Origin of the sequence: Mycobacterium sp. E1214 (assembly GCF_001666755.1) — a bacterium.
Taxonomy (GTDB): Bacteria; Actinomycetota; Actinomycetes; order Mycobacteriales; family Mycobacteriaceae; genus Mycobacterium.
The window spans coordinates 1-48,617 of record NZ_LZJC01000049.1; the positions used below are offsets into that span (position 1 = coordinate 1).

General features: G+C 70.4%; 52 protein-coding genes and 2 pseudogenes. 22 read left to right on the forward strand and 32 right to left on the reverse strand.

Going from position 1 to position 48,617, the window contains the following annotated elements; genetic code table 11:
- Together A5700_RS05730 and yajC are read right to left on the reverse strand one after the other, a co-directional pair.
- Window positions 1-252: pseudogene (locus tag A5700_RS05730) on the reverse strand (protein translocase subunit SecD); the annotation flags it as partial.
- 57 nt (window positions 253-309) lie between these two features.
- Entirely contained in the window at window positions 310-654 is a 345-nt protein-coding gene (gene yajC, locus A5700_RS05735) for a preprotein translocase subunit YajC (protein ID WP_068069870.1), read from the reverse strand.
- 209 nt (window positions 655-863) lie between these two features.
- Here yajC and gabT point away from each other — a divergent pair, with 209 nt between their 5' ends.
- Both gabT and car read left to right on the forward strand, forming a co-directional pair.
- Complete coding sequence (gabT, locus tag A5700_RS05740; RefSeq protein WP_068069873.1) at window positions 864-2,204, forward strand: 4-aminobutyrate--2-oxoglutarate transaminase; 1,341 nt, start codon at window positions 864-866, stop codon at window positions 2,202-2,204.
- A 147-nt stretch (window positions 2,205-2,351) separates the two neighbouring features.
- Window positions 2,352-5,876, forward strand: coding sequence for a carboxylic acid reductase (gene car / locus A5700_RS05745; RefSeq protein WP_068204524.1), 3,525 nt, complete (start codon window positions 2,352-2,354; stop codon window positions 5,874-5,876).
- Between the two features lie 60 nt (window positions 5,877-5,936).
- On the opposite strand, the gene A5700_RS05750 is transcribed toward car, so the two are convergent.
- The 5 genes from A5700_RS05750 to ruvC form a co-directional block, all read right to left on the reverse strand.
- Window positions 5,937-6,632 (reverse strand): hypothetical protein, encoded by a 696-nt coding sequence (locus tag A5700_RS05750; protein ID WP_068066046.1) that lies wholly within the window; start codon window positions 6,630-6,632, stop codon window positions 5,937-5,939.
- Window positions 6,633-6,750: 118 nt separating this feature from the next.
- Window positions 6,751-7,137, reverse strand: a complete 387-nt coding sequence (locus A5700_RS05755) for a DUF1304 domain-containing protein (protein WP_068066043.1) — start codon at window positions 7,135-7,137, stop codon at window positions 6,751-6,753.
- 20 nt (window positions 7,138-7,157) lie between these two features.
- Window positions 7,158-8,213, reverse strand: coding sequence for a Holliday junction branch migration DNA helicase RuvB (gene ruvB / locus A5700_RS05760; RefSeq protein ID WP_068066040.1), 1,056 nt, complete (start codon window positions 8,211-8,213; stop codon window positions 7,158-7,160).
- Complete coding sequence (gene ruvA, locus A5700_RS05765; RefSeq protein WP_068204527.1) at window positions 8,210-8,815, reverse strand: Holliday junction branch migration protein RuvA; 606 nt, start codon at window positions 8,813-8,815, stop codon at window positions 8,210-8,212. Before ruvA ends, ruvB begins: the two co-directional genes overlap by 4 nt.
- Window positions 8,812-9,378: a crossover junction endodeoxyribonuclease RuvC gene (ruvC, locus tag A5700_RS05770; RefSeq protein ID WP_068072439.1), complete on the reverse strand. Its 567-nt coding sequence runs from the start codon at window positions 9,376-9,378 to the stop codon at window positions 8,812-8,814. The genes ruvA and ruvC overlap by 4 nt, the downstream gene beginning before the upstream one ends.
- A gap of 181 nt (window positions 9,379-9,559) precedes the next feature.
- On the opposite strand from ruvC, the gene A5700_RS05775 reads away from it, so the two are divergent.
- Genes A5700_RS05775 through A5700_RS05795 form a run of 5 tightly spaced genes read left to right on the forward strand, consistent with a single transcriptional unit; the run spans window position 9,560 to window position 13,167 of the window.
- Window positions 9,560-10,171, forward strand: a complete 612-nt coding sequence (locus A5700_RS05775) for a DUF4178 domain-containing protein (RefSeq protein ID WP_068072436.1) — start codon at window positions 9,560-9,562, stop codon at window positions 10,169-10,171.
- 15 nt (window positions 10,172-10,186) lie between these two features.
- Window positions 10,187-10,693 (forward strand): DUF2617 family protein, encoded by a 507-nt coding sequence (locus A5700_RS05780; protein ID WP_068204530.1) that lies wholly within the window; start codon window positions 10,187-10,189, stop codon window positions 10,691-10,693.
- Window positions 10,690-11,121: a DUF4247 domain-containing protein gene (locus A5700_RS05785; protein ID WP_068072458.1), complete on the forward strand. Its 432-nt coding sequence runs from the start codon at window positions 10,690-10,692 to the stop codon at window positions 11,119-11,121. The genes A5700_RS05780 and A5700_RS05785 overlap by 4 nt, the downstream gene beginning before the upstream one ends.
- A 28-nt stretch (window positions 11,122-11,149) precedes the next feature.
- The gene (locus A5700_RS05790) at window positions 11,150-11,605 is read left to right on the forward strand and encodes a DUF350 domain-containing protein (protein ID WP_068072430.1); all 456 of its coding nucleotides are present in this window, start codon (window positions 11,150-11,152) and stop codon (window positions 11,603-11,605) included.
- Window positions 11,602-13,167 (forward strand): polyamine aminopropyltransferase, encoded by a 1,566-nt coding sequence (locus tag A5700_RS05795; protein ID WP_068072427.1) that lies wholly within the window; start codon window positions 11,602-11,604, stop codon window positions 13,165-13,167. Before A5700_RS05790 ends, A5700_RS05795 begins: the two co-directional genes overlap by 4 nt.
- 9 nt (window positions 13,168-13,176) lie before the next feature.
- Here the strand turns inward: A5700_RS05795 and A5700_RS05800 are convergent, their stop codons facing one another.
- Together A5700_RS05800 and A5700_RS05805 are read right to left on the reverse strand one after the other, a co-directional pair.
- Window positions 13,177-13,929 carry a YebC/PmpR family DNA-binding transcriptional regulator gene (locus tag A5700_RS05800; protein WP_068072424.1) on the reverse strand — a complete coding sequence of 251 codons (753 nt, stop codon included), beginning with the start codon at window positions 13,927-13,929 and terminating at the stop codon, window positions 13,177-13,179.
- Window positions 13,930-14,012: 83 nt separating this feature from the next.
- Window positions 14,013-14,714 (reverse strand): hypothetical protein, encoded by a 702-nt coding sequence (locus A5700_RS05805; protein ID WP_068072422.1) that lies wholly within the window; start codon window positions 14,712-14,714, stop codon window positions 14,013-14,015.
- 191 nt (window positions 14,715-14,905) lie between these two features.
- Between A5700_RS05805 and A5700_RS05810 the strand changes: the two genes are divergently transcribed.
- Window positions 14,906-15,124: an acyl carrier protein gene (locus A5700_RS05810; RefSeq protein ID WP_068072419.1), complete on the forward strand. Its 219-nt coding sequence runs from the start codon at window positions 14,906-14,908 to the stop codon at window positions 15,122-15,124.
- 22 nt (window positions 15,125-15,146) lie between these two features.
- On the opposite strand, the gene A5700_RS26865 is transcribed toward A5700_RS05810, so the two are convergent.
- The 15 genes and pseudogenes from A5700_RS26865 to A5700_RS05885 all read right to left on the reverse strand — a co-directional run bounded on the left by A5700_RS26865 (window position 15,147) and on the right by A5700_RS05885 (window position 29,598).
- Window positions 15,147-17,024 carry a cytochrome P450 gene (locus A5700_RS26865; protein WP_231973871.1) on the reverse strand — a complete coding sequence of 626 codons (1,878 nt, stop codon included), beginning with the start codon at window positions 17,022-17,024 and terminating at the stop codon, window positions 15,147-15,149.
- Between the two features lie 190 nt (window positions 17,025-17,214).
- Window positions 17,215-17,811: a pyridoxal 5'-phosphate synthase glutaminase subunit PdxT gene (gene pdxT, locus A5700_RS05820; protein WP_068072414.1), complete on the reverse strand. Its 597-nt coding sequence runs from the start codon at window positions 17,809-17,811 to the stop codon at window positions 17,215-17,217.
- Window positions 17,808-18,653, reverse strand: a complete 846-nt coding sequence (gene tesB, locus A5700_RS05825; protein WP_068072411.1) for an acyl-CoA thioesterase II — start codon at window positions 18,651-18,653, stop codon at window positions 17,808-17,810. Before tesB ends, pdxT begins: the two co-directional genes overlap by 4 nt.
- Window positions 18,654-18,662: 9 nt before the next feature.
- Window positions 18,663-19,583: a pyridoxal 5'-phosphate synthase lyase subunit PdxS gene (pdxS, locus tag A5700_RS05830; RefSeq protein WP_068072409.1), complete on the reverse strand. Its 921-nt coding sequence runs from the start codon at window positions 19,581-19,583 to the stop codon at window positions 18,663-18,665.
- Window positions 19,584-19,681: 98 nt separating this feature from the next.
- On the reverse strand, window positions 19,682-20,281 hold the full coding sequence (locus A5700_RS05835) for a TetR/AcrR family transcriptional regulator (RefSeq protein WP_197502897.1): 600 nt from the start codon (window positions 20,279-20,281) through the stop codon (window positions 19,682-19,684).
- A 35-nt stretch (window positions 20,282-20,316) separates the two neighbouring features.
- Complete coding sequence (locus A5700_RS05840) at window positions 20,317-20,754, reverse strand: nitroreductase family deazaflavin-dependent oxidoreductase (protein WP_068072406.1); 438 nt, start codon at window positions 20,752-20,754, stop codon at window positions 20,317-20,319.
- Window positions 20,755-20,785: 31 nt separating this feature from the next.
- The gene (locus A5700_RS05845) at window positions 20,786-21,505 is read right to left on the reverse strand and encodes an SDR family NAD(P)-dependent oxidoreductase (RefSeq protein ID WP_068072452.1); all 720 of its coding nucleotides are present in this window, start codon (window positions 21,503-21,505) and stop codon (window positions 20,786-20,788) included.
- Window positions 21,506-21,633: 128 nt separating this feature from the next.
- Complete coding sequence (locus A5700_RS05850) at window positions 21,634-22,659, reverse strand: NUDIX domain-containing protein (protein ID WP_068072402.1); 1,026 nt, start codon at window positions 22,657-22,659, stop codon at window positions 21,634-21,636.
- The gene (locus A5700_RS05855; RefSeq protein ID WP_068072399.1) at window positions 22,659-23,783 is read right to left on the reverse strand and encodes a glycosyltransferase family 4 protein; all 1,125 of its coding nucleotides are present in this window, start codon (window positions 23,781-23,783) and stop codon (window positions 22,659-22,661) included. Before A5700_RS05855 ends, A5700_RS05850 begins: the two co-directional genes overlap by 1 nt.
- Window positions 23,783-24,700, reverse strand: a complete 918-nt coding sequence (locus A5700_RS05860; protein WP_068072396.1) for a phosphatidylinositol mannoside acyltransferase — start codon at window positions 24,698-24,700, stop codon at window positions 23,783-23,785. The genes A5700_RS05855 and A5700_RS05860 overlap by 1 nt, the downstream gene beginning before the upstream one ends.
- Window positions 24,699-25,344 (reverse strand): annotated as a pseudogene (gene pgsA / locus A5700_RS05865) (phosphatidylinositol phosphate synthase); the annotation flags it as partial. The gene A5700_RS05860 and the pseudogene pgsA, both read right to left, overlap by 2 nt.
- A gap of 13 nt (window positions 25,345-25,357) precedes the next feature.
- Entirely contained in the window at window positions 25,358-25,933 is a 576-nt protein-coding gene (locus A5700_RS05870) for an HIT domain-containing protein (protein WP_068072446.1), read from the reverse strand.
- Window positions 25,926-27,983, reverse strand: coding sequence for a threonine--tRNA ligase (gene thrS, locus A5700_RS05875; protein WP_068204533.1), 2,058 nt, complete (start codon window positions 27,981-27,983; stop codon window positions 25,926-25,928). Before thrS ends, A5700_RS05870 begins: the two co-directional genes overlap by 8 nt.
- Window positions 27,984-28,047: 64 nt before the next feature.
- Window positions 28,048-28,671: a PaaI family thioesterase gene (locus A5700_RS05880; RefSeq protein WP_068069712.1), complete on the reverse strand. Its 624-nt coding sequence runs from the start codon at window positions 28,669-28,671 to the stop codon at window positions 28,048-28,050.
- Window positions 28,672-28,713: 42 nt separating this feature from the next.
- Complete coding sequence (locus tag A5700_RS05885) at window positions 28,714-29,598, reverse strand: aldo/keto reductase (protein ID WP_068069673.1); 885 nt, start codon at window positions 29,596-29,598, stop codon at window positions 28,714-28,716.
- Window positions 29,599-29,656: 58 nt separating this feature from the next.
- Between A5700_RS05885 and A5700_RS05890 the strand changes: the two genes are divergently transcribed.
- Complete coding sequence (locus tag A5700_RS05890) at window positions 29,657-30,157, forward strand: DUF1990 family protein (protein ID WP_068069675.1); 501 nt, start codon at window positions 29,657-29,659, stop codon at window positions 30,155-30,157.
- Here A5700_RS05890 and A5700_RS05895 read toward each other — a convergent pair.
- The 4 genes from A5700_RS05895 to A5700_RS05910 are packed head-to-tail and all read right to left on the reverse strand — an operon-like array spanning window position 30,139 to window position 32,571.
- Window positions 30,139-31,092, reverse strand: a complete 954-nt coding sequence (locus tag A5700_RS05895; RefSeq protein ID WP_068069678.1) for a nitronate monooxygenase family protein — start codon at window positions 31,090-31,092, stop codon at window positions 30,139-30,141. The genes A5700_RS05890 and A5700_RS05895 overlap by 19 nt on opposite strands.
- Window positions 31,093-31,095: 3 nt before the next feature.
- On the reverse strand, window positions 31,096-31,440 hold the full coding sequence (locus A5700_RS05900; protein WP_068069680.1) for a cupin domain-containing protein: 345 nt from the start codon (window positions 31,438-31,440) through the stop codon (window positions 31,096-31,098).
- A gap of 28 nt (window positions 31,441-31,468) precedes the next feature.
- The gene (locus A5700_RS05905; RefSeq protein ID WP_068069682.1) at window positions 31,469-31,894 is read right to left on the reverse strand and encodes a hypothetical protein; all 426 of its coding nucleotides are present in this window, start codon (window positions 31,892-31,894) and stop codon (window positions 31,469-31,471) included.
- Complete coding sequence (locus A5700_RS05910) at window positions 31,891-32,571, reverse strand: metalloregulator ArsR/SmtB family transcription factor (RefSeq protein ID WP_068069684.1); 681 nt, start codon at window positions 32,569-32,571, stop codon at window positions 31,891-31,893. The genes A5700_RS05905 and A5700_RS05910 overlap by 4 nt, the downstream gene beginning before the upstream one ends.
- 333 nt (window positions 32,572-32,904) lie before the next feature.
- Between A5700_RS05910 and A5700_RS05915 the strand changes: the two genes are divergently transcribed.
- The 7 genes from A5700_RS05915 to A5700_RS05945 all read left to right on the forward strand — a co-directional run bounded on the left by A5700_RS05915 (window position 32,905) and on the right by A5700_RS05945 (window position 38,058).
- A complete protein-coding gene (locus A5700_RS05915; protein WP_197502818.1) occupies window positions 32,905-33,117 on the forward strand; it encodes a hypothetical protein in 213 nt (70 codons plus the stop codon).
- A 110-nt stretch (window positions 33,118-33,227) separates the two neighbouring features.
- Window positions 33,228-33,527, forward strand: a complete 300-nt coding sequence (locus A5700_RS05920) for a hypothetical protein (protein WP_068069688.1) — start codon at window positions 33,228-33,230, stop codon at window positions 33,525-33,527.
- A gap of 128 nt (window positions 33,528-33,655) precedes the next feature.
- Window positions 33,656-34,303 (forward strand): TetR/AcrR family transcriptional regulator, encoded by a 648-nt coding sequence (locus A5700_RS05925; protein WP_068204535.1) that lies wholly within the window; start codon window positions 33,656-33,658, stop codon window positions 34,301-34,303.
- Window positions 34,304-34,589: 286 nt separating this feature from the next.
- Window positions 34,590-35,399 (forward strand): SGNH/GDSL hydrolase family protein, encoded by an 810-nt coding sequence (locus A5700_RS05930; RefSeq protein WP_082960464.1) that lies wholly within the window; start codon window positions 34,590-34,592, stop codon window positions 35,397-35,399.
- Window positions 35,400-35,435: 36 nt separating this feature from the next.
- Window positions 35,436-36,107 (forward strand): DedA family protein, encoded by a 672-nt coding sequence (locus tag A5700_RS05935; RefSeq protein WP_068069692.1) that lies wholly within the window; start codon window positions 35,436-35,438, stop codon window positions 36,105-36,107.
- 392 nt (window positions 36,108-36,499) lie between these two features.
- Window positions 36,500-36,934 (forward strand): anti-sigma factor antagonist, encoded by a 435-nt coding sequence (locus A5700_RS05940; protein ID WP_068069694.1) that lies wholly within the window; start codon window positions 36,500-36,502, stop codon window positions 36,932-36,934.
- 35 nt (window positions 36,935-36,969) lie between these two features.
- Entirely contained in the window at window positions 36,970-38,058 is a 1,089-nt protein-coding gene (locus A5700_RS05945) for a glutamate--cysteine ligase (protein WP_068069696.1), read from the forward strand.
- Here the strand turns inward: A5700_RS05945 and A5700_RS05950 are convergent, their stop codons facing one another.
- From A5700_RS05950 to A5700_RS05960, 3 genes are all read right to left on the reverse strand, one after another.
- Window positions 38,059-38,829 carry a sulfite exporter TauE/SafE family protein gene (locus A5700_RS05950; RefSeq protein ID WP_369828232.1) on the reverse strand — a complete coding sequence of 257 codons (771 nt, stop codon included), beginning with the start codon at window positions 38,827-38,829 and terminating at the stop codon, window positions 38,059-38,061.
- Window positions 38,830-38,903: 74 nt separating this feature from the next.
- Window positions 38,904-39,845 carry a catalase family peroxidase gene (locus tag A5700_RS05955; protein WP_068069701.1) on the reverse strand — a complete coding sequence of 314 codons (942 nt, stop codon included), beginning with the start codon at window positions 39,843-39,845 and terminating at the stop codon, window positions 38,904-38,906.
- A 9-nt stretch (window positions 39,846-39,854) separates the two neighbouring features.
- Window positions 39,855-40,646, reverse strand: coding sequence for an SDR family NAD(P)-dependent oxidoreductase (locus A5700_RS05960; protein ID WP_068069715.1), 792 nt, complete (start codon window positions 40,644-40,646; stop codon window positions 39,855-39,857).
- A gap of 164 nt (window positions 40,647-40,810) precedes the next feature.
- On the opposite strand from A5700_RS05960, the gene A5700_RS05965 reads away from it, so the two are divergent.
- Both A5700_RS05965 and A5700_RS05970 read left to right on the forward strand, forming a co-directional pair.
- Window positions 40,811-42,370, forward strand: a complete 1,560-nt coding sequence (locus A5700_RS05965) for a long-chain-fatty-acid--CoA ligase (protein WP_068069703.1) — start codon at window positions 40,811-40,813, stop codon at window positions 42,368-42,370.
- Complete coding sequence (locus A5700_RS05970) at window positions 42,367-43,155, forward strand: MBL fold metallo-hydrolase (RefSeq protein WP_068069705.1); 789 nt, start codon at window positions 42,367-42,369, stop codon at window positions 43,153-43,155. Before A5700_RS05965 ends, A5700_RS05970 begins: the two co-directional genes overlap by 4 nt.
- On the opposite strand, the gene A5700_RS05975 is transcribed toward A5700_RS05970, so the two are convergent.
- The gene (locus A5700_RS05975) at window positions 43,150-43,983 is read right to left on the reverse strand and encodes an enoyl-CoA hydratase/isomerase family protein (protein WP_068069707.1); all 834 of its coding nucleotides are present in this window, start codon (window positions 43,981-43,983) and stop codon (window positions 43,150-43,152) included. The two genes, A5700_RS05970 and A5700_RS05975, sit on opposite strands and share 6 nt — an antisense overlap.
- 171 nt (window positions 43,984-44,154) lie before the next feature.
- Between A5700_RS05975 and A5700_RS05980 the strand changes: the two genes are divergently transcribed.
- The 4 genes from A5700_RS05980 to A5700_RS05995 all read left to right on the forward strand — a co-directional run.
- Complete coding sequence (locus A5700_RS05980; protein WP_068069709.1) at window positions 44,155-45,024, forward strand: formylglycine-generating enzyme family protein; 870 nt, start codon at window positions 44,155-44,157, stop codon at window positions 45,022-45,024.
- Between the two features lie 224 nt (window positions 45,025-45,248).
- Window positions 45,249-45,953 (forward strand): GntR family transcriptional regulator, encoded by a 705-nt coding sequence (locus tag A5700_RS05985; protein WP_082960465.1) that lies wholly within the window; start codon window positions 45,249-45,251, stop codon window positions 45,951-45,953.
- A 60-nt stretch (window positions 45,954-46,013) separates the two neighbouring features.
- Window positions 46,014-47,366, forward strand: coding sequence for an arylsulfatase (locus A5700_RS05990; protein WP_068069710.1), 1,353 nt, complete (start codon window positions 46,014-46,016; stop codon window positions 47,364-47,366).
- Window positions 47,367-47,378: 12 nt separating this feature from the next.
- Window positions 47,379-48,617: ATP-binding protein (locus tag A5700_RS05995; RefSeq protein WP_231973775.1), on the forward strand; the 1,239-nt coding region annotated here is incomplete at its 3' end.

Genomic DNA, 48,617 nt, shown 5'->3' on the forward strand with positions numbered 1-48,617 from the left:
CGAGACACCGAGCCCGTTCACCCGGGCGCTGATGATCTGCTGCGCCTGGGCCAGCGCCTCACGGCTGGGGCGCGAGCCGTCCGGCGTGCGCGCGGTGAGGGTGACGCGGGTGCCGCCCTGCAGGTCGATGCCCAGCTTGGGCGCCGCCCGCTTGTCCCCCGTGAGAAACACCAGCAGGTAAACGCCGACCAGCAACAGCAGGAAAACCGACAGGTAGCGGGCAGGGTGCACCGGCGCCGAAGACGATGCCACGTTCCTTATATCTCCTCGAGAATCGCTTTCTAACCCGGACAGAGCCTACGTGCCCGGTCAGGAATCCTCGATCACCCGGCTCTGATCGACCGGGCCACCCGCCTCGGCCACACCGTCGGCGTGCTCGTCGTCAAGGTCGGCGTCGTCGGTGATCCGGTCGCGGATCGCCAGCTTCATCCAGGTGGTCACCACCCCGGGCGCGATCTCCAGGTCGACGTCGTCGTCGGTGATCGCGACGACCGTGCCCTGCAGCCCCGACGTCGTGTGCACCCGGTCACCCGGGCGCAACGACTCGTGCAGGTCGATGGTCGCCTGCATCGCGCGCTTCTGGCGCCGCGACGCGAAGTACATGAAGCCGCCCATGATGAGCACGAACGGCAAGAACATGATCAAGCTCTCCATGGACGTGCCTGCCTTCCGTCGTGAATTTTCGGGTACCCCCGTCGGGGCGGCGCGGCTCGGACGCACACCTGTACCGACGGTCCAGTGTGCCCCTAGTTTGGCAGGCCGCGGGCGGCGGCCGACCGGGCCGGTGCACGGGAGGCCGGCCGGCGCCACGCCGGATAGGCTCGTGGTGGCCGCGACGCGCGCGGCCCGTGAAGGGGGATGTGGTGGCCAGCCTCGAACAAACTCGCCAACTGGTCACCGAGATTCCCGGGCCGGCGTCGCTCGAACTCAACAAGCGACGGGCCGCCGCGGTCTCGCACGGCGTCAACGTCTCGGTGCCGGTGTTCGTGGCCCGCGCGGGCGGCGGCATCCTCGAGGACGTCGACGGCAACCGGCTCATCGACCTGGGCTCGGGCATCGCCGTGACCACCATCGGCAACTCGTCGCCGAAGGTCGTCGACGCGGTGCGCGCGCAGGTGGCCGAGTTCACCCACACGTGCTTCATGGTGACGCCGTACGAGCAGTACGTCGCCGTCGCCGAGGAGCTCAACCGCATCACCCCCGGCACAGGCGAGAAGCGCTCCGTGCTGTTCAACTCTGGCGCCGAGGCGGTCGAGAACGCCGTCAAGGTTGCGCGGTCCTTCACGCGCAAGCCGGCCGTCGTCGCGTTCGACCACGCGTACCACGGCCGCACCAACCTGACGATGGCGCTCACCGCCAAGTCCAAGCCCTACAAGAACGGCTTCGGCCCGTTCGCGCCGGAGGTCTATCGGGCGCCGCTGTCCTATCCCTACCGCGACGGGCTGCTGGACAAGGAGCTGGCCACCGACGGCGAGAAGGCCGCCGCCCGCGCCATCGGCGTCATCGAGAACCAGGTCGGCGCCGACAACCTGGCCGCCCTTGTCATCGAGCCCATTCAGGGCGAGGGCGGGTTCATCGTCCCGGCCGAAGGCTTCCTGCCCGCGCTGCTCGCGTGGTGCCGCAAGAACGACGTGGTGTTCATCGCCGACGAGGTGCAGAGCGGGTTCGCCCGCACCGGCGCCATGTTCGCCTGCGAACACGAGGGCATCGAACCCGACCTGATCTGCACCGCAAAGGGCATCGCCGACGGGCTGCCACTGTCCGCGGTCACCGGCCGCGCGCAGATCCTGGACGCGCCGCACGTCGGCGGTTTGGGGGGCACCTTCGGCGGTAACCCCATTGCCTGTGCGGCCGCCCTGGCCACCATCGCCACGATCGAGAACGACGGCTTGATCGAGCGAGCCCGACAATTGGAACGACTCATCACGGAACCGTTGTTGCGGCTACAGGCCAGTGATGACCGAATCGGCGATGTCCGCGGCCGCGGCGCCATGATCGCCATCGAATTGGTGAAATCTGGAACCGCCGAGCCCGACGCGGAACTCACCCAGAAGCTGTCCACCGCCGCGCACGCGGCCGGCGTCGTCGTGCTGACCTGCGGCATGTTCGGCAACGTCATCCGGCTGCTGCCCCCGCTGACCATCACCGACGAGCTGTTGGCCGAAGGGATCGACGTCCTGGCCCAACTGCTGCACGAACTCTAGAGCCGGCCATCGCCCCTGGTGGGCAATCTCACACCGCCAACACTCGGGCAGGTCGTGGAGGAATAAGGTTACTTTAGCTAACGTTCTAAGTGTCAGCGCGTAGCGCAGATTTAACTAACTATCTTTTATTTGCAAGGGGAACTGTCTATGTCGACCACCAACCTCGACGAGCGGCTGGCCCGCCGCGTCGAAGACCTCACCGCCAACGACCCGCAGTTCGCCGCCGCCAAGCCGGACCAGGCGATCACCGACGCCCTCGAGCAGCCCGGCCTGCGGCTGCCGCAGATCATCCAGACCGTGTTGGAGGGCTACGCGGACCGCCCGGCGCTGGGACAGCGCTCCGTCGAGTACGTCAAGGACCCGGCCACCGGCCGCACCACCTTCGAGCTGCTGGACCGCTTCGAGACCTTCACCTACGGCGAGGTGAACGAGCGCGTGTCCGCGCTGGGCCGCGCCTGGGCCACCGAGTCCGTGCGCCCCGGCGACCGCGTGTGCGTCCTGGGCTTCAACAGCGTGGACTACGCGACCATCGACATGGCGCTGGGACAGATCGGCGCGGTCTCCGTGCCGCTGCAGACCAGCGCGTCGATCACCGGCCTGCAGCCGATCGTGGCCGAGACCGAGCCAATCCTGGTCGGCGCCAGCGTCGCCCAGTTGAACGACGCCGTCGAGCTGATCCTGGGCGGTGACCACCGGCCCGCCAAGCTGGTTGTCTTCGACTACCACCCCGAGGTGGACGACGAGCGCGAGGCCGTCGAGGACACCCGCGCGCGCCTGAGCGACGCCGGGGTCGCCGTCGAGACGCTGGCCGAGGTCTTGGAGCGCGGGCGGCAACTGCCCGCCGCCGAGCCGCCCGCCACCACCGAGGACGACCCGCTGGCCCTGCTGATCTACACCTCGGGCAGCACCGGCGCGCCCAAGGGCGCGATGTACCCGCAGAGCAACGTCGGCAAGATGTGGCGCCGCGGCAGCAAGAACTGGTTCGGGGAGAGCGCCGCGTCGATCACGCTCAACTTCATGCCGATGAGCCACGTCATGGGCCGCGGCATCCTCTACGGCACGCTGGGCAACGGCGGCACCGCGTACTTCGCGGCCCGCAGCGACCTGTCGACCCTGCTGCAGGACCTCGAGCTGGTCCGGCCCACCGAGCTGAACTTCGTCCCGCGCATCTGGGAGACGCTGTTCGGTGAATACCAGCGCCAGGTCGAGCGGCGGCTGCCCGACAACGCCGACAGCCAGGCCCGCAAGGCCGTCGAGGAGGAGGTCCTCGAGGAGCAGCGCCAGTACCTGCTGGGCGGGCGCTACATCTTCGCGATGACGGGCTCGGCGCCCACCTCACCTGAACTGCGCAACTGGGTCGTGTCCCTGCTGCAGATGGACCTGCTCGACGGCTACGGCTCGACCGAGGCCGGGATGGTCCTGTTCGACGGCGAGATCCAGCGACCGCCCGTGGTCGACTACAAGCTCGTCGACGTGCCGGACCTGGGTTACTTCAGCACCGACCGCCCGTACCCGCGCGGGGAACTGCTGCTCAAGACCGAGAACATGTTCCCGGGCTACTACAAGCGGGCCGAGACCACCGCCAGCGTCTTCGACGAGGACGGCTACTACCGCACCGGTGACGTGTTCGCCGAGACGGCTCCCGACCGGCTGGTCTACGTCGACCGGCGCAACAACGTGCTCAAGCTGGCCCAAGGCGAGTTCGTGACCCTGGCCAAGCTGGAGGCCGAGTTCGGCAACAGCCCGCTGGTGCGACAGATCTACGTCTACGGCAACAGCGCCCAGCCCTACCTGCTGGCGGTCGTGGTGCCCACCGAGGAGGCGCTGCAGCGCTGGGACGGCGACGAGCTCAAGGGCAAGATCGCCGACTCGCTGCAGACCGTCGCCCGGCAGGCCAACCTGCAGTCCTACGAGGTGCCGCGCGACTTCATCATCGAGACCGAGCCGTTCACGCTGGAGAACGGGCTGCTGACGGGGATCCGTAAGCTGGCCTGGCCCAAGCTCAAGGCGCACTACGGCGACCGCCTCGAGGAGCTCTACGCCAAGCTCGCCGAGGGCCAGGCCAACGAGCTGGCCGAGCTGCGCCGTAGCGGCGCGGACGCGCCGGTGCTGCAGACCATCAGCCGGGCTGCGGCCGCCATGCTGGGCACCGCGACCTCCGAGCTGACGCCCGAGGCGCACTTCACCGATCTCGGTGGTGACTCACTGTCGGCGTTGACGTTCGGCAACCTGCTGCGCGAGATCTTCGACGTCGACGTGCCGGTGGGCGTGATCGTTAGCCCGGCCAACGACCTGCAGGCGATCGCGAACTACATCGAGGCCGAGCGGCAGGGCACCAAGCGGCCCACGTTCGCGGCCGTGCACGGCCGGGGTGCCACCACGGTGCACGCCAGCGACCTGACGTTGGACAAGTTCCTCGACGAGGCCACCCTGAGCGCCGCGCCGACCCTGCCCAGGCCCACCACCGAGGTGCGGACCGTGCTGCTCACCGGCGCGACCGGCTTCCTGGGGCGCTACCTGGCGCTGGAGTGGCTCGAGCGGATGGACCTCGTCGACGGCAAGGTGATTGCCCTGGTCCGCGCGAAAAGCGACGCCGAGGCCCGGGCCCGGCTCGACAAGACCTTCGACAGCGGGGACCCCAGGCTGCTGGAGCACTACCGCAAGCTGGCTGCCGACCACCTCGAGGTGATCGCCGGCGACAAGGGCGAGGCCAACCTCGGCCTGGACTCCCAGACGTGGCAGCGGCTGGCCGACACGGTCGACCTGATCGTCGACCCGGCGGCCCTGGTCAACCACGTGCTGCCGTACAGCGAGCTGTTCGGGCCGAACGCGCTGGGCACGGCCGAGCTGATCCGCATCGCGCTGACCAGCAAGCTCAAGCCGTACACCTACGTGTCGACGATCGGCGTCGGCGACCAGATCAAGCCGGGCGAGTTCGTCGAGGACGCCGACATCCGGCAGATCAGCGCCACCCGCGCGATCAACGACAACTACGCCAACGGCTACGGCAACAGCAAGTGGGCCGGCGAGGTGCTGCTGCGTGAGGCCAACGACCTGTGCGGGCTGCCGGTCGCGGTGTTCCGCTGCGACATGATCCTGGCCGACACCAGCTACGCCGGACAGCTCAACCTGCCGGACATGTTCACCCGGCTGATGTTGAGCCTGGTCGCCACCGGGATCGCGCCCGGCTCGTTCTACGAGCTGGACGCCCAGGGCAACCGGCAGCGGTCGCACTACGACGGCCTGCCGGTCGAGTTCATCGCCGCGGCGATCTCCACGCTGGGGGCGCAGGCCCTCGACGGGGCCGCGGGGTTCCAGACCTACCACGTCATGAACCCCTACGACGACGGCATCGGGCTCGACGAGTACGTCGACTGGCTGGTGGAGGCCGGCTACTCGATCCAGCGCATCGCCGACTACGGCGAGTGGCTGCAGCGGTTCGAGGGCGCGATGCGGGCCCTCCCGGACCGGCAACGCCAGTACTCGTTGCTGCCGCTGCTGCACAACTACCAGCACCCGGAAAAGCCGATCACCGGGTCGATGGCGCCGACGGACCGCTTCCGCGCCGCGGTGCAGGAGGCAAAGATCGGGCCGGACAAGGACATCCCGCACGTGTCCGCGCCGGTGATCGTCCAGTACATCACCAACCTGGAGCTGCTCGGCCTGCTCTGACCGCGCAACGCGAATCGCCCAGCCCCCGCGGGGCTGGGCGATTCGTCTTTCCGACGGTGATCAGCGTTGCGGGTGCGGCCACCGCAGGTAGGAGGCGTTGCCGCCACTGGCCGTCGCGGGCGTGCGCTGGCGCCGCCAGCCCCGCTTGGGCGGCTCGGGCTCGGCCACCTCGGCGGCGGGAACCCGCGGCCGGGTCAGCGCGCTCGAGGACACCTCGGACTGCTCGTAGTTGGCCTCGCGGTACGGCTCGACGGCCGGAGCCGCCGCCACGGGTTGCACGTCACGCGCCAACCGCACGGCCGTGCGGGCCAGCGCCATGCCGGCGAGCAGGATGATCAGCGCGCCCAGGCCCGAGAAGTAGGACAGCTCGAGGGCGGCCCGCTTCCGGTCGGTCGCCGCGATCGGGTCGCCGGCCGAGCCGATACCCAGCAGCGGCGCCACCTGGTTTCCGACCACGAACCAGGCGCCGGCCAGCACGGCCAGCCAGCCGCCCACCATCGCGGTGGCACGGTGGCCGGCCAGGATCAGCAAGAGGCCGCCCACCACGGCGGCGGCGCCGGGCAGCACCTCGAGCCAGCCGCGGGCGGCGCTCCACGCCCAGTCGCGGTCGGGCGTGTAGGCGAAGTTGAAGCGCGGACCGACGAAGGGAATCAGCGCCCCCCACGCCCCCAAGATGACCAGCAGCAATCCGCTGACCGCGCCACGCGATCGAGGCATCCTGAGCCCGCGCGCGCGGTCGTCCTCTGCGTATTTCATGACATCTCCTCGCTAGATACCGGGCGGTTCTCCGGCGACGCCTGATTACCCGGCACTTTGCAGAAGTAACCTGGGCGGCTGCGCCGGCCCGTGGCCACTGCGGCTGGTGAGGCTGCTGTTACGCGATGTGACCGATCAGCAACAGCACGATCGCGAGCACCGGAAACGCCCCCTGCGTCACCGCGGCGCGGGCCTTGTCCCGCGCGGACGCCAGCAGTACCACCGCGGCGGCGGCCATCGAGCCGACGCCGGCGAAGACGAGCGCCGCCCCAACGGCGTTGTGTCCCAACGCGATTGCGGCGATACCCACTCCGGTGACGATCGCGAGGAACAGGTTGTAGAAACCCTGGTTGAAGGCCAGCAACTTGGTGGTTTCGGCCTCCTCGGCGGTGGTGCCGAAGGTGGCGCGGGTGCGCGGTGAGGTCCAGGTCAACGATTCCATCACGAAGATGTAAACGTGCAGTAACGCCGCCAGCGCGGCGACGATCAAACCGCCAGTGAGCACCGGAATCCTCCTCGCACGAGTTACTCGAACAGCCCGGGCTGACCCAGCGCCGTCACCGCCGCGGGCGGCGCCATGCCCAGGTGGGTCCACGCCTGGGCCGTGGCCACCCGCCCGCGCGGCGTGCGGGCGACCATCCCGGCGCGCACCAGAAACGGCTCGCACACCTCCTCGACGGTGGCGGCCTCCTCCCCCACCGCCACCGCCAGCGTCGAGACGCCCACCGGGCCGCCGCCGAAACTGCGGGTCAGCGCCGACAACACCGCCCGGTCCAGCCGGTCCAGGCCCAGCTCGTCGACGTCATAGACCTGCAGCGCCGCCTTCGCGACGTCGCGGGTGATCACTCCGTCCGCCCGCACCTCGGCGAAGTCGCGGACCCGGCGCAGCAGCCGGTTGGCGATCCGCGGCGTGCCGCGCGAGCGCCGGGCGATCTCCTCGGCCGCGTCGGCGCCCACCTCGATGCCCAGGATCCCGGCGGAGCGGGCCAGCACCCGCTCCAGCTCGCTCGGCTCGTAGAAGTCCATGTGGGCGGTGAACCCGAACCGGTCCCGCAGCGGGCCGGTGAGCGCGCCGGAGCGCGTGGTGGCGCCGACCAGGGTGAACGGCGCCACCTCCAACGGTATCGAGGTGGCGCCGGGGCCCTTGCCGACCACCACGTCGATCCGGAAGTCCTCCATCGCCAGGTACAGCATCTCCTCGGCGGGCCGCGCGATGCGGTGGATCTCGTCGATGAACAGCACGTCATGCTCGACCAGGTTCGACAGCATGGCGGCCAGGTCTCCGGCGCGCTCCAACGCCGGGCCGGACGTCATCCGCAGCGACGACCCGAGCTCGGCGGCGATGATCATGGCCAGCGACGTCTTGCCCAGGCCCGGCGGCCCGGACAGCAGGATGTGGTCGGGGGTGCCGCCCCGGTTCTTCGCGCCCTCGATGACCAGCTGCAACTGCTCGCGCACCCGCGGCTGGCCGATAAACTCGCGCAGCGACCGGGGGCGCAGGCCGACGTCGATGTCCCCCTCCCCGGGGACCAGAGCCGCCGATACGTCGCGCTCGGCGTAGCCGTCCGGAAACTCGCTCATCGCGACTTGCCCAGCAGGGACAGGGCGGCGCGCAGGGCGCCGGAGGTGGTGGCCTCCGGGTCGGAGGCGAGCACCTTGTCCGTCGCCTCCTCGGCCTGCTTGCCGACGAAGCCGAGGCCGACCAGGGCCTCGACCACCGGGCCGCGGACGGCGTGGCCGTTGCGGACGGCGGGGGCGGCCGCGCCGCCCGCCGCGGCATCCACCGGGCCGATCTTGTCGCGCAGCTCCACGATCATCCGTTCGGCGCCGCGCTTGCCGATCCCCGGCACCCGGGTCAGCGCCGTCACGTCGCTGTCGTGCAGCGCCCGGCGCAGCGCGGCGGCGTCGTGCACGGCCAGCGTCGCCATCGCCAGCCGGGGGCCGACGCCGGAGACGGACAGCAGCGTCGAGAACAGGTCCCGGTCGTCGGCGTCGGTGAAGCCGTACAGCGTCATCGAGTCCTCCCGCACGATCATCGCGGTGAGCAGGCGGGCCTCCGCCCCGGTCCGCAGGGTCGCCAGCGTCGACGGCGTCGCGTTCACCCGGTAGCCCACGCCGGCGGCCTCGATCACCGCGTGGTCGAGCGCCACCTCGAGCACCTCACCGCGCACCGAGGCGATCATCGCGCGGCCCTGCGCGTGGCGTCCAGCTTTGCCCGGTAGGCCTGCCGGTGCCGCGCGGCCAGCGCCTCGGCCGCCGCCATCCGGGCGATCATCGGGGCCCGCCAGCAGTGGCAGATCGCCAGGGCCAGCGCGTCCGCCGCGTCGGCCGGCGTCGGCTTCGTCTGCAGCCCCAGGATTCGGGTCACCATCGCGGTGACCTGGGCCTTGTCGGCCGCGCCGTTGCCGGTGACCGCGGCCTTGACCTCGCTGGGGGTGTGGAAGTGCACGGCGATACCGCGCTTGGCCGCCGCCAGCGCGACGACGCCGCCGGCCTGGGCGGTGCCCATCGCGGTCGAGACGTTGAGCTGGGAGAACACCCGCTCGACGGCGACGACCTCCGGCTGGTGGGTGGCCAGCCAGTGTTCGACCGCGTCGCTGAGCTGCAGCAGGCGCTCGGCCAGCGGCGCGTCCGACGGGGTGCGCACCACGTCGACGTCCAGGGCGACCACGCGTCGCCCGCTCCCGCTCTCGACCACCGACAGCCCGCATCGGGTCAGCCCGGGATCGACGCCCATCACGCGCATTCCGGCTCCCACCTGTAGAACAGCTGTTCGATACCCTAGCGGCGCGCGGTGACCGGCCCGGGCAGGACACGCGGCGACGTGGCCGATTGCCGGTCGCGAGGTTTAGGCACCCGACCGGGCCAAAGCTGTTAGCTTTAGCCCCACACGTTCGCTCAAGCCTCGTCGGGATGGAACAAGTAGCGTGGGATCTCTGCTGGTCATCGTCGCCATCGTGCTGTTCATCGCGTCCATCGTGGTCCTCGTGATCGCTTTGCGGCGGCCCAAGCGCCCGGCCCCGCCGGCCGGCCGACCAGACCCGCTGGCCGCCGACGCGCTACCGCAGTTCGGGCCTCGGCAGCTGGGCCCCGGCGCCATCGTCAGCTACGGCGGCGTGGACTACATCGTCCGCGGCTCGGTCACCTTCCGTGAGGGCCCGTTCGTGTGGTGGGAACACCTGCTCGAGGGCGGCGACCAGCCGATCTGGTTCAGCGTCGAGGAGGACGACGGGCGCCTCGAGCTGGCCATGTGGGTGACCCGCAAGGATTTGTGGCTGCGGCCCGGGGACCCCTACGTCGTCGACGGGGTGGCGTTCCACGAGTCGGAGCGGGGCCGCGCTTCCTACACCACCGAGGGCACCACCGGGTTGCCGGCCGGCGGCGAGATGGAGTTCGTCGACTGCACCAACGCCGACGAGACCGCGCTGCTCTCGTTCGAACGGTGGGCCCCCGACATGCCGTGGGAGATCTCCACCGGCAAACCCGTGGTGCCGGGCGAGCTGACCGTGTATCCGGCGCCCCCGCCCACCCCCGCGTAGGGCGCGGGAGCTCCGGTGCCCCTCCACCACCTCGCGGTGACCCCCACGGACGTGTCCGGGGAGCGCCTCGGCCTGGCCCTCAACGCGCCGGTCCCCGCGCCGCTGGCCACCTGCCGCCTCGAGCACCCGGGCGGCGGCGCCGTGCTGCTCGGCGTGCTCGGCGCCTCCCACGTGGTGGCCGTCGAGCACGCCGCGGGCCGGTTCTCCGAGGAGGTGTCCTGCTCCGCCCGCAGCGCCGGCGCCGATCTGCCGCGGCGCACCGCCGGCCCCGGCTACCTTCTGCACTCGCGCACCGAGGCCCGCGACGAGCCCGGTTTCCGGCGCCTCGCCCGCACTCTGCGCGAGCGGTGCGCCGCAGAACCCGGGTGGCTGGGCGGCAGCTTTCCCGGCGACGACGCCGCGCTGACCGTCCTGGCCGCCGAGCCCGACGGGCCCGGCTGGCGCTGGCAGACGTGGCACCTGTACCCCGGGGCGTCGGGGGGCGGGACGGTGGTGCACACCGCGAGCCGGTGGCGACCGTGAGCCGCAACCGGCTCTTCGTCATCGCCGGCGTGCTGGCGCTGGCGGCCACGCTGTGCCTGGTCTTCGGAATCATCCTGCTGCAGAAGAACGTCGCGTCCTACGTCGCCGGGCACTACCACCAGTACGCCCGGGACGTGAACGGGACCCGATATCAGTGCAGCGGCAAGCCCGACGACGTCGCGGACACCCTCGCCGACTACGCCGAGCCCGACGCGCGCGCCGACAGTGACAGCACCGAGTACCTGCGCTACCCCAACAACATCGTCATCGTCGGACCCGACGGGCAGTATCCGTGCACCATCCGCGTCGAGCCGCTCAGCGCCGGCTACAGCCACGGCGCCTTCGTCTTCCTCGGTCCCGGATTCAGTCCCGGATCACCGTCGGGCGGCGCCGGCGGCACCCCGGGCGGGCCCGGCGGAACCAAGTGACGGCACACCACCGATAAAGGAGACAACCATGTACCTCGCCGTCGAGATCGGCACGGTCGACCTCAACCCCGTCCTCAAGGGCGCGGTCGCCACGATCCTGTACTTCCTGGTCGGGATGGGCGTCCTGCTCGTCGGCTTCTATGCGGTGGACGTGCTGACGCCGGGCAAGCTGCGTCAGCTGGTGTTCGTCGAACGCCGCCCCAACGCCGTCGTCGTCGCCGGCGCCATGTACATCGCCCTGACCATCGTCATCATCACCGCGATCACCGACAGTTACAGCCAGCTGGGTCAGGGGCTGGTCGGCGTGGCTGTATACGGGCTGATGGGTGTCGTGCTGCTGGGCATCGCCCTGCTGGCCATGCACCTGCTGATCCCGGGCAGCTTCCACGAGCATGTCGACGAACCGCAGCTGCACCCGGGGTCCTTCGCCGTGGCGCTGATCCTGCTCGCCGTCGGAGGGGTCACCGCCGCCGCGGTCTCATGACCACCGAGCGGACGCCGGCGCGCTGGCGCGCGGTCCTGCTGGCCGCCGTCGCGGCGTGCGCGGCCTGCGGCATCATCTACGAACTCGCGCTGCTGACCCTGTCGGCGAGCCTCAACGGCGGCGGCATCGTCGCCACCTCGCTGATCGTGGCGGGCTACATCGCCGCCCTGGGGGCCGGTGCCCTGCTGGTCAAGCCGCTGCTGGCGCGGGCGGCCATCACCTTCGTCGCCGTCGAGGCGTTGCTCGGCATCGTCGGCGGGCTCTCCGCGGCGGCCCTCTACGTGGTGTTCGCCTTCCTGGAGGGCGACGGCTCGACATGGGTGCTGGCACTGTGCACGGCCCTGATCGGGGCGCTGGTCGGTGCGGAGGTGCCGCTGCTGATGACGCTGCTGCAGCGCGGCCGTGTGGCGGGCGCGGCCGACGCCGGCCGCACGCTGGCCAACCTCAACGCCGCCGATTACCTCGGCGCCCTGCTCGGCGGGCTGGTGTGGCCCTTCCTGCTGCTGCCGCAGCTCGGCATGATCCGCGGCGCGGCGGCCACCGGCATCGTCAACCTGGCCGCGGCCGCGGTGGTGGCGGTGTTCCTGCTGCGGCGGGTGGTGTCCACGCGGCAGCTCGTCACCGCGCTGTGCGCGCTCACCGCCGCGCTCGCGGTGCTCGCGACGCTGCTGGTGCGCTCGGCCGACATCGAGACCACCAGCCGGCAGCGGCTCTACGCCGACCCGATCATCGCCTACCGGCACACCGCGTACCAGGAGATCGTGGTGACCCGCCGCGACAACGACACCCGCCTCTACCTCGACGGGGGCCTGCAGTTCTCCACCCGCGACGAGTACCGCTACACCGAGAGCCTGGTGTACCCGGCGCTCGGGGGCCGCGCCGGCGGCGCGCGCTCGGTGCTGGTGCTCGGCGGCGGCGACGGCCTGGCCGCGCGCGAGCTGCTCCGCCAGCCGGGCATCACCGCGATCGTGCAGGTCGAACTCGACGCCGCGGTGATCGACATCGCCCGCACCACGTTGCGCGACGCCAACGCCGGCGCACTCGACAACCCGCGGGTGGGGCTGGTGATCGGCGACGCGATGAGCTGGCTGCGCACCCCGCACCCGGAGCTGCGCCCGGCCGCGGGGTTCGACGCGGTCATCGTCGACCTTCCCGATCCCGACACCCCCGCGCTGGGCCGGCTGTACTCCACCGAGTTCTACGCCCTGGCGGCCGGCGCACTGGCGCCCGACGGGCTGTTGGTGGTGCAGTCGGGCAGCCCCTTCTCGACCCCGACGGCGTTCTGGCGCACGGTGTCGACGATCCGGGCCGCCGGCTGCGCGGTCACCCCGTACCACGTGCACGTGCCGACCTTCGGGGACTGGGGATTCGCGCTGGCCCGGCGGTCCGGCGCCGCGCCGGTTCCGACGCTGCCGGCCGGCGCTCCCCCGCTGCGCTTCCTCGACCAGCGGGTGCTGGATGCCGCCACCGTGTTCGCCGGCGACGTCGCGCCCCGCGACCTCGAGCCGTCGACGCTGGAGCACCCGCGCGTCGTCGACGACATGCGCCACGGCTACAACTGACGCCGGGGGTTACGCCTCGATCTGCGCCAGGATCTCGTCCGGGATGTCGGCGTTGGTGAAGACGTCCTGCACGTCGTCGCTGTCCTCCAGCGCGTCGACCAGCTTCATCACCTTCTGCGCGCCGTCGGCGTCCAGGGGCACCGTCACCGACGGCTGGAACCCCGCCTCGGCGGAGTCGTAGTCGATGCCGGCCTCCTGCAGCGCGGTGCGCACCGCCACCAGGTCACCGGGCTCGCTGATGATCTCGAAGCTGTCGCCCAGGTCCGTGACGTCCTCGGCGCCGGCGTCGAGAACCGCGGCCAGCACGTCGTCCTCGGTGAGGCCGTTCTTCTCCAGGGTGATGACGCCCTTGCGGGAGAACAGGTAGGCCACCGACCCGGGATCGGCCATGGTGCCGCCGTTGCGGGTCATCGCCACCCGCACCTCGCTGGCGGCCCGGTTGCGGTTGTCGGTCAGGCACTCGATCAGCACCGCGACGCCGTTGGGCGCGTAACCCTCATAGGTGATGGTCTGCCAGTCGGCGCCGCCGGCTTCCTCGCCCGCCCCGCGCTTGCGGGCCTTTTCGATGTTGTCGTTGGGGACCGAGCTCTTCTTGGCCTTCTGAATGGCGTCGTAGAGGGTCGGGTTGCCCGCCGGGTCACCGCCGCCGACGCGGGCCGCGACCTCGATGTTCTTGATCAGCCGGGCGAACATCTTGCCGCGGCGGGCGTCGATGACGGCTTTCTTGTGCTTGGTGGTGGCCCACTTGGAATGGCCGCTCATCGCTGTCCGTACCTCTTCTGTTGCTCTTCCGCCAGACGAGTCTACGTGGGCCGACGGCGCGCCCGGCGGCGCGGGCCGCGAGGTCAGCGCGCGGTGACGCGCCCGACGAGGAGCGGTTGCGGCGCCCCGACGTCACGCGTGTCGACGAAGAGCTGTTGCATGACGGCCCGCCACGACTCGGCGCGCAGCGCCGCGCCGTCCGCGCCGTCGCAGAGCCCGACGATGGTGGCCCGGCCGTCGTCGGCCAGGGTGTAGACCGGGCCGCAGCCGCCGTCCGGGGCGGCCTGCTCGGCCCTCAGGTCGGCCATGGTGAACCGGCCGCCGCCGACCGCGGTGACGTGGCCGCACCGCTGCACCGCGGAGGACCGCAGCACGCAGACCGCCGCGCCGGCCTCAACCCGCGACGCGGGATCCAGCCGCAGCCGTCGCCCGTCGGGCAACGTGTCGGCGGCCGCCACGGCCGGGTCCACGCCGATCGCCTCGTACTCGACCGCGCGCGACGAGCCGTCCAACGCGGCGGTGCCGGTGATGTTGTGGCGGGCGACGACCACGGACCCGACGGTGCCCCCGCGGCTGTCGGTGACCGGCGATTCGCCGTCGCAGCCGCCCGACGTCATCGCGATCCGCAGCGACGGTTCGACGAAGCCGACCACGCACCGGGTCGCCCCCTGCCAGACGGTCATGCCGGGATAGATCCGCGGGCCCGGGTCGGCGGCCGCCTGCGTGGGCGCTGCCAGGCAGCCGAGCGCGAGCGTGGTCATCAGGCAACGGCTCACGGGATTCATCAGCCGCACCGCCTTTCGCGCAGTGGGTATCCAAGCCTGGCTACCCGGGTGGCGGGCGCCCAAACTTAGCCACCAAACGAAGTGCCGCACCGCTGCCGGTGGCGCGAAATCGATTCCCGCGAAAGCGTTTTGGCCGCGACACACCGGGTATTTGCGGGCCGTACGACACCACCACTCATGAGGAGCACACCATGGCAACGGGAGAAACCGGCTTCGACGACGTCACCTTCGATCTGATCTCGGTGCAGTACCACACGTTGAAGGCCGGCCACGACTACGGGCAGTACGTCCGGGACGCCAAAAACGCCGGCCTCGACGACGTCGCCGCATTCTTCGAAGACGTGATGAAGCAGGACTCGGCGCGCGCCCACAAGTGCCACGAGTATCTGCGTCAGCTCGAATCAGCCTGAGCGGCAATCGAACTCACCGCAGCTATTCGGGTCGGGCCGCGCGGCGGACGAGTTCGGCAATGGCTTCCCGGTCGTCATGGTCGACGACCGGGAAGCCCGCGCTGCCGGTGCCCACCCAATGCAGGGTGATGCCCGGGTTGTGGACGTCGGACCCGTCGGCGAGGAAGAAATGCGGGCTGCCCTGGACGTCGGAGGCGTGGGCGCGATAGTCGCGCATCATCTGGGCGCGGGCGCTGCCGCTGTCCAGGTCCGCCGCCAGCCGGTCGGCGTCGACCGAGGGGCACCGCTGGGCGACGGTGACGATCTCGTGGTGCAAGGCGATCGGCCGGTTGTCGGTGAAAAAGGCGTGCCGCAGCGCCATGTCGAGTTCCTCGCCGGCGCGCAGCGACTGGTGCTTGGCGGCCTGCACCGCCTCGTTGGCGGGCATGGTGGTGATGGGCCAGGTCGACGGGTCGGCTTGCCATGGCGTCCAACCGAAATCGGGTTCCAGCGCGCCGACGACGGGGATCTCGGCATCGAGGAGGCGCTTGGGGATCGCGAACTGGTTGACGTCTTCGAGCGCGAAAAGCCGTAGATCCACGCGGAGTTCGCCGGTCAGGTTCGCCTCGTCGCGCGCCCGGTAGAGCCGGTGCAGGGCGAGGGTCGCCCAGGCGCACGCGATGTCGGTGTAGGCGACGATGGTGCCGGGCGCGACGTCCACCGTCAGCGCCCGACCGTCAGCGCGGCGGGTGTGACGGCCCCATTCCAGGGTGAGCTGGTTCAGCGTCACCGGCAGCGGGCGCTCCGCGGAGAGCTGCGGGGTCGACACCAGTGCCAGCCGCAACCGGCTGAGCAGCTGAGCGATCAGCGTGCTGGTCGTGAACAACACCAGGTTCCGCCCCGGGCATTCGGCCGGTCCCGCGCTGAACGGCACCAGTTGCCGGTACCGGTGCGCGGTCCCGTCGAGCCAGATGTCGGGCGCGAACTGGTTGGCGAAGGGCAGCAGCTGGTCGTCGCGGTGGAACGCCGGCGTCACGATCATCAGGCCCGCACCCGCGGCCACCGTGAACCGCTGCGGGCCGTCGCGCCACGCGGTGTCCTCGGTGGTGTCACGCAGGATCGTCGGCGTGGTGGGCCACAGCCGCACGCTTTCCAGCATGCTGGCCCGCAGGAACGGCCGCGGCAGCGGCGCGTCGGGGTCGTCGGCGTCGGCGAGCGCGCGGGCGAGCTGCTCGGGGTGTGTGGACAGCAGCGCCAGCGCGCGGCACAGCGCCATGCCGGCGGCGTCGAAGGCGAAGATCCACTGCGGCATCTGCCCCACCGGGTCGACGGCGCCGCCGGCCGGTAGCTCCGCGAGCGCGGCGGAAAGGGTTCCCGGTTGCGGGTTTTCGACGTAGCGATACAGCTGGTCGAAGAACTGGGCGCGCCGGCGGTAGTGCGGCAACGACAGAAACGACCAGTTGCCCGCCTTGCGCAGCCGCAGCAGCTGATCGGTGATCCGCTCGTCGGTGCGGGCGGCGTCGCCGAACGCCAGGCGGCGGACCAGTCGCCACCAGCCGCGCATGAACTCGAAGGACTCCAACCGCCCGTCCCGCAGCGCCGCGGCGGCGATGGCCTCGGCCTCTTCGGCGATGACGGACGCGAACTGACCTGCCATGCGGTGCAGTTCGGCGCCGGCGTCCAGCGCCGCCTCGTTGAGGGCGCGGCGCCGCGCCCGGATGGCCCCCCGGGTGATCAGCACGCCGTGGGGCTGAAACCATTGCAGCGCCTTGCGTTTTTCCAGATTCGCGGGGTGGAACGGGTCGGGCGCGTGGTCGAGCACCCGGCCGACGTCCTCGGGGTCGAGGATCACCACGATCCGCCGTCCGGGCAACGCCAGTTCGACGGGCCCGCGGCCGAATTCCTCGCGAAGTCTCTGCATCCGGGCCACGGCGCGGGAATCGGCCTGGGTCGACTCGAGCAGCCGGACCACGGGTCGCCGGCGCGCCAGGACTCCGGCGGCGATCGAGGAAGCGCCCAGGTCTGAGAGGGCCGTGAGCGCCCGGAAACCGGTCAGTCGATGGCGTTGCGGGTCACGGCTGCTAGCTACCCGCCGACAACCACACCAAACTTCAGCGGCGGCCCGTCACGATGTCGACGAACAACTGGTGCACCCGGCGGTCGCCGGTCACCTCGGGGTGAAAGGCCGTCGCCAGCTTCGCGCCCTGCCGCACGGCGACGGGATGACCCGCGGCGCTGGCCAGCTCCTCGACGCCCTCGCCGGCGCGTTCAACCCAGGGCGCCCGGATGAACACCGCGCGGACCGTCCCCGACAGTCCCGCGAAGGCCACGTCGCCCTCGAACGAGTCGACCTGGCGCCCGAATGCGTTGCGCCGCACCGTCATATCGATCCCGCGCAGCGGCAGCGCCGCCCGATCACCGACGCCGGCGTCCAGTATCTCGCTGGCCAGCAGGATCATGCCGGCGCACGCGCCGTAGGCGGGCAGGCCGTCGGCCAGCAGTCCGCGCAGCGGCTCTATCAGGTCGAGCTCACGCAGTAGGTGGCTCATGGTGGTGGATTCCCCGCCGGGAATCACCAGGCCGTCGATCGACTCGAGCTCGGCGCGGCGGCGCACGGGCATGGCCTCGGCGCCGGCTTCGCCCAGGGCCGCGAGGTGCTCGCGGGTGTCGCCCTGCAACGCCAGCACCCCGATGCGCGGGCCGCTCACTGCTGGGTGGGCAGGTAGCCGCGGGGGAAGCGGGTCAGGCCCTCCTGCATGACGGCCGCGACCATCTCGCCGTGCTGGTTGAAAATCTTGCCCTGGCACAGCGCGCGCCCGCCGCAGGCCGACGGCGACGACTGGTCGTAGAGGAGCCATTCGTCGGCCCGAAACATCCGCATGAACCACATCGCGTGGTCCAGTGACGCCACCTGCAGGTGTTCGCGCTCCTCGAGGTGGGTGACCTGCGCCGAACCCAGCAGCGTCAGGTCGCTCATGTAGGCCAGCGCGCAGATGTGCAGCACCGGATCGTCGGGCAGCGGGTCGCGGTGGCGGAACCACACCTGCTGCTGAGAAGCCTTGTTCGGGAGCCGGTGAATCTGGTCGCGCGGGGCGATGCGAATGTCCCACTCCTGGAACTGCTTGAAGCCCTCGTCGTCGAACACCTTCATCGACTTGAGTCCCGGCAGGTCGTCCGGCGGCGGCGCCGAGGGCATCACGTCCTGATGGTGGATGCCCTCCTGATCGGTCTGGAACGACGCCGACATGGAGAAGATGGTCTCGCCGTGCTGGATGGCGTTGACGCGGCGGGTGCAAAACGAGCCGCCGTCGCGCAGCCGCTCGACGATGAAGATGGTGGGCGCCGAAGAGTCGCCGGGGCGGATGAAGTAGCCGTGCAACGAGTGCACCAGGAAGCTCGGGTCCACCGTGCGCACCGCCGAGACCAGGGACTGGCCCGCCACCTGGCCGCCGAAGGTGCGCTGGAAGTTGCCCTGTTCGGGGCTGAACACGCTCCCGCGGTAGATGTTGACCTCGAGTTGCTCGAGATCAAGGATCTTTTCGATCGACACGGACTGTTTTTACCAGCCGCGCTGCGCCAGCCGATGGGGCTCCGGGACTTGCTCGACGTTGATGCCCACCATGGCCTCCCCCAAGCCGCGCGACACCTTGGCCAGCACGTCGGGGTCGTCGTAGAAGGTGGTGGCCTTCACGATCGCGGCGGCGCGCTGGGCGGGGTCGCCGGACTTGAAGATTCCCGAGCCGACGAACACCCCTTCAGCGCCCAGTTGCATCATCATCGCCGCGTCGGCCGGGGTGGCGATGCCACCGGCGGTGAACAGGGTGACCGGCAGCTTGCCGGCCCGCGCCACCTCCACGACGAGGTCGTAGGGAGCTTGCAATTCCTTTGCCGCGACGAACAATTCGTCTTCCGACAACGACGTGAGCCGGCGGATCTCGCCGCCGATCGCGCGCATGTGCGTGGTCGCGTTGGAGACGTCGCCGGTGCCGGCCTCGCCCTTGGAGCGGATCATGGCCGCGCCTTCGGCGATGCGGCGCAGCGCCTCCCCCAGGTTCGTGGCCCCGCACACGAACGGCACGGTGAACTTCCACTTGTCGATGTGGTGGGTGTAGTCCGCGGGCGTCAGCACCTCGGACTCGTCGACGTAGTCGACGCCGAGGCTCTGCAGGATCTGCGCCTCGACGAAGTGGCCGATGCGGGCTTTGGCCATCACCGGGATGGTGACCGCGGCGATGATGCCCTCGATCATGTCCGGGTCGCTCATCCTCGAGACGCCGCCCTGCGCGCGGATGTCGGCGGGCACCCGCTCCAGTGCCATCACCGCGACGGCGCCGGCGCCCTCCGCGATTCGGGCCTGCTCCGGGGTGACGACGTCCATGATGACCCCGCCCTTGAGCATCTCGGCCATACCCCGCTTGACCCGGGCCGTTCCGGTCCGCCCGTTGCCGTTGTGTCCCGCGTTGTGTGCCGCGCTGTCCACCGCTACCTCTGGTTTTCTCGATCGTCTGTGCCTACCGGTACCGACCCAGTGTAGTAGTCGCGCGCGGCCCGATTCGCGCTGAAGGGGCCGCTCGGCGCTCAGCGCAGGGCGGCGTCCAGCAGCGCTTCGGCGGCGCTGCGGGCCGCCGCCGCGGCTTGCAGGTCGCGGTCCAGTTGCGCGCTGAGCCCCGCGCCGTCGTAGAGCAACTGCAGCTGACGCCCCAGCTCGTCGGGGCTCCTCGCCCCGGCCTGGCGGGCGAGATCGGTGAACAGCTCGCGGACGTCGTCGCGAAACCCGTCCGCGGCTTGCCGAATCGCGCCGCCGTCGGGGGCCTCGGCGCTGGCCGTGACGAAAGCGCAGCCGCGAAAGCCGGGGGCGGCGAACCCGTCGGCCTGCGCGTCGAAGACGGCGAGCAGGCGCTCCCGCGCGTCGTCGTGGCGCCCGATCGCGCGCCGCAGCTCGGCCAAGGTGGCTTGGTGCCGGCCGTCGAGATAGGCCCGCACCAGGTTCTCCTTGCTGCCGAAGGTGTTATACAGCGACGCCTTGGCGACCCCCGCACGCTCGATCACGCGGTCGATGCCGACGGTTTGCACGCCCTCGGCGTAGAACAGATCGTCGGCGGCGGCCAGGAGCCGATCGCGCGCCGACCCCCGGTTGACGCGGCGGTCGCCGTCGGGCGCAGTCTCGGACACGCTCACCTGCCCCTCCTCTCCTGTAGACAGCTCTGTCTACTTTACGCCGCCGTGGGCTCCAGGACGACGATGGGAATCTCCCGCGCGCCGGCGTGGGCGCGGTACTCGGGGAAATGCGGCCAGTGCCGCTCGGCGACGGCCCACAGCCGGGCCTTCTCGTCGCCGAACGCCTCGCGGGCGCGCAACGTGTGCGTGACCGGGCCGTCTTGCAACCAGACGTCGGGGTTGGCTGTCAGGTTGCGGTACCACGCGGGATGCGTGGCAGCACCCGCGTTGGATGCCACCACCACGTAGGCGGCGCCGTGCGGGATGCGCATCAGCGGGGTCTTGCGCAGTGCACCGCTGCGGGCGCCGACCGTGGTCAGGATGACCACCGGGCGGCCTTCCATCGTGCCGCCATCGACGCCGTCACTGGCCTCGTAACGGGCGACATGATCGCGGATGCGTTCGGTCGGGCTGGGCAGATAGCTGTCGGTCATGGCTGTTGATTCCCCTCCGTTGTCGGGAGCGCTAGATGGCCGTGCGGCCACCGTCGACGGGCAGCACCGCGCCGGTGATGTAGCTGGCCTTGTCCGACGCCAGGAACGCGATGGCCTGGGCGATCTCCTCCGGTTGGGCGGCGCGGCCCAGCAGCGTGGTGCCGCCCAGGTTGGTGATGAGTTCCTCGGTGGCGCCGCCGGTGTAGGCGGGCCCGGGCGCGACCGTGTTGACGCGCACGCCGGCCGGGCTGTACTCGGCGGCCCAGGCGCGGCTCATCGCGGTCAGTGCGGCTTTCGTCGCGCCGTAGGCCGCGGCGCCGGGCAGGCCGACATGGCCGGCCATGCTGTCGACGCTGACGATGCTGCCGTGGCCGCGCTCGGCCATGCCGGGTGCGAGCGCCGCAACCAGTCGGTATGCGCCACGCACGTTGGCGGCGAACAACTCGTCGAAAGTGGCGTCGTCGAGTTGGTCGGTCGGACCGAACCAGGAGAACCCGGCGTTGTTGACCAGCACGTCGACGTCGCCGGTCGCGGCGGCCAGCGCCGCGACTCCGGCCGGGTCGGACAGGTCGGCGGCGACGAATCGCGCCCGCCCGCCGCGTTCGGTGATGGCGGTGACGGTGTCGGCACCGCGGCTGGCGTCGCGGCCGTGCACGATCACCTCGAAGCCGTCGTCCGCCAGCGCGAGCGCCGCGGCACGCCCGATTCCCGACGTCGCCCCGGTGACCAGAGCCTTGGATCGATTCTCCATCACGAACCTCACTATCTGAGTAGACCTGTCTGTCTAGCTAATGGTAAGGACCATAGACAGACCGGTCTACTCATGGCAAGGCCCGGGGGCTGTGAGCTGCGCCACCCACCCGCGGCCGATCCCGCCAGTCAGCGGATCGACAACACCGGGCCGGGGGTACGGCCGCCGGCGAGGGCGGCGGCCTCGGGCAGCAACCCGGACAGCTGCAGGGGGTACACCGTCTCCCCCGCGGCGACCAGTGCGGCGATGTCGGCCGCGTCGCACCAGCGGTGGCCGTGGATGTAGCTGCGCTCGAGGTGGGTGCGGCCGGTGCCGGACGGTTCGAAGCGCCGGGTGCGGTAGACGAAGTAGAACTCCTCGCTGTCGATCAGCGAGCCGTTGAATTCGAAGACCTCGTCGCGCCGCCACACCGGCCCCACCAGGTCGGCGGGCGCAACCCGCAGGCCGGTCTCCTCGGCGAGTTCCCGAGCGGCGGCCTCGGCCAACCGCTCCCCCTCCTGGACCTCCCCGCCCACGGTGAACCACCACTTCGGCGCGTGCCGGTCGGCCAGCGCCGGGTCCGACCCGCGCAGCAGTAGCACCGCGCCGGCGTCGTCGAGCAGGACGACGCGCGCGGAGGTGCGGTGGTTGAGCACGCCGGGGTCGCCGTGGGCCAGCGCGTGCGGTCGCTCGACGATCTCGAAGTAGCTGGGCAGCGCGGCGGTGCCCCCGAGCCGCAACAGCCGCACAAAGCGCCGCTCGGCCAGCGCCAGGGTGTCGCGCACCGCGTCGTTGTGGAAGCGGCGGGCCAACACCACGCGGGCCTCGGCGTCGGCCAGCTCGGCGATCAACCCGGCCGGCAGCGACGCCGGATTCACCACGGCCAACGCGGCGGACAGCTCGTTCTCGGCGCCCTCCCGCGCGCTGCGCTGCGCCCCCTCCGCGGCGTCGGCCAGCGCCGCGAGCCGCCGGCCCTCCGAGGCGCCGCCGTAGGCATCGATCGCCACCGCCCGCGCCACCACCGCGCGCCGGGCCAGCGCACCGTCGAGCGCCTGCCAGGACAGGTCGTAGCGCACGTGCAGCCGGTCCAGGCGGTTCGCGGTCCGGTACGCCCAGGCGCCCAACACCGCCAGCGCAGCGACCAGCGCGATGACGGCGACGATCAGCCACGTCATCAGCTGGCCACCTCGACCTTGGCGCCGGACGCGGCGACCGTCTCGTACACCCGCATGATCTGGCTGGCCACCACCGACCAGTCGTAGCGCTGGACGGCCCGCGACCCGGCCGTCGCGTACCGCTCCCGCAGCACGTCGCTGCCTAGCACGGCGATCACGGCGTCGGCCAGCGCGGCGCTGTCGCCCACCGGCACCAGCGCCCCCGCCTCCCCGTCGCGCAGCACGCGGCGGAAGGCGTCCAGGTCACTGGCCACCACGGGGGTGCCGGCCGCCATGGCCTCAACCAGGACGATGCCGAAGCTCTCGCCCCCGATGTTGGGCGCGCAGTAGACGTCGGCGCTGCGCATCGCCGACGCCTTGCCCGCGTCGTCGACCTGGCCGAGGAACCGCAGGTGTTGCGCCAGCGCGCCGGCCTGGGCGCGCAGCTGGTCCTCGTCGCCGCGGCCGACGATCAGCAGCTGCACGTCCTCGTAGTGTTCGACGATCCGGGGCAGCGCGTCCAGCAGCACCGCCATGCCCTTGCGCGGCTCGTCGAAACGCCCCAGGAACAGCACCGTCTTGCCGGGCCGCGGGTAGCCGTGCAGGCGCGGGGCGGCGGCGAACGAGGCGACGTCGACGCCGTTGGGAATCTCGACGGCGTCGGTGCCCAGCGCCTCCATCTGCCAGCGCCGGGCCAGGTCGGAGACCGCGATGCGGCCGATGATCTTCTCGTGCATGGGCCGCAAGATGCCCTGGAACACCGACAACGTCAGCGATTTCGTGGTCGAGGTGTGAAAGGTCGCCACGATCGGCCCCTCGGCGATGTTCAGCGCCAGCATTGACAGGCTCGGCGCGTTCGGCTCGTGCAGGTGCAGGACGTCGAAATCCCCGTCGGCGAGCCATTTCTTGACCTTGCGGTGGGTCGCCGGCCCGAAGCGCAGCCGCGCCACCGAGCCGTTGTAGGGAATGGGCACGGCCCGCCCGCCGGACACGACGTAGTCCGGCAGCGTGGTGTGCGGCGAGAACGGCGCGAGCACGCTGACCTGGTGCCCGCGGCCGCGCATCACCTCCGCCAGCTGCAGCACGTGCGACTGCACCCCGCCCGGCACGTCGAACGAGTAGGGGCACACCATGCCGATGCGCATCAGGTGGCCCGGAGCCGGGCCTGTCTGGCCTCGGACAGGTCGGCCAGCCACTGCGGCTGCATCATGTGCCAGTCCTCGGGATGGGCGGCGATGTTGGCGGCGAACCGGTCGGCGAGCGCCTGCGTGATGGCGCCGACGTCGCGGCTGCTGGTGTCCAGGGGCGGGAACACCTCGAAACCCCACCCGGGGCCGTCGAACCAGCAGTGCACCGGAAGCAGGGCGGCCCCGGTGGCGACCGCCAGCTTCGCCGGTCCGGCCGGCATCCGGGTGGCCTCGCCGAAGAAGTCGACCTGCACCCCGGTGCGGGTGAGGTCGCGGTCGGCCATCAGACACACCAGCCCGTTGGCGCGCAGCCGGTCGCACAGGACGTCGAAGGGCGGCCGGTCGCCTCCCGACAGCGGTAGCACCTCGAAGCCCAGGCTCTCGCGATAGCGGACGAACCGCCGGTACAGCGATTCGGGTTGCAGGCGTTCGGCCACGGTGGCGAAGGTCCCGCGGGTCTGGGTGAACCACACTCCGGCCATGTCCCAGTTGCCGCTGTGCGGCAACGCGCAGATCGCCCCGCCTCCCGCGGCCAGCGCGGCGTCCAGGTTGTCGGCGCCGCGGAACGCCGCATCGAGTTCGCCGGCCAGCTCGCCCAGGTTCATCGACGGCAGGCGAAACGCCTCCCGCCAGTACCGGCCGTAGGACGCCAGCGACTCGCGCATCAACGCGTCGGGCACCTCGGCCGGCGAGACGCCGGTGACGCGGGCCAGGTTCTTGCGCAGCTGCGCCGGCCCCCCGCGGCGGGCGGCGTAGTGCGCCCCGGTGTCGAAGGCGGTGCGCGCGGCGAACTCCGGCAACGCGCGCACTGCCATCCACCCGGCCGCGTACGTCCAGTCGGTCGCGGTGCGGGTCAGCCGCTCGGGCAGGATCACGGCTGCCCCGTCCGGGGCAGCGGTCCGGCGGCCTGCGGCGACTTCTTCACCGCGTACAACCGCTGGCCGCAGGTGAGCACGCTGGCCACCGCCAGCAGCCACATCGCGACCGGCAGCGCCGGCGGCCAGGCGACGAACGGAAAGTCGGACACGCCCGCGCCGGTCAGCACGATGATCAACCGCTCGGGGCGCTCGATCAGGCCGCCGTCGCCACGCAGGCCGCTGGCTTCGGCCCGGGCCTTGATGTAGGAGATCACCTGCGAGGTGACCAGGCAGATCAGGGTCGCCGCCGCCAGCGGCTTGTCGTGGGCGGTGAACACGATCCACCACAGCAGCCCGCAGAACACGGCGCCGTCGCTGACCCGGTCACAGGTGGCGTCGAGCACCGCGCCGAACCGGGTGCCGCCGCCACGCTCGCGGGCCATCGCCCCGTCGAGCATGTCGAACACCACGAAGAACCACACCACGCACGCCCCGGCGAACAGCTTGCCGAGCGGGAACAGCGTGAGCGACGCCGCGACGCACGCGGCGGTGCCCAGCAGGGTGACGCTGTCGGGGGTCAGCCCGAGGCGCAGGGCCGCCCGCGCCGTGGGGGCCGTGAGCCGCGCAAAGGCCGCCCGGGACAGAAACGGCGCCTTGCTCATCGGGCGGCGCTCCTCATGGCTGGTTGGTCCACTCCGTCGCCAGCAGCCGGCGGGTCTCGCGCAGCAACTGCGGGATCACCTTCGAGCCGCCGACGATGGTGATGAAGTTCGCGTCGCCGCCCCATCGCGGGACCACGTGCACATGCAGGTGCTCGGCCAGCGAGCCGCCCGCCGAGGAGCCCAGGTTCAGCCCGACGTTGAAGCCGTGCGGCCGCGACACGTTCTTGATCACGCGGATCGCCTTCTGAATGAACGCCATCAGCTCGGCGCTCTCCGCGTCGGTGAGGTCTTCGAGCTCCGAAACCCGCCGGTACGGCACCACCATCAGGTGGCCGGGGTTGTAGGGGTAGAGGTTGAGCACCGCGTAGACCAGCTCGCCGCGGGCGACCACCAGGCCGTCCTCGTCGGACAGGTTCGGGATGTCGCTGAACGGCTCGTCGGGCTTGCCCCCGGGGTCGCGCTTCATCGGCGACTCGGCCAGGTACGTCATGCGGTACGGCGTCCACAAGCGCTGCAGGTGATCACGCTCGCCGACGCCCGTGTCGAGGATGGCGTCGTCGACGCCGTCGGCCTTTCCGGGGTCACTCACCACTGGACACCTTCACGAGTTCGGCTGTGGGAACGGCGTTTTCACGGTCGGCGATCCACTTGACGATGGCGTCGACGGCGCTGTCGCGGGGCACCCCGTTGATCTGGGTGCGGTCACCGAACCGGAAGCTCACCGCGCCGGCCTGCACGTCGCGGTCGCCGGCGAGCAGCATGAACGGCACCTTCTGCGCGGTGTGGTGCACGATCTTCTTGGCCATCCGGTCGTCGCTGCCGTCCACCTCGACCCGCACGCCGTGCGCCTTGAGTTGCGCGGCAACGCGTTCCAGGTAGGGCAGGTGCTCGTCGGCGACGGGGATCCCGACGGCCTGTACCGGGGCCAGCCACGCCGGGAACGCCCCGGCGTAGTGCTCGGTGAGGATGCCGAAGAACCGCTCGATCGACCCGAACAGCGCGCGGTGGATCATCACGGGCCGTTGCCGGGTGCCGTCCGGGGCGGTGTACTCCAGCGCGAAGCGCTCCGGGAAGTTGAAGTCCAGCTGAATGGTGGACATCTGCCAGGTGCGGCCCAACGCGTCCTTGACCTGCACCGAGATCTTCGGGCCGTAGAAGGCCGCCCCGCCCGGGTCGGGCACCAGGTCCAGGCCGGACTCGGCGCCGACTTCCGCGAGCACGCTGGTGGCCTCCTCCCAGACGTCGTCGGAGCCGACGAACTTCTCGGGATCCTTGGTCGACAGCTCCAAATAGAAGTCGGTGAGGCCGTAGTCGCTGAGCAGGTCCAGGACGAAGCGCAGCAGCGAGCGCAGCTCGTCGCGCATCTGGTCGCGGGTGCAGAAGATGTGGGCGTCGTCCATCGTGAGGCCGCGGACCCGGGTCAGGCCGTGGATGACGCCGGACTTCTCCAGGCGGTAGACCGTGCCGAACTCGAAGAGCCGCAACGGCAATTCGCGGTAGGAGCGGCCGCGTGTCCGGAAGATCAGGCAGTGCATGGGGCAGTTCATCGGCTTGAGGTAGTAGTCCTGCCCCGGCTTGCGCAGCGACCCGTCCTCGTTGTACTCGGCGTCGAGGTGCATCGGGGGGAACATGCCGTCGGCGTACCAGTCCAGGTGCCCCGAGGTGTGGAACAGCTGCGCCTTGGTGATGTGCGGGGTGTTGACGAACTCGTAGCCCGCCCGCTCGTGCTGGCGCCGCGAGTAGTTTTCCAGCTCTCGGCGCACGATGCCGCCCTTGGGGTGGAAAACGGCCAGCCCCGAACCGATCTCGTCGGGGAAGCTGAACAGGTCGAGTTCCACGCCGAGCTTGCGGTGGTCGCGACGCTGCGCCTCTTCGATAAGTTCAAGGTGCTTGTCCAGGGCCTCTTGGGATTCCCAGGCGGTGCCGTAGATGCGCTGCAGGCTCGCGTTGCGCTGGTCGCCGCGCCAGTACGCGGCCGAGCTGCGGGTGAGCTTGAACGCCGGGATGTGCTTGGTCGTGGGGATGTGCGGGCCACGGCACAGGTCACCCCAAACCCGTTCCCGCGTGCGGGGATTGAGGTTGTCGTAGGCCGTCAGCTCGTCGCCGCCGACCTCCATCACGTCCGGGTCGCCGGACTTGTCGTCGACCAGCTCCAGCTTGTACGGCTCGGCCGAAAGTTCTTGACGGGCCTGATCTTTGGACTCGTAGACGCGGCGGGAGAACAGCTGGCCCTCTTTGACGATCTGGCGCATCCGCTTTTCCAGCTTGTCGAGGTCCTCGGGGGTGAACGGCTCCGCCACGTCGAAGTCGTAATAGAAGCCGTCGGTGATGGGCGGCCCGATGCCGAGCTTGGCGTGCGGGAACAGCTGCTGGACGGCCTGGGCCAGCACGTGGGCGGCCGAATGCCGGATCACGCTGCGGCCGTCGTCGGTGTTGGCGGCCACGGGAACGACGTCGGCGTCGGCGTCGGGCACCCAGCTCAGGTCACGCAGTTTGCCGTCGCCGTCGCGCACCACCACGACCGCGTCGGGGGTGCCGCGCCGCGGCAGCCCGGCGTCTGCCACCGCCGCGCCCGCGGTGGTCCCGGCGGCCACCCGAATCGGGGCGGTTGCGGGGGCGGGGTCGGCGGGGGCGCTCATGGGTGGGGTTCTCCGTTGTTCTCGGGTCTGACGATCGCTGCCATGCTATCGGGGCCGACGCGCCTCAGGGCTGGCCAGGTTTGAGGCGCACGAACAGCGCCTCGGCTTCCGTCAGCAGGGTGTCACCGTCGGTCAACCGGCCGGACACGAAGATCTTGCGGCCGTCCACCCGGTCCACGCCGGCGTCGAACTGCAATTCGGTCTGGATCGGCACGATGTGCCGGTAGTCGATCTTGAGGTAGGCGGTGCGCTGGTAGGGGCCGCCGGTGAGCACCGAGGACGTCAGCCCGAGCACGCTGTCGAACAGCAGGCCCAGGAAACCGCCGTGCACGGCGCCGTTGCGGCCCAGGTGGTAGCGCGCGAAGCGCGCCTGGCCCTGGATGCGGCCCTCGTCGGTCTTGCGGGCTGTCATGGGAATGGTCTGGATGTTGCCGCGCATCGGCAGGTCCATCCGGCGCCCCGACGGCGAATTCCATTCGTCGGCCTCGAACGGGCTCAGCAGCGCCGACGCCTTCTCCAGGAGGTCGGCGGCCTCGGTGAACACCTCGTCGGGGGCGTCCGCGCCGCGCGCCAGGTCCTGCAGCGAACGCACCGCGTCGACGAACCTGCCGTAGTCCGGGCCGCCCTTGGTGGTCGGTTCCGGCGGGTTGAACCCGCCGCCGGGATGCTGCTGCTGTGCGCCGGCCATCACCACACCGTATTGCCCGGCGTGCCCGCCTGCGCGCGGTGGTTAGACCGTCTGTTGACCCCCGGCCGCGGAGAGGGTCTCGAACTCCTCGTCGGACAGTGTGATCTCGGCGGCGGCGACGTTCTCCTCCAGGTGCGCGACCTTCGACGTGCCGGGGATCGGCAGCATCACCGGGGAGCGTTTCAGCAGCCACGCGAGCGCCAGCTGCGACGGCGTCGCGTGGTGGTCGGCGGCGATGCGCTGCAACGGCCCGTCGGCGGCCGCCAGCGGTCCGGCGGCCAGCGGGAACCACGGGATGAAACCGACGCCACGCTCGGTCGCCGCGTCCAGCAGCGCCTCGGCGCCCCGCGCGGACAGGTTGTACATGTTCTGCACCGAGACGATCTCGGTGATCTCCTGGGCGGCGTCGAGCTGCTCGACGCCGATCTCGGAGAGCCCGATGTGGCGGATCTTGCCCTCGTTCTTCAGCGTGAGCAGCTCGCCGACCTGGTCGGCCAGCGGGAAATTCTTGTCGATCCGGTGCAGCTGGAACAGGTCGATGGTGTCCACGCCGAGCCGGCGCAGGCTCATCTCGCATTCCTGGCGCAGGTAACTGGGGTTACCCAACGGCACCCACACGTCCGGGCCGGTGCGCAGCAGCCCCGCCTTGGTGGCGATCACCAGGCCGTCGTAGGGATGCAGCGCCTCGCGGATGATCTCCTCGGACACGTACGGGCCGTAGGAATCGGCGGTGTCGAAGAAGTTGACGCCGAGTTCGACGGCGCGCCGCAGCACCCGCACGCATTCGTCACGGTCGTCCGGCGGGCCCCAGACACCCTTGGCGGTCAGGCGCATGGCGCCGAAGCCGAGTCGGTTGACGGTCAGATCACCACCGAGCGTGAACGTTCCGGACGCTTCGGCAACGGTTTTCGAGTTCTGTGCGGTCACACCGTCAAACGGTACGCGCCGGGCGCCGCGGGCACAGCGCCCGTGGCAAGCTGATCGGGTGGATCTGGCAGCGCTTGAAGAACTTCCGTTGACCTACGCCGAGGTGGGCGCGACCGCGTCGGGCGACCGGCCCGCCGGCTACGGTCACCTGCACGTACAGGCCCAGATCGGCACCGGCCGCGCACGTTTCGAGCGGGCCGCCGACGCGGTGCTGCACTGGGGCATGCAGCGCGGCGCCGGGCTGCGGGTGCAGGCGAGCTCGGACGTGGTGGCGGTGGATGCCGTGGTGGTGGTGCGGATGGGCTTTTTGCCCGCCCCCTGCCGCGTGGTGTACGTCGTCGACGAGCCCGACATCCGCGGGTTCGGCTATGGCACGCTGCCCGGCCACCCGGAGTCCGGCGAGGAACGCTTCGTCGTGCGCTACGAGCCGGACACGTCGGCGGTGTTCGCGGAGGTGTCGTCGTTCTCGCGGCCCGCGGCGTGGTGGAGCAAGGCGGGCGGCCCGCTGGTGTCGCTGGCCCAGCGCGTCATCGCCAAGCGCTACTTGCGCGCGGTCTGACCCCAACGGCTCAGCAATTGCTCGGCGCCCGAACACATTTCGTCGATCACCTCGGCGACCGACGCGTCGTCGCGGATCATGCCCACCCCCTGGCCGGCGTCCACGGGGGCCACCCGACGATCGTCGGCGGCGATCGAGGCCGCCAGTTCCTCGCGGGCCTGCGCGTCCAAGGTGTCCTCGTGGCCCGTCCAGCGCTCGACGAAGTCGTTGGTCAACACCCGTGACGGAAAATGGGCGGGCCACGGCCGGTCCTGCGCGACGTCGAAGGCCCGGGTGACCGTGGTGTCAGTGGCGCGCGCCGCGATCAGCGCGCGGCGGCTGGCGTCCCCGGAGAGCGCCTCCGGGCAGGCGGCCAGGCGGGTTCCCACCCACGCCCCGCTCGCCCCGGCCGCGAGCACCGCGGCCAGGCTGCGCGCCGAGGCGATGCCGCCACCGGCGAGCACGGGCACCGTCACGGCGTCGAGCACGGCGTCCAGCAGTGGCAGCGTGGCCAGCCTGGTCTCGCCGTGACCGCCGCCCTCGGCGCCCCGGGCGACCAGGATGTCGACGCCGGCGTCGACGGCCCGGCGCGCCCCACTGCCGTCGTAAACCTGTGTGACGGTGGGGATTCCGGCGTCGTGCGCCTTGCCCACCCAGGACCAGTCCGTGCCGAAGCTCACCGACAGCAGCGCCGGCCTGGCGGCCAGGGCGTCCTCCAGCAGGCCCGCCTCGTTGCGCATCACCCAGTCGACCAGGCCGATGCCGAAGGTGCCCCGCACGTGTCGCAGCTGGGTCCGCAGCAGTTCCCTGGTGGCGACGCTACCCATGCCGACCATGCCCAGGCCGCCGGCCGCGGTGACCGCGGCGGCCAGGCGTCCACCGGCGACCCCGCCCATCGGGGCGTTGAGAATCGGCGCGCGCAGCCCGAACGCGCGTGACCAGTCGGTGCCGAGCATCGCCTAGTGCGCCTGCGGGAGAGTTTTGAGCACGGTCAGCAGGATCACCGAGTCCTCGACCGCGTGCAGGGCGTGCCGGGCGGTGGGGAGGGCGACGTAATCCCCCGTTCTGCCGTCCCAGGCGTCGGCGCCGGCGGTCACCCGGACGTGACCGGACAGCACCTGCAGGGTCGCCTCGCCGGGGCTGTCGTGTTCGGACAGGTTGTGGCCGCCGAGCAGGGCGAGCACGGTCTGCCGCAGTTCGTGGGTGTGGCCGCCGTGGATGGTGTGCGCTGCGCGGCCGCTGTGCGCTTGCCGGGCCTCGGCGAGCTTCTCGGCGGCGAGCGCGGTGAGCGAGACGGATTCCATGGCGCAGTCCTTTGCGATCGGCGGCCGGTCAGCCGGCCATTAGCAGTATCCCCGCCGCCACAAGCGCGACGACTTTGACCGCCTCCAGGCCGATGTAGGCGTAGTGGGCGCGCGAGCGCGGCCTGTCGCGGCCGGCGAGCACCGCGTCCGAGCGGCGCGTCAGCCGCGGCCGCACCGCCACCAACTGGACGGCCAGCGCGGCGGCGGCGGCGCCGACCGCCACGACCGCGCCCGTCGGGGTGGGGCCGGCCGCCGCGATCGCGCCGACGACGAGCGCGAAGACCACCTCGACGGCGTTGAGCGCGCGGAAGACCAGCCGCCCGATGCCGAGCCCGATCTGCAGCGTCACGCCCGGCGCCCGGAACTTCAGCGGCGCCTCCAGGAACGAGATGGCCAGCACCATGCCGAGCCAGACGAACGTCAGCGCCGCGGCGATGGCCGGTCCGCGGGTCACCGGGCCGGCTGCAGCAGGGTCAGGTGGGCCAGGCACAGGTCGGGTTCCGCGAACGGCTCGAGTGCGTCCACCAACAGCGGCGCTCCCATGCTCTCGACGGTGCCCTGCATGAGGCCGAGGTGCACGGGGCAGATGACGCTGGTGCGGTTCTCGGCCAGCTCGAGGAACGGGCAGTGCCGCAGGCCGAGCTGATGTCCGCCCTCGCCGATGCGGTGCTCGGGGGCGAAGCCGAGGTCGTCGAGGACGTCGATGAGGTGCTCGATGGCCTCGTCGGCGGTGGCCGGGGCATCGGGCGACGACGGCAACGCCACCTCCGTCTTGCGCGCCCAGGCCCGGCCCGCGGCGCGGGCCTTGGCGCCCGGGTCCGGTTCGGCCGCGAAGGCCGCGGCCAGGACCTCGGCAAGCAGCCGGTAGTGGCGTGTCCCGCCGCGATCCATCTGCCGCACGGCGCGGAACATCAACGGCGGGCGACCGGGCCCCTTGCGTTCCAACTCGACGTGCTCGACCTGGCCGTCCGCGACCAGGCTTTCCAGGTGAAAGCGCACGGTGTTGGGGTGCACATCGAGTACCTCGGCGATCGCGATGATGCTCATCGGGGCCGACGACCCGCGCAGCACGCGCAATACCTTGCGGCGGCGGCCGACGGACTCCCCGGTGGACGGGTCGTGGGCACTCACGGGACTTCACGCTCCTCGGTCGTCACGCTCCCTCACGTGAGGCGGCACTCGGCTGAGCGGCCCGGCAGCGTTATCTCCAGAGTGCCTCATGGCCCGGCCGCGGTGCGCGCGTGGCGGGCATGTTCGGACCGGCCGCCACCGCCGGCGACACCGGCCGCGCGGACTGCGAATCGCGATCGTGGACAGCACCTTTGAACTGCGGCAACGACTTTGGCTCCGTTCCGCAATCCGTGCGTTACGAGATAGTGACGTCCGCAGACGTAACTTGGCTGCGGTGAGTTGCGGGGTGAACAAAGGAGCTTGACGGCCATGGGTGTTAACCCACCGTTGTTGATGACCGATTCGGACCTGGACGCGTTGGCTGAGGAGTTTCTGGACTCGCACTACCTCGGTGCGACCTACGCCGACTGGTCCCCGGATCGACGGTTGGACACGTTCCTGCGCCGCCGGGGGCTCGCCCGGGTGGCCGACAACGGGGACCTGTCGCACACCGTGTTGGAACGCATCATGGCCCAGTCGGGCCGCGCCTCGTTGACGCGGCGTTAATTGGCTCGGCGATTCAACTGCGAAATTAGGTTGGCGAGTGCGATGATGAAACAGCTTGTCGAGCTGGGGCGGTGGTCACGCACATCGCTGTGGCTGATGGGGAGGCGACCATGAATTCGCTTAAGTGGCGGCAACATTGGGTAGCGCGTAGGCCGATGACGACCACGATCTATCAACTGACCGACCGGTTGCGCAACGACCACATCGCGCTGGTGCCCGCGCACCAGATCACGGCGACGGTGTCGGCGTGGCTGGCCGAGTTGGGCGTCGACAGCCCGCTGGTCGACGAGCTGGAACGGGCGGTGTGCGCCGGCGACTGGGCCGCGGCGCACGCCCTGGGCGAGTGCCTGTCGATCGAGATCGTTGCGGCCGACCGGGAGCTGACCCCCACCGGCGACGCGGACACCTGACGCATATCGGCGCCCGCCGTCGAATTCGGGAGGGGCGCGCAGCAAAACGCTGCTCTTAATCAGCAATATCGCTGGTTTTCATCGATCGTTTCGGTGTCGTAAATCGACGTGCCCATACAGTAACGGGCGTGTCCGACGTGCCGACACAGACCAGATATGCGCACGCCTCGCGGGCCAGGCGGTCCTCGGCGCACGCCGGTGACGACCGGGAGCAGGCCATTCTGGCGACCGCCGAGCGACTGCTGCAGGAACGGCCACTGGCGGATTTCTCCGTCGACGACCTAGCAAAGGGCGCGGGCATTTCGCGGCCCACCTTCTATTTTTATTTCCGTTCCAAGAACGCGGTGCTGCTGTCGCTGCTCGACCAGATGAACACCAAGGCGCAGACGGCGCTGCGGTCGTGGGGCGCCATCCCGGCCGACGACCCCGCGGCCGCCTGGCGCGCCCGCATCGAGTCGTTTTTCGAGGTGTCGGGCGCGCACCGCGCGGTCGCGGTCGCCGGCGCGTCGGCCACGGCGACCAACCCCGAGGTACGCCAGCTGTGGGCGGCCCTGATGCAGAAGTGGACCTACCACACCACCGTGGCGATCAAGGCCGAGCGCGGCCGCGGCGTGGCTCCCGCGACGGTACCGGCGGAGGACCTGTCGGTGGCGCTGAACATGCTGAGCGAGCGGGTGATGGCCGCAACCTTCACCGGCGAGGAGCAGGCGATTCCCGAGGACCGGGTGATCGACGCGCTGCTGCACGTCTGGCTGGCCAGCATTTATCAGCGCTGAGCCGTAATGGCTTGCGGCGCCGAACTTTACACGGCGCGGACCAGGGCGGTGACGGCCGACCGTGATGCCCACCCCGAGGGCCCGCGACACCAAGCGCGAGGCGCGCACGACCCCGCCTCGGGTTGGCCGGGCAGCAGGCGCTGCCCCCGCTGCCGGGCCGATCAGGTGCCCGAGAGCTGTGAAGTGCACAACTGCCGGGGTTCCCGCGTGCTCAACGACGCTGATCGACGGCCGCGGGGCGTTGTGTGCCATCACTGGGGCCGCCGAACCTACTATTGTCGGCTTCGTGCACGGCGCTATTCACGCTGGATATCACCGTTACGTCGCCATCGGTGACAGCCAGACCGAGGGCCTGTGGGACGGCGACGACACCGTCGGCCTGCTCGGGTTCGCCGACCGTCTCGCGGTGATGGTCGACTCGCTCTACCCGGGGCTGCAGTACGCCAACCTCGCGATTCGCGGCAAACGGATCGGCCACGTCCTCACCGAGCAGGTGCCGCCGGCGCTGGCGATGCAGCCGGACCTCATCACCGTCTGCGCGGGCATGAACGACGTCATCCAGCCGGGGCGGTCGTTCGGCCCCGCCCTGGCGGACCTGGAACGCGTCTACGCCGCGTTGGCCCAATCCGGCGCCACGGTGGTGACGACCACCTTCCCCAACGTCGCGCAGTTCCTCCCGCTCGGCCGACTGGTGTCCGGGCGCCTGACCCGGATCAACGCGGCGATCCGGGGAGCCGCCGAGCGCTACGGGTTCGCCCTGGTCGACCTGTACAACGCGCCCTCGATGCGCGAGCTGGACACCTGGGCCATCGACCGGGTGCACGCGTCCACCAAGGGGCACATGCTGTTCGCGGCGGCGGCCGCGGAAGCCCTCAATCTGCCTGAGAGCAACCATGATTGGGCTCAGCCGGGCCTCCGACCCACCCAGCGTTCCTTGGCGGCAGGCACCTACGAGCAGCTGCGCTGGACGCAGGCGAGTTTCTTCCCCTGGATCTGGCGCCGGTTGCGCGGGTTGTCGTCGTACGACGGGCGCGCACCGAAACGACCGCGCCTGGAAGACCTGCGCGCGCCCAGCGAATTCCGACGCAGCCTTTAGGCCGCGGATCGGGTCGCGGTCAGGCATCCTTGACGCATGGACGTGGAGGCCTTGCTGCACTCGATCCCGCCCCTTGCGGTCTACCTGGTGGTCGGCGGTGTGGTGGGGGTGGAGAGCCTGGGCATCCCGCTGCCGGGCGAGATCGTGCTGGTGACGGCGGCGCTGATGTCGTCGCATCACGACCTGGCCGTCAACCCGGTCGGCGTCGGCGCCGCGGCCGTGCTGGGCGCGGTGATCGGGGACTCGATCGGTTATTCGGTGGGGCGCCGCTTCGGTATGCCGCTGTTCGACCGGCTCGGCCGGCGATTCCCCCGCCACTTCGGCCCCGGGCACGTCGCGCTGGCCGAGAAACTGTTCAGCCGGTGGGGTTCGCGCGCCGTCTTCTTCGGCCGCTTCATCGCGCTGCTGCGGATCTTCGCCGGGCCGCTGGCGGGGGCTTTGAAGATGCACTACCCGCGGTTCCTCACGGCGAACGTCTCGGGCGCCGTCTGCTGGGCGGGCGGCACCACGGCGCTGGTGTACTTCGCCGGCATGGCCGCCGAGCGCTGGCTGGAGCGGTTCTCCTGGATCGGGCTGCTGATCGCCGTGGTACTCGGGGGCACGGCGGCGATCCTGTTGCGCGAGCGCACCTCCCGGATGGTCGCCGAACTGGAGGCCGAACACCACCGCAAGGCCGCCGCGCCGGACGCGGTGTCGGAGAGCGGCTAGCCGAGCGATCGCGGAAAACCCGCACCGCTTTTTTGCTCAGGCGGCGGCCAGAATTATTTTGCTAAACGGGCGAATATCGCGGGCGAAAGACCATATTGCGTCGCGGAAAGACACAGCCCACGACGCGCCGGCCCGTCGCCTCCACGACGGTGTTGCCGCGCCGACCCGCCTCCCGTTCGCCGAGGTCAGGGGCCGTCAGCCGCCGGTGACCGGCGGGTGTCGCACGCTGGGATATTCACACGGCAAGACTTACAAAACTCTTAGGTCGAACGTATGGACAGACGACCCCGGCGCGTTATAGAAAAGAGATTCGCACTCGCGAAATAGTCTGTCTTCAGACAATAGGACGGGCATCCATCGCGGCGGTTCGGACGCCGATTAGGGAGTCCACCATGAGTTCAATTATTGCCGAACCCCTAGGCCCTCGCGTCTCGCTGAGCAGCAAGCTGGTCTACGAACTGGGCGACCCCCACAGCACCCTGCGCGCCACCACCGACCGCCGCGGCCCGGCGGTGCTGATTTACGCCGGCGGCGAGGTCGACGCCTGCAACGAGGAGACCTGGCGGCACCTGGTGAGCGAGGCGGCCGCCGTGGTCGCCGCGCCCGGACCCCTGGTGGTGGACGTCAGCGGCCTGGACTTCATGGGTTGCTGCGCGTTCGCCGTCCTCGCCGAGCAGGCGAAGCGTTGCCGGGAGCGCGGCGTCGAATTGCGGCTGGTGAGCCTCGACCAGTTCGTCGCGCGAGTCGTCGACGCATGCGGCCTGGGCCGCACACTGCCGGTTTATCCGACGGTCGATTCCGCGCTCGCCGCGGCCGCGCGCTGGTAATCGGGTGACGTTCTGCGAGTTGATCTTTCGACCGCATGAGTGACCTTCCGACGATCGGCGCAGAAGAAGAGTTCCTGGTTGTCGATCCCGACAGCGGCGAACCCGTTCCGCGCAACGCCGACGTGGCCGCGCAGGCCGAGCGCCGCGGCGTCGAGCTGCAGCGCGAACTGAGCAGCTGCCAGGTGGAGACCACTTCCAGCGTGGTCGCGACCGCCTCGGAACTGCGCGAGGAGTTGACGCGGTTGCGCCGCACCGCGGCGCAGGCAGCCGAGGCGGCGGGGGTGAGGCTGCTGGCCTCCGGGTTGCCGCCGGTGACGCCGCGGGAATTCCCGGTCACCGACACCCCGCGCTATCAGCGCATCGGCGCCGAATTCGGGATGGTCGCCCACGAGCAGGGCATCTGCGGATGCCACGTTCATGTGCAGGTTCCCGACCGCCCGGCCGCCATCCACGTGAGCAACTGGCTGCGGCCGTGGCTCCCATATTTGCTTGCACTCAGCGCCAATTCGCCGCTGTACCGCAACGCCGACAGCGGATTTGCGAGCTGGCGCAGCATTTTATGGCGACGCTGGCCGGCCGCGGGTCCGCCGCCCTACTTCGCCTCGCCGGACGAGTACGACCGCGCGGTCGCCATGCTGGTCGACGCGCGGGTGATCCTGGACAAGGGCATGGTCTATTGGGACGTGCGCCCGTCGGCCGACTTCCCCACCGTCGAGGTCCGGGTGGCCGATGTGCCGGCAACCGTCGACGAGACGGTCCTGCTCGCCACCCTGATCCGGGCGCTGGTGATGACGGCCCTGCAGGCCCGCGACGACGACGCGGCCCGGTTGCCGCCGGGCGCGCTGCGGGCCGCCTACTGGAAGGCGGCGCACGACGGATTGGCCGGCGATGCGCTGGATCTCATCCACGGCCGGGGTGCCGTGCCGGCGCGGCAGCAGTTGGACGTGCTGGTGCAACGGGTGCGTCCAGCGCTCGAGGCGCTCGGCGAGTATGACCACGTCGTCGACGCGCTGGACCGCGTCGCGGCCCGCGGCAACGGGGCGATGCGCCAGTTGCGGGCCTGGCGCAAACGGGGCGACGTCGCCGACGTCGTCGCCGAGGTGGCGGCCGCGACGCTGAGCTGATCAGGCCACTGAGAGCAAACGGTACAACCCGATCAGCCCCACCACCACGATGGTCGCGCGCAGCGCATTGCCCGACAACCGTCGGCCGTAGCGCGCCCCGATCAGCCCGCCGACCAACGATCCCGCCGCGATCAGCCCGGCGACGGGCCAGTTGATCCGGTGGAACGCGACCAGCGTATAGGCTACGGCGGCAACCACATTCACGACGAGCGCCAGCAGGTTCTTGGCCGCGTTGGTGCGCTGCACGGATTCGGGCAGCAGCGCGGCCATGACACCGACCAGCAAAATCCCCTGCCCGGCGGTGAAGTAGCCGCCGTAGACGCCGACGGCGAAGGTGCCGAAAGCCAGTAGGGCCATCCGGCCCCGGCTGACGTGCTCGGGTGAGCGGCCCGCCACCTCGGCGCGCCGAACCGTCCACGCCTGGATCCGCGGCCCCAGCACCACCAGCACCAGGGCCAGCACCATGAGCGCGGGGACGACGTCGACGAACACCTTCTCGGGCAGGTGCAGCAGCAGGTACGCGCCCACGACGGCGCCGAGCAACGACGCCGGGAGTTGCCACCGCAGCCGCCGCCACTGCCCGCTCAGCTCCGCGCGGTAGCCCCAGGTGCCGGACACGCTGCCGGCGACCAGACCGGTCGCGTTCGACATGGTGGCCGTCACCGGCGGGTAGCCCAGCGCCACCAGCGTCGGGAAGGTGATGAGGGTGCCGGAGCCGACCAGCGCGTTGATGGCGCCGGCACCGAGTCCGGCCAGGCAGATCAGCAACATATGCAGAGGCGCCACAGGAGAAAAACCCTACCCTGCGGCCGATTTCGATCGAGTCGCCTCCCGTGAGACCGTGGTCACACAGGCGGCGCTTCGGCGCCGCGGTCCACCCCGGTGCGCAGCTTCACCGATGCGGAGTACGCGAGCGAGCGAAACCGCAGCACGGGATCGTCGGAGGGTTCGATGCCGTCGGTCACCCGCATCGGGTCGAACACCACGATGTCGTTGCCGCGCTCGCGTTCGGTGTCGCGTCCGATGATCTCCAGCGTGCCGACGGTGACCAGCTGGCTGCTCTGCCAGGCGGCCGACGGGTCGACCGTCGAATCGCCGGGGCCGGCGATCTGCACCCGGTACTCGAAGCGCACCGGCCCGGTGGCCAGCCGCTCGTCCAGCTCCTCGGTGAGGAAGTCCGCGTCCTCGCGTCGCGCCGCGTCGTCGGGCGGCCGGGCGGCGGTGGGGGCCGGAACCAGGTGGTAGCGAACGAACCTCGCGCTGCCGTCGGCGGCCACCCAGCGGTAGGCGTGCAGGCCGTGGTACTCGACGGTCGCATAACTCGCCGGCACCCGGTTGGCCTCGCGCACCACCGGCAACGCGCCGAGCGTGCGCGGGTGGGTGAGGAAATACTTGGCCAGCCGCAGCGGTGTCGTGACGCCGGGTCGCATGGCCTTGAGCAGGTCGACGAATCCGTCGGGCGTGCTGGAGACGAACAGTTTGGCGGTCTGCGTCGACACGTCGGTGGTCTTGCCGTCGGGCAAGCGGAACTTCACGGCCATGCCGCGCACGCCGGGCGCCCCGTCGCGCTGTTTGGGATTGCCCGAACCGTTGGAGAAGCGGACCAGCGCCGGCACCGGCGAGCCGTCCAGATGCGTTGCCCGGGCGAGCATCCGGGCGTCACGGGTCGCGGTGAACGTGCCGCGGTACAGGGTGCCCTTGGCGTGCAGCGCCCGCGATCCCGGCTGCGCTCCCCCGGTGCCCCGGATGGCCTCGATCGCGTCGTCGGGCGTCAGTTGCGCGTTCATGGCCGAATCCTAGTTGCGGGGGAACCCGAAGAGCGCTACCACGCCATGATCGCGCCCGGCGGTGTAACCCCCGTCGACCGCGATGGCCTGCCCGGTGACGAAGGAGGCGTCGGTCGACAGCAGGAACGCGGCCATGGCCGCGACCTCCTCCGGCCGGCCCAACCGCTGCAGGGCGTGCTCTTCGGTGATGGAGATCAGTGGGCCCTCCATCCCGGGGAGCCGCAGGACGCTGTCGGCCAGCGGCGTCTCGATAAAGCCGGGACAGACGACGTTGGCCCGGATGCCGCTCGGCCCGTAGTCGAGCGCGATGTTCTTGGTGAGCAGCACGACACCGCCCTTGGCCGCGTTGTAGGAGCTGCCGCCCGCCGTGCCCTCGAGCCCTTCGACGCTGGCGACCATCACCAGCGAACCGCGCTCACCGTCCACCCGCGGCTGCTCGATCATCCGGGCCAGCGCCGCCTTGGCCACTAGGAACGTCCCGGTGAGGTTGACCCCGACGACCCGGTCCCATTCGGTGCGGTCGAGCAGATGCACGGGGCCGCCGCCGGCCACACCGGCCGCATGGAAGACCCCGTCGAGGCGGGCCGGGACGGCGGCGAACACGGCGGCCACCGCGTCCTCGTCGGTCACGTCGGCCGCCACGAACCGAAAGCCGGGACCCAAATCCGGCGGGTCGGCCACGTCGGCGCCCACGACCGCGCCGCCCTCGGCCAGCAGCCGCCGCGCGGTCGCCAGGCCGATGCCGGATGCGGCGCCGGTGACGACGAAGGTGCGGGAACGGGCGCGATCGGGAGTCACCATGTCCACCCTCCGTCGGGTCAGCTGGCAGGTAAGTCCATCCGGGTAAGTCGACCGGATAGATCGTCGACCGGATAGATCATGGTGGCACGCCACCCCGCCGGGGGTGGCCGTAGCATGCGCGTAACGCACCACGATGGGCGAAGCGACCCGATTCGGAGGGGTTCATGCCACCAGCCGACGTCACGGCACACACGACGGAAACGCTCGCCGGGTTCGTCGACCGACACGCGCAGCAGCGGCCCGACGCGGTCGCCATCCGGTTCGGCGAGACGCAATGGTCCTGGACGCAGTGGAGCTCGCGGATCCGGCGGGTCGCGGGGATGTTGCGCGCGGCGGGCATCGAGCGCGGCGACTGCGTCGCGTTCCTCGACAAGAATCACCCCGCCTGCCTCGAGGTGCTGTTCGCGGCGGCGTCGATCGGCGCGGTGACCACCATCGTCAACTGGCGCATCGCGGGCGAGGAGATGGTGCACGTGCTCGCCGACAGCGCTGCGCGGGCGCTCATTGTCGGCGCCGAGCTGCACCCGGCCGCCGCGGTGGCCGCCGACCGGGTGCCGGGCCTGCAGCGGATCATCGAAGTCGGCGACGAGTACGAGACATTGCTCGCCGCCACGGATCCCGCCGAGAGCGACCCGGACGTTGACGAAAACCACACGGCGCTGGTCATTTATAGCTCCGGTACCACCGGGCGGCCCAAGGGTGTGCTGCTGAGCCAGCGAGCGTTGGTCAACCACGCGGCGAACCTCGCGCCGTCTTTCCCCTTCGCCGACGGCGATGCCAACCTGGTGGCCATGCCCCTGTTCCACGTGGGCGGAATCGGCTACGCGCTGTTTGGGATTCGCGCCGGGGTGCCGACGATCATGACCCGCGAGCCGGAGGCCGCCGCCCTGATGGCGGCGCTGGGCGACGGGGCGACGCACGCGTTCTTCGTGCCGCCGGTGATCGCCCGGTTCCTCGACGGCGGCGCCGCGGCAGTGGCCACGGTCGCCCGCCTGCGCTACATCGTGTACGGGGCGGCGCCGATGCCGTTGCCGTTGCTGCACCGGGCGCTCGCCACGTGGCCGGACACCAAATTCGTCCAGGTGTACGGGCAGACCGAACTGTGCGGCGCGGTCACGGCGCTCGGTGACGCCGAGCACCGTGACGTCGAGCGGCCCGAGTTGCAGCTGTCGGCCGGAAAAGCGGTGCTCGGTTGCGAAATTCGGATCGTCGACACCGAGTCCGGTGCCGCGCTGCCGCCGGGTGAGTCGGGCGAGATCTGGGTGCGCAGCAACCAGAACATGAGCGGATACCTCAACCGCCCGGACGCGACGGCCGAGACGGTCACCGCCGACGCCTGGGTGCGCACCGGCGATGTCGGGCGGCTGGACGCCGACGGCTACGTCTTCGTCGAGGACCGGTTGAAGGACATGATCATCACCGGCGGCGAGAACGTGTACGGCCCGGAGGTGGAAAGCGTGCTGACCGAGCATCCGGCGATCGCCGACGCGGCCGTTATCGGGGTGCCCGACGACTTCTGGGGGGAATCCGTCAAGGCGATCGTGGTGGCCAGCGGCGAGGTCGACGCGGACGGTGTCATCGCGTTCTGCCGCGGGCACCTGGCCGGCTACAAGTGCCCGCGCACGGTGGACTTCGTCGAAGCACTGCCGCGCAACGCCAGCGGGAAGATCTTGAAAGCACAGCTGCGCGAACCGTTTTGGCGCGACCGAGGACGGGCGATATGAGCGCCGAGGTCGACGCGCGGCGACGCGACCTCGCGATCGCGGTGCTGGGCGGCCCCACCACCGTCATCGACATCGCCGGCTTGCGGATCGTCATGGACCCCACCTTCGATCCGCCCGGGGACCACGGATACCTGACCAAGCTGCAAGGCCCCGCGGTGGGCGCCGAGGCGCTGGGCTCGGTGGACGCGGTGCTGGTCAGTCACGATCAGCATCCCGACAACTTCGATGACGCGGGACGCCTGATGGCGCTGGCCGCGCCGCTGCTCCTCACCCACCCCGGCGCCGCCGACCGGCTGGGGCCGCCGGCGCTCGGACTGGCGCCCTGGGAGTCCCACCAGCTCACCGATGGCGTTGCGGTGCAGGCCGTTCCGGCGGTCCACGGCCCCGCCGACGGGCAGCGCGACGCCGGCGGCCACGTCAACTGTGAGGTCACGGGTTTCGTGCTGAGCGGCCCGGGCCTGCCCACGGTCTATCTCAGTGGGGACAACGCGTCGATGGCCGCGGTCAAAGACGTCGCCGGGCGTTGCAGCCCCATCGACGTCGCCGTGCTGTTCGCCGGGGCCGCCCGCGTGCCGGCCAAGGAGCGCGGCCGCCCGTTGACGTTGACCTCGGCGCGTGCGGCCGCCGCCGCCGAGCTACTGGGCGCGCGCGTGGTGGTCCCCGCACACTTCGACGGCTGGGCGCATTTCAGCGAAGGGCTCGGCGACGTGGTCACGGCGTTCGACCAGGCGGGCATCGGCGACCGATTGCGGGTCGCCGCCCACGGCGACTGGGTGGACCTATAGCCGGCCCTCGGTGCGCAGCGCCGGGTGCACCCAGTCCGGCGAGCGACGCTGCTTGAACGCACGGAATCCTTCCCGCGCTTCCTCATCCGACAGACTGCTAGACATGCCGATGCGGTCGTAGAGGCCCAGGTAATTGTCGATGCTGGACTTGATGACGCCGCGGGCCCGCGGCGCGGTCCGGCAGCATTGCGCCAGAACGACTTTGGCCTCCTCGAGAAGGTCGCCGTGCGGCACCACTCGGGCGATCAGGCCCCAGTCGAGCGCCTCGGCGGCGGTGAGGACGCGCCCGGTGAACATCAGGTCGCGGGTGCGCACCGGCCCGACGACCCGCGTCAGCATCTGGCTGTAGTAGGTGTCGGCGTAGCCGCGGAACAGTTCGGGCACCCGGAACGTCGCCCGCTCGCTGACCACGGAAAGATCGCTGCACAAAGCGATCTGGAAGCCACCACCCTGGCAGAGCCCGTTGACCGCGGAGACGACCGGCTTGGCGGACGTGCGCACCGCGTCGAACGGGGTGACGTCCATGCCCAGCGCGGAGCCGAAGGTGATCCAGTTGTCGTCCGCTCCCCCACCGCCCATGTCACCGCCGGGCGCGAACACGTCCCCGGTGCCGGTGATCAGCAAGCCGGCCAAATCCGGGTCCTCGTTGAGGCGCCCGACCGCACACCGGATCCCGAAGTACATGGCCGGCGTAAGGGCGTTGCGGGCCTCGGGCCGGTCGATGGTGCACACCGCGATCGGGCCGTGGCGTTCGAACCTCAGGTAGGCGGTGCCCAGCCAGTCGCCCTCGGGCGGGCGCGGGGTGGGCGTCGACGGCTGCCGTGTCACGGGGCTCCTCTCGGGCTCGCCGCGGAAAGCGGAGCGCTACTGTGGCTCTTACAGTATTCCTGCGGCCGGGCCGCCCGTCGGCGGGGCGCCGGACGCCCGCAAGGCGCGGTGCGGTGCTCCGGGTCCACCCGTCAGCCGCCGGCCGAGCGCCGGACCGCATAGCCTAGCGGCATGCTCACCGAGTTGATCGACCTTCCCGGCGGCGCCTTCCTCATGGGGTCCAACGCTTTCTACCCCGAGGAATCACCCGTCCACGAAGTGACCGTGCGCCCGTTTTCGATCGAGCGTCATCCGGTGACGAATGCGCAGTTCGCCGAATTCGTCGACCAGACCGGCTACGTCACTGTCGCGGAGAACGCCCTGGATCCACAGGACTTCCCCGGCGTGCCGGCCGAGGACCTCAAACCCGGTGCGCTCGTGTTCACCCCGACCGCGGGACCGGTGGATCTGCGTGCCTGGCGGCAGTGGTGGGCTTGGGTGCCAGGCGCCTGCTGGCGGCAGCCGTTCGGGCCGGGGTCCTCGATCGAGGATCGGCTCGACCACCCGGTGGTCCAGGTGGCCTATCCGGACGCCGCCGCCTACGCGAGCTGGGCGGGACGGCGGCTGCCCGGCGAAGCGCAGTGGGAGTACGCGGCGCGCGCCGGCACCTCGTCGACCTATGCGTGGGGCGACGACGTCGCGCCCGGCGGCGAGCTCATGGCCAACACCTGGCAGGGGAAGTTCCCCTACCGCAATGACGGCGCTCGCGGATGGACGGGTACCTCGCCGGTAGGAACGTTCGCGCCCAACGGGTTTGGCCTGGTCGACATGATCGGCAACGTGTGGGAGTGGACCACGACTCGCTACAGCGCCGGCCACCACCTGGCGGCTAGCTGTTGCCCCACGCCGGCGACCGGTGATCCCGCCGTGCTGCAGACGCTCAAGGGCGGCTCGCACCTGTGTGCACCGGAGTACTGCCACCGGTACCGTCCGGCCGCGCGGTCGTCGCAGTCGCAGGACAGCGCGACCACCCACATCGGGTTCCGCTGCGTCACACCCTGACATGCGGGTGGCGAAACACCACCGCTAACGCCGCGGTATATGGCCTGGCCTACCGCGTAACCCCCGGCCAGGTGGCGTAACATTCCGCTAACCGCCACCCCCGTCATTGGTGGCACAGTGGGCCCATGCCCCGGCGCCCGCACATCCCTCCCAAGGACTTTCCCCGTCCTGTCACACGGGAGTACGCCGGTACCCGGGCAGACGCGGCGCGGTGGGTCCGCGACGTGTTGCGCAGTCAGATCCTCGAAGGCGCCTACGGCGGCTTGGCCGCCGCCCGCCCGGCGCTGCCGTCGGAATCCGCCCTGGCCGCTGAACTGGGAGTGAGCCGCAACGCCATTCGGGAAGCGCTCGAACTGCTGCGGGGCGAAGGCCTGATCACTCGCGTGCAAGGCTCCGGCACGTTCGTCACCGGCGCGAAGTTGCGCCAGCACCTCGACCGGCTGGAAGGTCTCGCGGAATCCCTTGCCGGGCATCAGCTTCCGGTGGACAACAAGGTGTTGTCGGTACGGGAATCCACCGCCACCCCGTTCGTGGCGGCCAAGCTGCAGCTGCCCGAGAACTCCCCCATCCTGTTCATCGAGCGGCTTCGTTCGGTCGGAGGGCTGCCGCTGTCGCTGGACACCACCTCGCTGCGCATCGGGGCCATTCCGATGGACGCCGACCTGGACAAGCAGGACGTGTTCGCGCTCATCGAGCAGGCACTGGGCGAGCGCCTGGGCTGGGCCGAGATCACCGTCGAATCCGTGTTGGCGGACCCCAACACCGCCACACTGCTGCAGATCCGCACCGGTGCGCCGCTGCTGTTGTTGCACCGCCTGACCCATCTACGAGACGGCACACCGTTCGACCTCGAGACGGTGCGCTATCGCGGTGACCGATGCTCGCTGGTCACCACCGCCACGCGTGAGGACGCTTCGCCGCCGCCGTAGTCGGCTGATCCGCACCGCCACAACGATTCACCCCCACACCAAATGAGAGGTGGCACAGTCATGCCCGAACAACCCAACATCGTGTACTTCCACGTCGACAACCTCGGCATGGGAGAGCTCGGCTGCTACGGCGGAGGGATCCTGCGCGGCGCCGACACCGCCCGCGCCGACGCCTTCGCCGCCGAGTCGCTGAAGTTGTCGCACTTCGTCGTCGAGCCACAGTGCACCCCAACCCGGTCGGCCCTGATGACCGGGCGTTATCCCATCCGATCGGGCAACCACACCATAGCGTTGGGCGGAAACGGTGGTGGGATCGTCGCCTGGGAACGCACCATGGGCGACATCCTCTCTGAGAACGGCTACGCCACCGCGTGTTTCGGAAAATGGCACATCGGCGCCGAGGACGGCCGGTGGCCCACCGACCACGGCTTCGACGAGTGGTACGGCCCGGCCCGCACCTACGACGAGTGCCTGTGGCCCGACGACCCGTGGTACGACGGTGAGCGCGACGGCTACTCGTACATGTACGAGGGCACCAAGGCTGACGGGGTCACCGCCACCGACCAGCAGCTCACGGTCAAGCTCAAGGGTGAGATGGACGGCGAATACGACCGTCGCGCCAAGGCGTTCATGAAACGCAGTGTCGAGGCGGGCAAACCGTTCTACCTGTACCACAACCACTCGTTGATGCACTTCCCGATGGAGGTGCGCGAGGAGTTCAAGGGCAAGAGCACCAACGGCGCTTGGGGCGATTCGCTGCTGATGCTCGACCACGACTTCGGCAGCATCCTCGACTATCTGGCCGAGCTGGGCGTCGAGGAGAACACGATCGTGGTGTTCGCCGGCGACAACGGTGCCGAGGACCACCTGGCCGGTCGCGGCACCGCGGGCTTCTTCGACGGTTCCTACTTCAGTTCCGCCGAGGGCGGAATCCGCACCCCGTGCCTGATCCGCTGGCCGGGCAAGGTCAAACCTCGCGAGAGCAACGAGATGGTGCATGTCACCGACATGTTCCCGACGCTGCTGCGCTGGGCCGGCTGCGACGTCCCCGACGACCGCATCATCGACGGCATCGACCAACGCGACTTCTTCACCGGCGCCGACGAATCCAACCGCGAGGGCTGCATGGTGTGGCTGAACGAGGAGCTACACGCGGTGAAGTGGTCACAGTTCAAGATCAACTTCAAGCGCCAGCAGCACTTCCATGACCCGGAGATCCCGCTCGGCTTCGCCCGCATCACCAACCTGTTGGAGGACCCGAAGGAACGCGAGGCGGTCAACCAGACCTGGGTGCGGTGGTGGGTGATGCAACACGCCTACCGGTTCATCCAGGCGTTCGACGAGAGCGTGAAGACCGAGGAGCTGATCCCGGCCGGGGCGCCGCTGGACTTCGTTCCGGCCCGCACCGCCTAGGAGCATTGACCGATGGCCGATGGTGTTACTCCCAACGCTTATGGCGCGCAATCGATCACCATCCTGGAAGGCCTCGACGTCGTCCGCAAGCGGCCTGGGATGTACATCGGGTCCACCGGGGAACGCGGCCTGCACCATCTGATTTGGGAGGTCGTCGACAACGGAGTCGACGAAGCCATGGCCGGCCACGCCCGCCGCGTGGACGTGACGCTGCTGGCCGACGGTGGGGTCGAGGTGACCGACGACGGGCGCGGGATTCCGGTCGCGATGCACGCGACCGGAATCCCCACCGTGGACGTCGTGATGACCCAGCTACACGCCGGAGGCAAGTTCGACGCGGACTCCTACAGCGTCTCCGGCGGCCTTCACGGGGTGGGGGTCTCCGTGGTCAACGCCTTGTCCACCAGGCTCGAGGTGGACATCTGCCGCGACGGTTTCCAGTGGTCGCAGCGCTATGACCGGTCCATCCCGGGCACGTTGACCCGCGGTGCGAGCACGACGCGGACCGGCACGACGGTGCGGTTCTGGGCCGACCCGGACATCTTCGAGACCACGCGGTACAGCGCGGAGACCGTGGCACGCAGACTGCAAGAGATGGCCTTCTTGAACAAGGGGCTGCTGCTGACGCTGACGGATCGACGGTCGCATGCCGCCGACGGCGCACAGCGGCGTTTCCACTACCCCGGCGGCCTGGCCGACTACATCGCCCACATCAACCGCGCCAAATCCCCGATCCAGCCCAGCATCATCGAATTTTCGGGCGGCGAGCCGGGACAGCAGGCCGAGGTCGCGATGCAGTGGAACCAGGGGTACTCGGAGTCGGTGCACACCTTCGCCAACACCATCAACACCCGTGAGGGCGGCACCCACGAAGAGGGCTTCCGCAGCGCGCTGACCTCGGTGGTGAACAAATACGCCAGGGACAAGAAACTGGTGAAAGACAGCGAGGCCAATCTCACCGGGGACGATATCCGGGAGGGCCTGGCGGCGGTGATCTCGGTCAAACTCGCGGAGCCGCAGTTCGAGGGCCAGACCAAAACGCGACTGGGCAACGCAAACGTGCGTTCGTTCGTCCAGAAGATGTGCCATGAGCGGCTTACCCACTGGTTCGAAGCCAATCCGGCCGAAGCGAGGGTGATCGTCGCCAAGACCGCGTCCTCGGCCCGAGCCCGCGTCGCGGCGCGTAAGGCGCGGGAGTTGGTGCGGCGCAAGAGCGCGACCGACCTCGGTGGGCTGCCCGGCAAGCTGGCC

Bases quoted from the DNA above. Each gene is read 5' to 3' on its own strand.
- yajC (WP_068069870.1), bottom strand. From the start codon at position 654: ATGGAGAGCTTGATCATGTTCTTGCCGTTCGTGCTCATCATGGGCGGC.
- car (WP_068204524.1), top strand. From the start codon at position 2,352: ATGTCGACCACCAACCTCGACGAGCGGCTGGCCCGCCGCGTCGAAGAC.
- A5700_RS05750 (WP_068066046.1), bottom strand. From the start codon at position 6,632: ATGAAATACGCAGAGGACGACCGCGCGCGCGGGCTCAGGATGCCTCGA.
- ruvB (WP_068066040.1), bottom strand. From the start codon at position 8,213: ATGAGCGAGTTTCCGGACGGCTACGCCGAGCGCGACGTATCGGCGGCT.
- ruvA (WP_068204527.1), bottom strand. From the start codon at position 8,815: ATGATCGCCTCGGTGCGCGGTGAGGTGCTCGAGGTGGCGCTCGACCAC.
- ruvC (WP_068072439.1), bottom strand. From the start codon at position 9,378: ATGCGCGTGATGGGCGTCGATCCCGGGCTGACCCGATGCGGGCTGTCG.
- A5700_RS05790 (WP_068072430.1), top strand. From the start codon at position 11,150: ATGTACCTCGCCGTCGAGATCGGCACGGTCGACCTCAACCCCGTCCTC.
- A5700_RS05795 (WP_068072427.1), top strand. From the start codon at position 11,602: ATGACCACCGAGCGGACGCCGGCGCGCTGGCGCGCGGTCCTGCTGGCC.
- A5700_RS05800 (WP_068072424.1), bottom strand. From the start codon at position 13,929: ATGAGCGGCCATTCCAAGTGGGCCACCACCAAGCACAAGAAAGCCGTC.
- A5700_RS05805 (WP_068072422.1), bottom strand. From the start codon at position 14,714: ATGAATCCCGTGAGCCGTTGCCTGATGACCACGCTCGCGCTCGGCTGC.
- A5700_RS05810 (WP_068072419.1), top strand. From the start codon at position 14,906: ATGGCAACGGGAGAAACCGGCTTCGACGACGTCACCTTCGATCTGATC.
- A5700_RS26865 (WP_231973871.1), bottom strand. From the start codon at position 17,024: ATGCAGAGACTTCGCGAGGAATTCGGCCGCGGGCCCGTCGAACTGGCG.
- A5700_RS05840 (WP_068072406.1), bottom strand. From the start codon at position 20,754: ATGACCGACAGCTATCTGCCCAGCCCGACCGAACGCATCCGCGATCAT.
- A5700_RS05845 (WP_068072452.1), bottom strand. From the start codon at position 21,505: ATGGAGAATCGATCCAAGGCTCTGGTCACCGGGGCGACGTCGGGAATC.
- A5700_RS05850 (WP_068072402.1), bottom strand. From the start codon at position 22,659: ATGACGTGGCTGATCGTCGCCGTCATCGCGCTGGTCGCTGCGCTGGCG.
- A5700_RS05855 (WP_068072399.1), bottom strand. From the start codon at position 23,783: ATGCGCATCGGCATGGTGTGCCCCTACTCGTTCGACGTGCCGGGCGGG.
- thrS (WP_068204533.1), bottom strand. From the start codon at position 27,983: ATGAGCGCCCCCGCCGACCCCGCCCCCGCAACCGCCCCGATTCGGGTG.
- A5700_RS05880 (WP_068069712.1), bottom strand. From the start codon at position 28,671: ATGGCCGGCGCACAGCAGCAGCATCCCGGCGGCGGGTTCAACCCGCCG.
- A5700_RS05895 (WP_068069678.1), bottom strand. From the start codon at position 31,092: ATGCTCGGCACCGACTGGTCACGCGCGTTCGGGCTGCGCGCGCCGATT.
- A5700_RS05900 (WP_068069680.1), bottom strand. From the start codon at position 31,440: ATGGAATCCGTCTCGCTCACCGCGCTCGCCGCCGAGAAGCTCGCCGAG.
- A5700_RS05915 (WP_197502818.1), top strand. From the start codon at position 32,905: ATGACCGATTCGGACCTGGACGCGTTGGCTGAGGAGTTTCTGGACTCG.
- A5700_RS05920 (WP_068069688.1), top strand. From the start codon at position 33,228: ATGAATTCGCTTAAGTGGCGGCAACATTGGGTAGCGCGTAGGCCGATG.
- A5700_RS05935 (WP_068069692.1), top strand. From the start codon at position 35,436: ATGGACGTGGAGGCCTTGCTGCACTCGATCCCGCCCCTTGCGGTCTAC.
- A5700_RS05940 (WP_068069694.1), top strand. From the start codon at position 36,500: ATGAGTTCAATTATTGCCGAACCCCTAGGCCCTCGCGTCTCGCTGAGC.
- A5700_RS05945 (WP_068069696.1), top strand. From the start codon at position 36,970: ATGAGTGACCTTCCGACGATCGGCGCAGAAGAAGAGTTCCTGGTTGTC.
- A5700_RS05950 (WP_369828232.1), bottom strand. From the start codon at position 38,829: ATGTTGCTGATCTGCCTGGCCGGACTCGGTGCCGGCGCCATCAACGCG.
- A5700_RS05955 (WP_068069701.1), bottom strand. From the start codon at position 39,845: ATGAACGCGCAACTGACGCCCGACGACGCGATCGAGGCCATCCGGGGC.
- A5700_RS05960 (WP_068069715.1), bottom strand. From the start codon at position 40,646: ATGGTGACTCCCGATCGCGCCCGTTCCCGCACCTTCGTCGTCACCGGC.
- A5700_RS05965 (WP_068069703.1), top strand. From the start codon at position 40,811: ATGCCACCAGCCGACGTCACGGCACACACGACGGAAACGCTCGCCGGG.
- A5700_RS05970 (WP_068069705.1), top strand. From the start codon at position 42,367: ATGAGCGCCGAGGTCGACGCGCGGCGACGCGACCTCGCGATCGCGGTG.
- A5700_RS05980 (WP_068069709.1), top strand. From the start codon at position 44,155: ATGCTCACCGAGTTGATCGACCTTCCCGGCGGCGCCTTCCTCATGGGG.
- A5700_RS05990 (WP_068069710.1), top strand. From the start codon at position 46,014: ATGCCCGAACAACCCAACATCGTGTACTTCCACGTCGACAACCTCGGC.